Annotated in this window: 52 protein-coding genes and 1 pseudogene (2 of these 53 running past the window's edge); 29 read left to right on the top strand and 24 right to left on the bottom strand. The window is 64.4% G+C overall.

What is annotated here, in order from left to right:
* On the bottom strand, positions 1–756 hold the start of the coding sequence (locus P3T18_RS12450; RefSeq protein WP_429300231.1) for a DUF2126 domain-containing protein. Its footprint begins 2,718 nt before the window's first position; the window shows 756 of its 3,474 coding nt (coding positions 1–756); the start codon lies at positions 754–756; its stop codon lies beyond the left edge, outside the window.
* A 20-nt stretch (positions 757–776) separates the two neighbouring features.
* Between P3T18_RS12450 and P3T18_RS12445 the strand changes: the two genes are divergently transcribed.
* Positions 777–986, top strand: a complete 210-nt coding sequence (locus tag P3T18_RS12445) for a hypothetical protein (RefSeq protein WP_429300230.1) — start codon at positions 777–779, stop codon at positions 984–986.
* A gap of 161 nt (positions 987–1,147) precedes the next feature.
* A pseudogene (locus P3T18_RS12440) lies at positions 1,148–2,212 on the top strand (zinc-binding metallopeptidase family protein); the annotation flags it as partial.
* 352 nt (positions 2,213–2,564) lie between these two features.
* Here P3T18_RS12440 and P3T18_RS12435 read toward each other — a convergent pair.
* From P3T18_RS12435 to P3T18_RS12420, 4 genes are all read right to left on the bottom strand, one after another.
* Positions 2,565–3,818: a DUF3443 domain-containing protein gene (locus P3T18_RS12435; protein WP_429300229.1), complete on the bottom strand. Its 1,254-nt coding sequence runs from the start codon at positions 3,816–3,818 to the stop codon at positions 2,565–2,567.
* A gap of 11 nt (positions 3,819–3,829) precedes the next feature.
* Complete coding sequence (locus P3T18_RS12430; protein WP_429301078.1) at positions 3,830–4,279, bottom strand: DUF2844 domain-containing protein; 450 nt, start codon at positions 4,277–4,279, stop codon at positions 3,830–3,832.
* A gap of 158 nt (positions 4,280–4,437) precedes the next feature.
* On the bottom strand, positions 4,438–4,608 hold the full coding sequence (locus P3T18_RS12425) for a hypothetical protein (RefSeq protein WP_429300228.1): 171 nt from the start codon (positions 4,606–4,608) through the stop codon (positions 4,438–4,440).
* Between the two features lie 220 nt (positions 4,609–4,828).
* Complete coding sequence (locus tag P3T18_RS12420; protein WP_429300227.1) at positions 4,829–5,254, bottom strand: phasin family protein; 426 nt, start codon at positions 5,252–5,254, stop codon at positions 4,829–4,831.
* A 313-nt stretch (positions 5,255–5,567) separates the two neighbouring features.
* On the opposite strand from P3T18_RS12420, the gene P3T18_RS12415 reads away from it, so the two are divergent.
* The gene (locus P3T18_RS12415; RefSeq protein WP_429300226.1) at positions 5,568–6,026 is read left to right on the top strand and encodes a hypothetical protein; all 459 of its coding nucleotides are present in this window, start codon (positions 5,568–5,570) and stop codon (positions 6,024–6,026) included.
* Between the two features lie 296 nt (positions 6,027–6,322).
* On the opposite strand, the gene P3T18_RS12410 is transcribed toward P3T18_RS12415, so the two are convergent.
* Positions 6,323–6,556, bottom strand: a complete 234-nt coding sequence (locus tag P3T18_RS12410; RefSeq protein ID WP_429300225.1) for a hypothetical protein — start codon at positions 6,554–6,556, stop codon at positions 6,323–6,325.
* A gap of 156 nt (positions 6,557–6,712) precedes the next feature.
* On the opposite strand from P3T18_RS12410, the gene P3T18_RS12405 reads away from it, so the two are divergent.
* Positions 6,713–7,501 (top strand): DUF4410 domain-containing protein, encoded by a 789-nt coding sequence (locus P3T18_RS12405; RefSeq protein ID WP_429300224.1) that lies wholly within the window; start codon positions 6,713–6,715, stop codon positions 7,499–7,501.
* Between the two features lie 38 nt (positions 7,502–7,539).
* Here P3T18_RS12405 and P3T18_RS12400 read toward each other — a convergent pair whose 3' ends face one another.
* The 3 genes from P3T18_RS12400 to P3T18_RS12390 all read right to left on the bottom strand — a co-directional run bounded on the left by P3T18_RS12400 (position 7,540) and on the right by P3T18_RS12390 (position 9,925).
* Positions 7,540–8,109, bottom strand: a complete 570-nt coding sequence (locus P3T18_RS12400; protein WP_429300223.1) for a DUF2878 domain-containing protein — start codon at positions 8,107–8,109, stop codon at positions 7,540–7,542.
* A 55-nt stretch (positions 8,110–8,164) separates the two neighbouring features.
* Positions 8,165–8,779, bottom strand: a complete 615-nt coding sequence (locus tag P3T18_RS12395) for an RNA polymerase sigma factor (protein WP_429300222.1) — start codon at positions 8,777–8,779, stop codon at positions 8,165–8,167.
* Between the two features lie 132 nt (positions 8,780–8,911).
* Entirely contained in the window at positions 8,912–9,925 is a 1,014-nt protein-coding gene (locus P3T18_RS12390) for a MerR family transcriptional regulator (RefSeq protein ID WP_429300221.1), read from the bottom strand.
* A 200-nt stretch (positions 9,926–10,125) separates the two neighbouring features.
* On the opposite strand from P3T18_RS12390, the gene P3T18_RS12385 reads away from it, so the two are divergent.
* A complete protein-coding gene (locus tag P3T18_RS12385) occupies positions 10,126–11,136 on the top strand; it encodes an NAD(P)/FAD-dependent oxidoreductase (RefSeq protein ID WP_429300220.1) in 1,011 nt (336 codons plus the stop codon).
* A 95-nt stretch (positions 11,137–11,231) separates the two neighbouring features.
* Here P3T18_RS12385 and P3T18_RS12380 read toward each other — a convergent pair whose 3' ends face one another.
* On the bottom strand, positions 11,232–12,329 hold the full coding sequence (locus P3T18_RS12380) for an NADH:flavin oxidoreductase/NADH oxidase (RefSeq protein WP_429300219.1): 1,098 nt from the start codon (positions 12,327–12,329) through the stop codon (positions 11,232–11,234).
* A gap of 87 nt (positions 12,330–12,416) precedes the next feature.
* On the opposite strand from P3T18_RS12380, the gene P3T18_RS12375 reads away from it, so the two are divergent.
* Positions 12,417–12,746 (top strand): ArsR/SmtB family transcription factor, encoded by a 330-nt coding sequence (locus P3T18_RS12375; RefSeq protein WP_429301077.1) that lies wholly within the window; start codon positions 12,417–12,419, stop codon positions 12,744–12,746.
* 44 nt (positions 12,747–12,790) lie between these two features.
* Here the strand turns inward: P3T18_RS12375 and P3T18_RS12370 are convergent, their stop codons facing one another.
* Positions 12,791–13,222 carry a response regulator gene (locus P3T18_RS12370; RefSeq protein WP_429300218.1) on the bottom strand — a complete coding sequence of 144 codons (432 nt, stop codon included), beginning with the start codon at positions 13,220–13,222 and terminating at the stop codon, positions 12,791–12,793.
* Positions 13,223–13,537: 315 nt separating this feature from the next.
* Between P3T18_RS12370 and P3T18_RS12365 the strand changes: the two genes are divergently transcribed.
* On the top strand, positions 13,538–15,730 hold the full coding sequence (locus P3T18_RS12365; protein WP_429300217.1) for a TonB-dependent receptor: 2,193 nt from the start codon (positions 13,538–13,540) through the stop codon (positions 15,728–15,730).
* A gap of 123 nt (positions 15,731–15,853) precedes the next feature.
* Here the strand turns inward: P3T18_RS12365 and P3T18_RS12360 are convergent, their stop codons facing one another.
* Genes P3T18_RS12360 through P3T18_RS12350 form a run of 3 tightly spaced genes read right to left on the bottom strand, consistent with a single transcriptional unit; the run spans position 15,854 to position 18,273 of the window.
* Positions 15,854–17,566: a PepSY-associated TM helix domain-containing protein gene (locus P3T18_RS12360; RefSeq protein WP_429300216.1), complete on the bottom strand. Its 1,713-nt coding sequence runs from the start codon at positions 17,564–17,566 to the stop codon at positions 15,854–15,856.
* Positions 17,567–17,626: 60 nt separating this feature from the next.
* Positions 17,627–17,941: a hypothetical protein gene (locus P3T18_RS12355; RefSeq protein ID WP_429300215.1), complete on the bottom strand. Its 315-nt coding sequence runs from the start codon at positions 17,939–17,941 to the stop codon at positions 17,627–17,629.
* A complete protein-coding gene (locus P3T18_RS12350) occupies positions 17,938–18,273 on the bottom strand; it encodes a hypothetical protein (protein WP_429300214.1) in 336 nt (111 codons plus the stop codon). The genes P3T18_RS12355 and P3T18_RS12350 overlap by 4 nt, the downstream gene beginning before the upstream one ends.
* A gap of 316 nt (positions 18,274–18,589) precedes the next feature.
* On the opposite strand from P3T18_RS12350, the gene P3T18_RS12345 reads away from it, so the two are divergent.
* The 4 genes from P3T18_RS12345 (at position 18,590) to P3T18_RS12330 (ending at position 23,821) form a co-directional block, all read left to right on the top strand.
* On the top strand, positions 18,590–19,324 hold the full coding sequence (locus P3T18_RS12345; protein WP_429300213.1) for a gluconate 2-dehydrogenase subunit 3 family protein: 735 nt from the start codon (positions 18,590–18,592) through the stop codon (positions 19,322–19,324).
* On the top strand, positions 19,324–21,102 hold the full coding sequence (locus P3T18_RS12340; protein ID WP_429300212.1) for a GMC family oxidoreductase: 1,779 nt from the start codon (positions 19,324–19,326) through the stop codon (positions 21,100–21,102). Before P3T18_RS12345 ends, P3T18_RS12340 begins: the two co-directional genes overlap by 1 nt.
* A complete protein-coding gene (locus P3T18_RS12335; protein WP_429300211.1) occupies positions 21,099–22,463 on the top strand; it encodes a c-type cytochrome in 1,365 nt (454 codons plus the stop codon). Before P3T18_RS12340 ends, P3T18_RS12335 begins: the two co-directional genes overlap by 4 nt.
* 164 nt (positions 22,464–22,627) lie before the next feature.
* Complete coding sequence (locus P3T18_RS12330; protein WP_429300210.1) at positions 22,628–23,821, top strand: porin; 1,194 nt, start codon at positions 22,628–22,630, stop codon at positions 23,819–23,821.
* A gap of 35 nt (positions 23,822–23,856) precedes the next feature.
* Here the strand turns inward: P3T18_RS12330 and P3T18_RS12325 are convergent, their stop codons facing one another.
* Together P3T18_RS12325 and P3T18_RS12320 are read right to left on the bottom strand one after the other, a co-directional pair.
* Positions 23,857–24,081, bottom strand: coding sequence for a hypothetical protein (locus P3T18_RS12325; protein ID WP_429300209.1), 225 nt, complete (start codon positions 24,079–24,081; stop codon positions 23,857–23,859).
* Positions 24,082–24,106: 25 nt separating this feature from the next.
* The gene (locus P3T18_RS12320; protein WP_429300208.1) at positions 24,107–24,454 is read right to left on the bottom strand and encodes a lysozyme inhibitor LprI family protein; all 348 of its coding nucleotides are present in this window, start codon (positions 24,452–24,454) and stop codon (positions 24,107–24,109) included.
* A 252-nt stretch (positions 24,455–24,706) separates the two neighbouring features.
* Here P3T18_RS12320 and P3T18_RS12315 point away from each other — a divergent pair, with 252 nt between their 5' ends.
* Entirely contained in the window at positions 24,707–25,102 is a 396-nt protein-coding gene (locus tag P3T18_RS12315; RefSeq protein ID WP_429300207.1) for a hypothetical protein, read from the top strand.
* Positions 25,103–25,173: 71 nt separating this feature from the next.
* Positions 25,174–25,593 carry a DoxX family protein gene (locus P3T18_RS12310; RefSeq protein WP_429300206.1) on the top strand — a complete coding sequence of 140 codons (420 nt, stop codon included), beginning with the start codon at positions 25,174–25,176 and terminating at the stop codon, positions 25,591–25,593.
* A 36-nt stretch (positions 25,594–25,629) separates the two neighbouring features.
* Here the strand turns inward: P3T18_RS12310 and P3T18_RS12305 are convergent, their stop codons facing one another.
* Positions 25,630–27,237, bottom strand: coding sequence for a Na+/H+ antiporter (locus P3T18_RS12305; RefSeq protein ID WP_429300205.1), 1,608 nt, complete (start codon positions 27,235–27,237; stop codon positions 25,630–25,632).
* Between the two features lie 375 nt (positions 27,238–27,612).
* Between P3T18_RS12305 and P3T18_RS12300 the strand changes: the two genes are divergently transcribed.
* Together P3T18_RS12300 and P3T18_RS12295 are read left to right on the top strand one after the other, a co-directional pair.
* Positions 27,613–29,448, top strand: a complete 1,836-nt coding sequence (locus P3T18_RS12300) for a phospholipase C (protein ID WP_429300204.1) — start codon at positions 27,613–27,615, stop codon at positions 29,446–29,448.
* Between the two features lie 165 nt (positions 29,449–29,613).
* Entirely contained in the window at positions 29,614–31,056 is a 1,443-nt protein-coding gene (locus P3T18_RS12295; protein ID WP_429300203.1) for a cytochrome-c peroxidase, read from the top strand.
* A gap of 6 nt (positions 31,057–31,062) precedes the next feature.
* Here P3T18_RS12295 and P3T18_RS12290 read toward each other — a convergent pair whose 3' ends face one another.
* Positions 31,063–32,016 carry a LysR substrate-binding domain-containing protein gene (locus P3T18_RS12290; protein WP_429300202.1) on the bottom strand — a complete coding sequence of 318 codons (954 nt, stop codon included), beginning with the start codon at positions 32,014–32,016 and terminating at the stop codon, positions 31,063–31,065.
* A gap of 159 nt (positions 32,017–32,175) precedes the next feature.
* Between P3T18_RS12290 and P3T18_RS12285 the strand changes: the two genes are divergently transcribed.
* From P3T18_RS12285 to P3T18_RS12245, 9 genes are all read left to right on the top strand, one after another.
* On the top strand, positions 32,176–33,252 hold the full coding sequence (locus P3T18_RS12285) for an ABC transporter substrate-binding protein (protein ID WP_429300201.1): 1,077 nt from the start codon (positions 32,176–32,178) through the stop codon (positions 33,250–33,252).
* Positions 33,253–33,319: 67 nt separating this feature from the next.
* Positions 33,320–34,399: an ABC transporter ATP-binding protein gene (locus P3T18_RS12280; protein ID WP_429300200.1), complete on the top strand. Its 1,080-nt coding sequence runs from the start codon at positions 33,320–33,322 to the stop codon at positions 34,397–34,399.
* Entirely contained in the window at positions 34,386–35,258 is an 873-nt protein-coding gene (locus P3T18_RS12275; protein ID WP_429300199.1) for an ABC transporter permease, read from the top strand. The genes P3T18_RS12280 and P3T18_RS12275 overlap by 14 nt, the downstream gene beginning before the upstream one ends.
* A 16-nt stretch (positions 35,259–35,274) precedes the next feature.
* Positions 35,275–36,072, top strand: a complete 798-nt coding sequence (locus P3T18_RS12270) for an ABC transporter permease (protein ID WP_429300198.1) — start codon at positions 35,275–35,277, stop codon at positions 36,070–36,072.
* Positions 36,069–37,205, top strand: a complete 1,137-nt coding sequence (locus tag P3T18_RS12265; RefSeq protein ID WP_429300197.1) for an NAD(P)/FAD-dependent oxidoreductase — start codon at positions 36,069–36,071, stop codon at positions 37,203–37,205. Before P3T18_RS12270 ends, P3T18_RS12265 begins: the two co-directional genes overlap by 4 nt.
* A 92-nt stretch (positions 37,206–37,297) precedes the next feature.
* Complete coding sequence (locus tag P3T18_RS12260; RefSeq protein ID WP_429300196.1) at positions 37,298–37,678, top strand: (2Fe-2S)-binding protein; 381 nt, start codon at positions 37,298–37,300, stop codon at positions 37,676–37,678.
* Positions 37,668–39,074, top strand: coding sequence for an FAD-dependent oxidoreductase (locus P3T18_RS12255; RefSeq protein WP_429300195.1), 1,407 nt, complete (start codon positions 37,668–37,670; stop codon positions 39,072–39,074). The genes P3T18_RS12260 and P3T18_RS12255 overlap by 11 nt, the downstream gene beginning before the upstream one ends.
* Positions 39,067–40,236 carry an NAD(P)/FAD-dependent oxidoreductase gene (locus P3T18_RS12250; RefSeq protein ID WP_429300194.1) on the top strand — a complete coding sequence of 390 codons (1,170 nt, stop codon included), beginning with the start codon at positions 39,067–39,069 and terminating at the stop codon, positions 40,234–40,236. The genes P3T18_RS12255 and P3T18_RS12250 overlap by 8 nt, the downstream gene beginning before the upstream one ends.
* Positions 40,237–40,343: 107 nt before the next feature.
* Positions 40,344–40,697, top strand: coding sequence for a RidA family protein (locus P3T18_RS12245; RefSeq protein ID WP_429300193.1), 354 nt, complete (start codon positions 40,344–40,346; stop codon positions 40,695–40,697).
* Positions 40,698–40,714: 17 nt separating this feature from the next.
* Here P3T18_RS12245 and P3T18_RS12240 read toward each other — a convergent pair whose 3' ends face one another.
* Positions 40,715–41,443 (bottom strand): TetR/AcrR family transcriptional regulator, encoded by a 729-nt coding sequence (locus P3T18_RS12240; protein WP_429300192.1) that lies wholly within the window; start codon positions 41,441–41,443, stop codon positions 40,715–40,717.
* Between the two features lie 112 nt (positions 41,444–41,555).
* Between P3T18_RS12240 and P3T18_RS12235 the strand changes: the two genes are divergently transcribed.
* The gene (locus P3T18_RS12235) at positions 41,556–42,689 is read left to right on the top strand and encodes an FAD-dependent oxidoreductase (protein ID WP_429300191.1); all 1,134 of its coding nucleotides are present in this window, start codon (positions 41,556–41,558) and stop codon (positions 42,687–42,689) included.
* Between the two features lie 7 nt (positions 42,690–42,696).
* Here the strand turns inward: P3T18_RS12235 and P3T18_RS12230 are convergent, their stop codons facing one another.
* A complete protein-coding gene (locus tag P3T18_RS12230) occupies positions 42,697–43,791 on the bottom strand; it encodes a branched-chain amino acid ABC transporter substrate-binding protein (protein ID WP_429301076.1) in 1,095 nt (364 codons plus the stop codon).
* Between the two features lie 259 nt (positions 43,792–44,050).
* On the opposite strand from P3T18_RS12230, the gene P3T18_RS12225 reads away from it, so the two are divergent.
* The 3 genes from P3T18_RS12225 (at position 44,051) to P3T18_RS12215 (ending at position 47,623) form a co-directional block, all read left to right on the top strand.
* The gene (locus tag P3T18_RS12225) at positions 44,051–45,145 is read left to right on the top strand and encodes a GlxA family transcriptional regulator (protein ID WP_429300190.1); all 1,095 of its coding nucleotides are present in this window, start codon (positions 44,051–44,053) and stop codon (positions 45,143–45,145) included.
* 145 nt (positions 45,146–45,290) lie between these two features.
* Entirely contained in the window at positions 45,291–46,571 is a 1,281-nt protein-coding gene (locus P3T18_RS12220; RefSeq protein WP_429301075.1) for a D-amino acid dehydrogenase, read from the top strand.
* Positions 46,572–46,630: 59 nt separating this feature from the next.
* A complete protein-coding gene (locus P3T18_RS12215; protein ID WP_429300189.1) occupies positions 46,631–47,623 on the top strand; it encodes an asparaginase in 993 nt (330 codons plus the stop codon).
* A gap of 16 nt (positions 47,624–47,639) precedes the next feature.
* Here P3T18_RS12215 and glcF read toward each other — a convergent pair whose 3' ends face one another.
* The 4 genes from glcF to P3T18_RS12195 form a co-directional block, all read right to left on the bottom strand.
* Entirely contained in the window at positions 47,640–48,968 is a 1,329-nt protein-coding gene (glcF, locus tag P3T18_RS12210) for a glycolate oxidase subunit GlcF (protein ID WP_429300188.1), read from the bottom strand.
* Between the two features lie 2 nt (positions 48,969–48,970).
* Positions 48,971–50,188: a glycolate oxidase subunit GlcE gene (glcE, locus tag P3T18_RS12205; RefSeq protein WP_429300187.1), complete on the bottom strand. Its 1,218-nt coding sequence runs from the start codon at positions 50,186–50,188 to the stop codon at positions 48,971–48,973.
* A gap of 10 nt (positions 50,189–50,198) precedes the next feature.
* A complete protein-coding gene (locus P3T18_RS12200; RefSeq protein ID WP_429300186.1) occupies positions 50,199–51,692 on the bottom strand; it encodes an FAD-linked oxidase C-terminal domain-containing protein in 1,494 nt (497 codons plus the stop codon).
* 116 nt (positions 51,693–51,808) lie between these two features.
* On the bottom strand, positions 51,809–54,958 hold the full coding sequence (locus tag P3T18_RS12195) for an ATP-binding protein (RefSeq protein WP_429300185.1): 3,150 nt from the start codon (positions 54,956–54,958) through the stop codon (positions 51,809–51,811).
* A 454-nt stretch (positions 54,959–55,412) separates the two neighbouring features.
* Here P3T18_RS12195 and P3T18_RS12190 point away from each other — a divergent pair, with 454 nt between their 5' ends.
* On the top strand, positions 55,413–57,671 hold the 5' portion of the coding sequence (locus tag P3T18_RS12190; protein WP_429300184.1) for an ATP-binding protein. It continues 555 nt past the right edge of the window; only the first 2,259 of its 2,814 coding nucleotides appear in the window; the start codon lies at positions 55,413–55,415; the stop codon falls past the right edge of the window.

The raw sequence follows: 57,671 nt of genomic DNA, 5'->3' as shown, positions 1-57,671 counted from the left end.
GGCCAGCAGTCCGGAAGTCGGGTCGAGACCGATCCAGCCCGCGCCCGGCAGATAGACCTCGCACCACGCGTGCAGATCGGTGAAGTCGACTTCGGTGCCGCTCGGGCCGTCGATGGACTTGGTGTCGGGCGCGAGTTGCAGCAGATAACCCGACACGAAGCGGGCCGCGAGCCCGAGTTGCCGGAGCGTTTCGACCAGCAGCCAGCCCGAGTCGCGGCACGAGCCGGACGCGTTCACCAGCGTCTCTTCCGGCGTCTGCACGCCGGGCTCCATCCGGATCAGATAGCGGATCTCGCGTTGCAAACGCTGATTCAGCGCGACGAGAAAGTCGGCGGTGGCGTGCGGCGTGCGATCGATGCTGGCGACGAACTCGGCGAAGCGCGGCGTCATTGGCCGCTTGACGCGGTACGGCGCGAGTTCGAGCGCGAGACCCGGCGCGTAGTCGAAGGGAAACTGCTCGGCGGACGGTTCGAGAAAGAAGTCGAACGGGTTATAGACCGCCATTTCGGCGACCAGATCGACCGTGACCTTGAACTCGCGCGTTTTCTGCGGGAACACGAGGCGCGCCTGGTAGTTGGCGAACGCGTCCTGCTGCCAGTTGATGAAATGCTCGACCGGTTCGACCCGCATCGAATACGACAGAATCGGCGTCCTGCAATGCGGCGCGGGCCTGAGCCGCACGACCTGGGGCGACAGCGAAACCAGCCTGTCGTAGCGGTAATGTGTGACGTGATTCAAGGCGACGCGAATGGACACACCGGACTCCTGGACTAAGGATGGCAGCCCGCCAAAAAGCAAGCTTCATGCCGTTGATTAAAAAACCGCTTGAACCGCCCGTATTCCCCGGATTGCTGTCTGTTGCGAAGTTCCGGCGCCTGGCCGACCGTCCGGTCGATCGAACCACGCGCCTTTCTATCGGCTTTTCCAGCCCCGCGCACCAAAGCAGCGCAGAGCCCATGCACGATCATGCACGTAATGTGCGTTAAACCAGTGACGTCTGGCAAATGCGGCATGAAGCTTGCGGCATCCCGTCGTTCCCGCCAACGCTCAAGCGGCATAAAACGCGAGCCGACGGCGCGCAGACGCCGTCCGCGCTGCAGGTCACGTTTTTGCCGCGCTGCTGAACACCACCATCCGGGCCCGATCGATGAAAACCTTCCATTGCAATAGCTGCTCGCATCTCGTCTTTTACGAAAACGTTCACTGCGAACGCTGCGACTCGCTGCTCGGCTACGTGCCTGAACTGTCCGAAATCAGCGCTTTCGAAGATGCCGGCGACGGTCAATGGCGCAGCCTGCATCCCGATGCCGAAGGCGCCCTGTTCCGCCAGTGTCACAACTATGCCGTGGAGAACGTCTGCAACTGGATGATCCCGGCCGATTCCCCGGATACGCTGTGCCGCGCCTGTCAGCTCACGCGCACCATTCCGAATCTGAGCGCGCCGGACAACCGGCTCTACTGGTACCGGCTGGAAATGGCGAAACGCCGCCTGCTTTACACGCTGGCCGCGCTCGGCCTCGACGTGCCGTCGCGTCAGACCGATCCCGAACACGGTCTGGCCTTCGAATTCCTGGAAGACGGCGGCGACGGCTCGCGTGTCATGACCGGCCACGACAACGGCCTCATCACGCTGAACATCGCCGAGGCCGACGACGCCTATCGCGAGAAGGTCCGCACGGCGATGGGCGAGCCGTACCGCACCTTGCTTGGCCACTTCCGCCACGAGACGGGCCATTACTACTTCAGCCAGCTGATCGAGAACAGCCCGCGCTGGCTCGAACCGTTTCGCGCGCTGTTCGGCGACGAAACCGCCGACTACGGCGAAGCGCTTGCCGCCCACTACGCCAACGGCGCGCCGGCCGACTGGCAGAACTCCTACATCAGCGCATATGCCACGATGCATCCATGGGAAGACTGGGCGGAGACGTGGGCGCATTACATGCTGATCGTCGACGTGCTGGATACGTCGACTTCGTACGGCGTCGCGCTCCTGCCCGACGACCCGAGCGAGCCGACGCTGACCGACCGCACGCCGGTGGAAGACGCGAGTTTCGATAACCTGATGAAGCGCTGGTTTCCGCTCACGTACGCGTTGAACAGTCTGAATCGCAGCCTCGGCATGGCCGACGGCTATCCGTTCACGCTGGCCGCGCCGGTGGTGGACAAACTGCGCTTCGTGCATCGCGTGATCGCGACGGCGGGCGACAAGTCGCAACCGTGTGAGGCGGCGACACCGGCGGTGGCAAGCGAGAGCGCAGCGGGCGCGCCAGCGCCTGGTTCGGTGACGGCTGCGCCCACCGATGCGCCGGTTGCGCCTTCGACTGCCGCGCCGGCCGCCGTGCAGCCCGCCGCGCCGCCCGAGGCTCAAGCTGTTCCCGTGACATCGCCTGAAGCGCCGCCGGCATCGCCAGCGCCGCCGCCCGAACCCGTCGGCATGACGAACATGGCGAGCGCGCCACAACCCGCAGGCCAGGCTTAATCCGCACGGCGGCTTCGGCGATCGGCCACAAAAAAAGCCCGCTGCCGGTTTATCCGGCAGCGGGCTTCTGCGTACAGGCGGAAACTCAATACGCGACGTAAGGTCCAGTGCCGCCCGGCGTCGCCTGCTGTTCGACGGCGGCATACACGCTGCGGCCATAGAAGAACGGCAAGCCCCAATCGAAGATGGACGACGTGACGAAGGCCGGTCCCGCGAGTTGCGGCAATGCCGAACTGCCCCGATAAGTCTGCGCCACCGAGGTTGCATTGGCGACGCTGAAGTTCACCGCGCTCGTCGTGCCATTCGCTCCTTGAATCATGGCGCTGAGCGACTCCGTGGACGCCGGGCAGTAGTACGCGTTGTTCGGACTGGCGCAAACCGGCAAGCTGGTGGTCTGGAAGAACAGCCCCGTCGAGCCGCTGTCCAGGATACTGCGCGAATACGTCACGCCGTTCTGCACCGTGGTGAAGGTGCCGTTCTGCGGACTCACGCCAATCACCTGCGCCGACCCCAGACCGTTGTTGCTCTGCGTGCCGATACCGAAGATCAACTGCCCGGTGACAGATTGTGCGCCGCCCGCGACCGTCGGCAGATTGAGGATCGAGCCGTTGTTGTCGGTGGCGAAATACGGAATCGGATTGGCCACCTGATATTGCTCGGCGAGCGGAATCGACGTGCACGACGAACCCGTGCAGGCGTAGTACGTCGCGGGCACGGCTTTCTGGACGCAGTTCGAGCCGCAATCATGCTTGAACACGCCGATGCCGAGCACGCCGTTCGCCTGCAACGCCGTTGGCGTATTGCGCGACGCGCCCACTGCTGCGCAATCGGTCGGCAGCGATGCGTAGGTCGGGTCGATCACCTGAATCGGCAGCGAAGGCGCTTTCTCGCCGGCAATCTGCAGGTCGGCGAGTTTCACCGCGCCCCACGTATAACCGTCGAAAAACTGCATGCACTCCGCGATCTGATTACCCGAGCCGTCCTTCTGCTGCGGCAGGTTCATCGTCGCGGGCAATTGCGAAGCGAAGACTCGCAGACCCCACGAGCCGGTGTCCACCAGAACGTGATCGATAGTCTGACATTGCGTCGTACCCGGCGCGCACACCGTCACGCTGACGAACGGCATGTTCGGCACGCTGCTCACGCCGGCATCCACGCTGACCTGCACCGCGTTGGCCGCGACGACTTGCGGCGCAGGCGAGGTATTGGTCACCGGCGAGCCGCTCGTCGCAGCGGACGACGAACTCCCGCTACCGCCGCCCCCACCGCCGCACGCGCTCACCAGCAAGGCGAGCAAGGCCGCGCCCAACAGAATCCTGAACGAAGACGTATGACGCATGATGCTCTCCGTTATTGAATGACGCTGACATCGACGCCTGCGGGCACCGCCGGCGGCAAATACGCATGACCCGCGAACGAACGCAGATGGCCACCCGAGTAGATCACCAGGCCGTCGCTGGAAACGGCGAGCGGCGTGCCGCGTCGCGTTTGCGTCGCGCTCACGTACTGGTCGAACGACACGCCGAGCATCGACTTCAGATCGGGCAAGGTCGGACCTTCCCACGCGACGCCGAACACGATTCCATTGGGCGCCACGTATTCGCGCACCAGCGTGCCGGACGGCATCGTCATTTCGTGGACCGAATACGCGCTTTGCGTCATGGCGAAACGCGCGACGGCGCGCATGCGGCTCTGATCGCCGTCGATGGTGCTGACGTTCTGGCCGAGCGTGGCGTGCGCAGCAAACGGCAGCGCGCAAACAGCCACGAGCATTGCGTGAGCAATGCCTGTAGAGAGCATCGGTTTCAAGTGAATTCCTTCGAGGTGAAACGTTCGTGGCACACGCGAGGCATGTCACGGACGCAAAACTAGGGGCGCACTCCTGACCGGTATTGCCGGTGCTGCATCGACGTCAGTTAGGCTGCGTGAATGCGTCTACGGAGTGGCGGAGCGGAACTTTAGGTAGCGCGAGGCGGCGTTGCAATCGTTTGCGTGCCGATTAAAACCCGATCAAACGCGCGGCCTGTTCGAAAGCGTTTGACGCGCGGCAAGAAGAACGCCGACAGGCGGCGCTCTTGCGCCATCGTGCTGAAAATATGACGTTTAAAGCGAACCATCAGATCAAACACCGATGCCGCACAAGAAAAATATCGATGCCCGGCGCATAAGTTGCACAATGTAAGCGCACGCTTAATAAACCGTGCCAAACCGGCGTTTTCATCCGATGATTGCGGCGCCCGTCACGCAATCCCGAACGTAGCGATACGCAAAACGCGCAGCGAAAAAAAGCCGCGAATGACCTTGCGTCATTCGCGGCTCCGATACGGCGATAAGTGATGGCGTAGTGCCTTACTTCTTCTGCTGCTGAAGCAGCGACTTCAGTTCCTGCACGTTTTCCTCGACGCGTTTTGCGATCACTGCATACGACTCGGCCTGCGTCTGATACGCGGCCTGAGCCAGCTGCTGCATGTCGGCAAGCGACTTGTGCAGACTCTGCTGGATCAACTCGGCGCTTTTCGCCGGCGGCGCAGCGCCACCCGCCGACAGTTGCCCGGTCAGCGACTGCAATTCGGCCAGCGTGGTGCGCAACATGTCCGCCTGTTTCTGCGCGAGCGCCTGCATGCCCTGAAAAGCGGTCTGATTGGCCTGGACGAGCGCCTCCATGTCCTTGCGTCGCGCTTCCATGATGGCGGGTACGTCGAAGCCGGGGAGCTTGAACTGCTCGAGCATTTTGGTGAAATCGCCAAACGGATTGGCGGCGTCAGGTCGGTCCATGCGAAATCCTCCATAACGATGTGGACTTGTCCGTCGGGTCTGGCCGCACGCAAGCGGCAAGCGCACCGATGGCGTCGTGTGCGCCGCGCGGCCCACAGTGACGGGCTGGTTCTGGGGTCGGACGGCACATCGTTCAATCATGCGCCATCCGGCAGCGTTGCGCCAGCGGGCGCACCCTGGCCGCGCGCCTCCCGACGCAAGGTTTGGTAAGTTACAGCGCGGCTTCAGTAACCCTACGAATCGCCGTGTCGTCTATCGTTGCTTCTGTGCCGGCGCACCGTCGCGTCGGCGCTGTCTCACAGGGAGCGATATTATGAATAAAGGATTTCTGAATGCGGCACTCGCCGCCGTTCTGAGCGTGGCCGCGATGGCCGCGAGCGCGCAGGAAGCACCGCCGCCACCACCGGCCGGCGCCGCTCACGCGCAGGGCGAGCCGCAACGCGGAGACGGTCCGCCGCATCATGGACCGATGGGTCGGATGGGCCCAATGGGTCCCGGCTTCGCGGTCGTCAACGATCTGGAGCAACTGCGCCGACTGTATGCCATGACGGGTCACGAGAGTGAAATCATCGCGGTCTATCACGACGTGCTGAACAAGACGCAGGACCCGATGTTGCGCCACTTCGTCTACGACGCACTGGCGCGCGAACAGTTGAAGCCCGCCAATCCCGATCAGGCGATCGCCACCTTGCGCACCAGTCTCGCGGAAGACCTGAGCGCGGCAAGCAAGATGCCGCACGGCGGTCCGGCTGGAATCCAGCCGCCGCAATAAGCGCTGGCGGCCGGCTCTGCTTCACAACCGGCCGCCAATCACCACGACACCTCTGCCAGGATGGCGGAGTTTTTTCCGCCGACCGCGAGCCGAGGTTATTCATGCCGACGTGCGCGCAAGTGGAAGCGCTACCTTACGCGTTCCGCGAAACCAGTTCGCGTTCAGCGTTACCTTTCGCACATAGCCGCACCGCTGCCCACTTTTCATCGTCACTCAGACGATTAGGATGAAAGCACTTCAACGAAAGTGTCTGGTGCAGAATGCGTTACCCGCTGAACCTCGTGGTCGCCGCCGTGTTACTCGTTTTCGTCCTGGGATGCATCATCAAGCTTGCGCTGAATTGAGCGGCCGGGGCTGCCCGGCACACGCACACCCGTTCGTTTCTCTGTCCCATTCTTCGCTTCACTCTTCTTCCGGTCATTCAGCCGCACGCGAAAAAACACGCGTAAATCCGCGCGCGCCGCGCCGCCAGGCGTCGTGACATCGCGCGAAATAATTGTTGAATGGCGCTGGCAAAAGCACTCGCCCATACTTCGTCTCGCTGCCGGTGCGTACGAATTTCACGCATGAGATCGAAGGTGTTTCACGAGCGGATTCATCGCCGATGATTGACGATCCACGGTTGCCCAATCATCGGTCGATGCATCCGCGCATGACGGCACCTGTGTGCCGAAGACGAGACGAACATGGCGACAACTCGGAATTTCCTCAAAGCACACGCGAGCCGTATCGCGGCTATCGCACTGGTCTGCTGCGGCGCGCTGCTCAGCGGCTGCGCGGGCAACATCAGCAACGTCAGTGAAACCAGCACACAAGGGCACATGCAGGCACAAGCGCCGGTGCGGCCCGACAATATTTACGTCTACACCTTCGATAGCAACGCGGACAACGTCAAGGTCGACAACGGCGGCGTGATGAAGAAACTGCAATCGCATCTCGGCGGTTCGTCGGTGGACGAGCAGCGCGACGCGGAAGCGAACAAGGTGCGGGACGAAGTCGCCAACGAAATCGTGCATCAGTTGCAGTCGATGAATCTGCGCGCGATCCGCTCGGACGTACCCGCGCCCGCCGATCAGAACGTGTTGATCGTGCAGGGTAATTTCGACACGATCGACGCGGGCAATCGGCGCCGCCGCATGCTGATCGGACTCGGCGCGGGTAAGAGCGAAGTGAGTTCGTCGGTGCAGATTCTGTACAAACCGGCGGGCGGCACACCGCGTCTGCTGCAAAGTTTCGATGCGAACGCGGACAGCGGCAAGGCGCCCGGCATGGTCGAAACCGCGGGCGTCGGCGCGGCGGCGGGCAGCATCGCGACCGCGGCAGTGGCGGGCGCGGGTTTGCACGGCATCAGCGAAACGAAGCGTGCCGGCACGAGCGCCGACGCCAAACGTCTGGGCGACGCCGTTGCGAAACAGATTGCGCAGATCGGCGTGGCGAACGGCTGGCTGTCGACGCAGGTTATCAAGGGTTCCTGATTAATTATCAGCGAGCCGTCTGAATAGGCACGGCGTGATTATCGGGCTTCGCCATGCACGCCGTCCCAGCGTCGTGCAAGCGTCAACAACGCGGGCAATAACACGGCCCAACCGAGCGCCAGCACAAGCCACGCCGCGAGCGGCCGCTCGAAGCGCACGGCGCCGAGTGCGGCGCCAGCGCGAAACGATGCCGGCCCGGCGATCGCACCGAGCAAGGCGGCCAGCCAGCGCTTCTCGCGCAACCACACGTAGACCGTATTGAACTGGATGGCGAACAGCGCCCACAGTGCGCTCAGCCAGTAAGGCGCGAGACCTGCGACGACAATACCGCTCGGATAAGCGAGCAAGCCGGCCAACACCAGCAGACTTTCCCAGACCATGCCGACACACACCACCACGGCGACCAGGCGAGCTTCCCGCCGCGCATCGGCAACGTGGGTCAGATGCCAGACGAACGCAGCGACCGCGAACAGCATGCCGAGCCATCCCACGCCATGCGCCGCGCCCAGAACGCAGACGAACCAGCCGGCCTGGCAGACCACGAAGTAAGCCCACGCAGGCGTTCCGGTGGACGATTGCGCGGCGGCTTGCGCGCGAAGCGGTTTCATCGTCCGCGTCCGGAGATTCTGGCGAGACGGATTAAGGGAAGCGTCGGCGAATGGGTCAACAGGAACCGCCGTGATGCGGCGCGTGCCGTCCGTCCACCATCGCGCGCAGCGACTCCAGTCCACGACCGATCCAGCTTTTGACGGTGCCGATCGGCGCGTCGAGCGTGTGTGCGATCTCCGATTGCGACTGTCCACGGAAATACGCGAGCGCGATGGCCTGCCGCTGGCCCGGCGTCAAACGGCCGAGATACGCGTGCAGACGTTCGACGTCGAGCGCGCTGTGATGAACCACACCGTTTTCACTGTCGGCGCCGACGCTACGCTTGTCGAGTTCCTCGACGTAGACGTTGGTGAGCGGATTGCGCCGCAGATAATCGAGCGCCTGATGCTTGACGATCGACGACATCCACGTGAAGGGTGATGATTTCTGCGCGTCGTAGGAATCCGCGAAACGCCAGATCTTGATGAAGCCTTCCTGCACGACGTCTTCCGCCGATTCGCGGGTGTGGGTCACGCGTATGGCGAGCGCGAACAAGGCGGGCGCCGTACCGCGATACAACACCTCGAAGGCCGCGGCGTCGTGCTTCGACACGCGTTCGATCAGCCCGGCAAGATAGCGGCTTCGTTCGTCCCGCCACACCGCGACGGCGCGATCAGATGAGTCATCCACTGCGAGATCCGCGGCAAGATCGATCCCGCGCGCAGGCAATTCCGCGCGCCGGTTCGCGGCAGCGCGGCGTTTCGTTTCAGTATCAGTCGAGGCATCGTGTTGCATCCAGCACTCTCCGCGACGGTGCGTGCGTCACTCCGCGGCAGCGGGCGGCTCGACTTCGGCGGCGAACCAGCCCTCTTCCCGCGCAACACGTTCGAGTGCCGTCTCGATCATCGCGCAGGCGCGATTACTGACGTCGCCGAGATAGCGATGCAGCGCCGCGTCTTGGGCGGAGCGCGACAGGCACTCGTCGCTGTAGCGTTCGAACGAAGACAGCTTCAAGATGAGTTCGGCGAGGTGCCGCGGACACTCGCATGCGATCGTCGACGAGCGGTTCGCGATCACTTCGAGTTCGCTGTCGTCGTAACGGCGGCGGGCGCGCGACCAGACTGCGTCGTCGCCGGCGTGATCCTGAATGCGCACGCGTTCGCACAAATCGCCCAGCATCTGGCGGATTTCCGTGCGGCTGTCGGGTTCGCGATACAGGCGCACGCCCGCCACGCGCAACATTTCCGCAGCGGGACCGGTGCCGAAGCTGTATACGACGGCAATCGCCTTGGCGCGCACCGCCTCGCCGAACGCGATGACCTCCTCGGCGGCGTCTTCCTGCAATGAATCGATGCTGACCAGCACGGCGTCGAAACGCTCCGTGGCGGCCGCGCGGCGCGCCTCGGCCATGTCGGGAAACCCGACCAGCGCCTTCACGCCGTAGAGCCGCCATTCGACTCCGGACGCCTCCATGCGCTGCGCCAGATGCCCGCCGACCAGCGCCAGCCGGATATCCGCCGACTCGACCACGGCGGGCTCGGGCGGCAAGCTGCTGTCGCGCGCGCTGCGGGCCGCCAGAAACTGCAGTTGCTCTCGATCCAGCCGCGCAATCGCGCCGATCGCATGACCGCGACTGACCAGAATCTTGATCAACGTGAGTCGCCTGACGTCGTCTTCCGAATACAGACGCTGCCCTGACGCGGTTTTCGGCGGCGCCACGACGCCGTACCGCCGTTCCCAGATGCGTAGCGTGGTGACCGGCATCTTGGCCATACGCGCCGCTTCGCCACTGCGATATCCCTGATGCGCGCCCGTGCGCTCGTCTTCCGTAGTCACGATGAAACCCTCAAGTCCACAATCCGACTCAAGAATACCTGATAATCAGCATGCCTTGAAACGTTTTAATGAAGTCACCAAGCAATTTGAAACGCTATTTTTGATGAACTAAGCTCTTTTCGTCACGACGACGCGGCAATGCGAGTCATGCACGGCCGCTCCGTCTCCGAGGCAACACCGCTATTTCGAGGGAAACCGGCATGAACATTTCCGATCTCCGGCCAAGGGTTGCCGTGGTCGGCGCGGGCCTTGCCGGACTGTCCTGCGCCACGATCCTGCAGGAAGCCGGTTGCAGGCTGCGCCTGTTCGACTCCGGCCACGGCCCGGCCGGCCGGATGAGCACATACCGTGGCGACGACTGGCAATGCGACCATGGTGCGCAGTACTTCACCGCCCGCGACCCCGCGTTTCAGGCCGAAGTGACGCGCTGGCAAACGGCCGGCGCCGCGGCGGCATGGAACGCGCGCCTCGCCATCCTCGACGCCGGCAGCCCGCCGGCTTTGCGTGACTCGACTATCGAGCGCTTCGTCGGCACGCCGCGCATGAGCGCACCGGCGCGCCTGCTCGCGCAGTCGCTACCGCTGACGACGGCTTGCACGATCGGCAAAGTGGCTCGCGAGGGACAGCACTGGCGTTTGTGGTCGACGGAGCACGGTGTCATCGACGACCGCTTCGACGCCGTGGTGCTCGCGATGCCGGCGCCGCAGGCCGCGCTGCTGCTCGACGGCGCCGCGGCGGAACTTGCCACGATGGCGCGCGGCGTCGTAATGCGGGCTTGCTGGGCGCTGATGTTGCGCTTCGACGAGCGCGTGCCGCTTGCTTTCGACGCCGCTTTCGTCAACCAGGGACCGGTGCGCTGGATGGCGCGCGACAGCAGCAAGCCGGGCCGAAGCGGACCGGAAACCTGGCTGCTGCACGCGAACGCGCCGTGGAGTGAGGAGAATCTGGACGCGCCGGAAGAACAGGTCGCGTCGGCGTTGCTGTCGGCCTTCGTTCAGCACGGCGGGCCGGAACCGGCCGCGTGGACTGCGCACCGCTGGCGTTACGCGGACGTCGCGCCGGACCACGACCCCGTGCCGGGATACGTCTGGCGCGCTGCCGACGGCCTGGGTTTGTGCGGCGACTGGCTCAACGGCGGCCGCGTGGAAGGCGCGTGGCTAAGCGGCAGAGCGCTTGGCCACGAGATGCTGGCGGCGCTGAAATCGACCTAGCGCCGATCTCGCGCCACCAGGCGACATGCCGGTCGAGTCACGTTGAAACGACGTCATTGAAACGACCGCCTGCCGCCCGATGCACTGCGTACGGCTCAGGCGACCGCGTAGCGCTCCAACCAGTGCGCGTACGGCGCCGGCAAGGTCCACGATGCGCGTTCGACGCCGAGCTTGCGCGCGGCGTGGTACGGCCAGTGCGGGTCGGCCAGATGCGCACGGCCCACCATCACGAGGTCGAGCTGCTCGTCCTTGACCGAGCGTTCCGCCAGTTCCGGCGTGTCGATACCCCACGCCGACGACACCGCGATGCCTGCTTCGCGGCGCACCCGCTCGGCGATCGGCGCGAGAAACGCCGGCGCCCATGGAATACGCGCTTCGGGCGTCGAAAAACCAACGCTCACGCTCAGCATGTCCAGGCCTTCGCGTTTGAAATTCTTCGCCAGTTCGATCGATTCGGCGAGGGTTTCCTCGTCGCGGCCGTCGTATTCGATCACGCCGAAACGCGCTGTCAGCGGCAGATGTTCCGGCCACACTTTGCGGACGGCGGCGAGCGTTTCCAGCAGGAAGCGGCTGCGATTTTCGAGGCTGCCGCCGTAGGCGTCGTCGCGCTGGTTCGAGTGCGTCGAAAAGAAGCTCTGACCGAGATAGCCGTGGGCGAAATGCAGCTCGAGCCATTCGAAACCGGCGTCGCGTGCGCGCTTCGCGGCGGCGACGAAGTCTTCGCGGACGCGCGCGATATCGTCGAGCGTCATGGCTTGCGGGACGTTGGGCAGATGGGCGCCGAACGCGATCGCCGACGGCGCGATGGTTTGCCAGCCGCGGCTGTCGCCGGCGGCAATGTGGTCGTCGCCTTCCCACGGACGGTTGGCGCTCGCCTTGCGGCCGGCGTGACCGATCTGGATACCCGGTACGGCGCCGGCTGCCTTGATCGACGCCACCACGGGCGCGAATGCCTGAGCCTGCTCGTCGTTCCAGATACCGGCGCAGCCCGGCGTGATACGTCCTTCCGGCGACACCGCCGTCGCCTCGACGATCACGAGGCCCGCGCCGCCACGCGCCAGACCGGCAAGGTGCACGCTGTGCCAGTCGTTGATCAGACCGTCTTCGGCCGTGTACTGGCACATGGGCGGAATGGCGATGCGGTTGCGCAAGGATACGTCCTTGAGCTTGTAAGACTGGAAGAGTGCGGACATCAGGCGAGGCTCCGGAAAACGTGGATGTACGATAGTTCGATAAACATCGAAATACGGAGTATCGCAGAAAGCTTTATCATTTGCAGCATGCGCTCCTATTCCCATCCTGCCGCCGAGGACTTCACGCTCGTACGGCTATTTCATGCCCTTAGCGATCCCGTGCGTCTAGAAATCGTCCGCGCCCTGTCTGCCGTGGACGAAGCCACGTGCGGCGAGCTCGACGGCGGACGGCCGAAGTCCAGCGTGTCCCATCATTTCCGGATTCTTCGTGAGGCGGGCCTGGTGCGCACGCGTGTCGCCGGCACGGTGCATCAGAATTCGCTACGCCGCGCCGACCTCGACGCGCGCTTTCCCGGCTTGATGGAAGCGATCCTCAAACAGGTCGCGAGTGAAACGGCGATCGCCGAGCCGGCCTGACAGTCGTAGCGCTGCCACCGGACATTGAGCGAGCCGCGCGGGAATTACCCGCGCCAGAGGTTGCGCATCAGCGCGAGCAGCACGGTCGGCGCCGTGCCTTTCTGACAATAGCCGTCGAAATTGTGACGCGCTTTACCTGTCTCTTTTACGTGGTCTTCGTCCAGCGAAGTGAACGCCACGATGCCCAGACTATGCGTGGGCAGATAGCTGCGTAACGCGCTGGCGGTTTCGTAGCCGTCGCGCTCCGGCATCATGATGTCCAGCACCACCACGTCCGGCACCCAGTCTTTCACGCAGCGCAGCGCTTCCGTGCAGCCCGTGGCGGTGCGCGCCTCCACGCCCTCGTAGGACAGATAGGTGGCGAGGGCTTCGGCCGCGCCGGCGTTGTCGTCGACGACCAGCACGCGGGGCAGTTCGTGCAGGACGCGGACTTCGCGGGCGCTCCATCTTTGGCAGGTCGACGGTGTTCGGGACATGTGGAGCACGTGCAATAAAAACAACGACACGCAGCAAACCGCATACCCGACCGGCGCTCCGTCTTCGCTCCCCTCTTCTCCCGTTCTCTCAACGCCAGCCGCCGCAAGGCGCGCTGTGGTATCCGCGCGTCGTTCGATATTTTTTTAATGATAACGATTCGCATTTACTCTAAACTATTACAAAACTAATACTTCGGAAGCTTTGGCTGGACGAGCACGTTCAGCAGGCTGCGCCCCGGAGAACAAAAGCATGCCGCCCGGATTCCACCACACGCCCCGGGCGGAACATAAACGACCACGCTTTCCACCCATTTCATGTCCGTTTCCAGTTTGCAGTCCCTGCGGGCCCTGCCTGCCAAGCCCTCCACTCATCGCGCAGTCATCCTCACCGCCATCGCCGCAGCGTTCTGTCTTCCGGGACTCGCAGCCGCCCAGGCCGCCGCGACCGTGACCGGCGACAACACCCTGCCCGCGGTGAAAGTTCAGGGCACCAAGGACGCGCTGCCCGGCGACCTCGCGCCGACCTTCGGCGGCGGCCAGGTGGCGCGTGGCGCCGACTTCGGCGTGCTCGGCCAGCAGAAGAACATCGACGTGCCGTTCAGCATGACGACCTACACGTCGAAGCTGATCGAAGACCAGCAGGCCCGCACCCTCGCGGACGTGCTCGCCAACGATCCGGCAGTGCGCATGGCGTACGGCTTCGGCAACTTTTCGCAGACGTTCATCATCCGCGGCTTCCAGCTCGACGGCGACGACATCTCGCTGAACGGCCTGTACGGCATCACGCCGCGCCAACTCGTCGCGACCGACGCGCTCGAACGCGTCGATGTGCTGAAGGGCGCGAATGCGTTCCTGAGCGGCGCGTCGCCGGCCGGTTCGGCGGTGGGCGGCGGCATCAACCTGCAACTGAAGCGCGCCGACGACAAGCCGCTCACGCGCGTCACGCTGGAAGGCACGGGCTCGGGCGGCTTCGGCGAACACATCGACGTCGGCCGCCGTTTCGGCAGCCAGGATCAGTTCGGCATTCGCGTGAATCAGGCGAATTCGGACGGCGAAACCGCCATCGACGGCGAACACCGCCGCGACAACACCACGGCGGTCGCGCTCGACTGGCGCGGCGAAAAACTGCGCCTGTCCGCCGACTTCCTCTATCAGCGTCAGCGCGTCAACGACGGCCGTCCGACCGTGAACGTGAGCGGCAATTTCGTGCCGGAACCGCCGTCGGCCACGTACAACTACGCGCAAACCTGGAGTTCGTCGTCGCTCGAAGACACGGTCGGCATTCTGCGCGCGGAATACGACTTCCTGCCGGGCTGGACGGCCTACGTCGCGGGCGGCGCGCGTCACACGAACGAGCACGGCGAGTACGCCTCGCCGACCGTGTCGAATACCGGCACCACGTCGTTCCGCCTCGGCGTGCCGCATCAGGAAGACGCGACTTCCGCCGAAGCCGGCGTGCGCGGCCACTTCAGCACCGGCCCCGTCACACACTTCGTGACGGCGGGCGCGTCGATCGTGCGAGTGGATTCGCAGTCGGCCTTCACGTTCAGCGGCTCGTTCAACACCGATCTCTACAACACGCCGCAAGTCGGCTTCCCGGTCACCACCGGCTCGGGCGGCAATCTGGCCGATCCGCAAACCGTCGCGCTGTCGTTGATGCGCAGCGTCGCCGTCTCCGATACGTTAGGCTTCCTGAACGATCGCGTGCTGTTCACCATCGGCGCGCGTCACCAGGATATCCACTCGAACGGATTCGGCTATACCGGTCTGCAAACCGAGGCTTATAACGATTCGATCACCACGCCGCTGTTCGGCCTCGTGCTGAAGCTGACGCAGAACGTGTCGTTCTTCGCGAACCGCAGCGAAGCGCTGACGATCGGCTCGCAAGCGCCGTCCACCGCGCTGAACTTCGGCGCGTTGTTGCCGCCCGAGCGTTCCAGGCAATACGAAGTGGGCGTGAAGTACGACAACGGCCAGTACGGCGCGTCGCTCGCGGCCTTCCAGATCGAAAAGCCGTCCACGTTCACCAATAGCGCGGGCTTTTTCGTCGCGGACGGCAACGAACGACATCGCGGCATCGAAGGCTCCGTGACCGGCGAACCGATTCGCGGCGTGCGGCTGATCGCGGGCGCGACCTACATCAACGCGCAGCAACTCGACACGGGCAACGGCGCGACCGACGGCCTGCGTCCGATCGGCGTACCGACCTTCATGCTGAACATCGGCGGCGAATACGACGTGCCGCTGCTCAACGGCCTGACGCTCACCGCACGCTGGACCCACACCGGCCCGCAGTATCTGAACACGGCCAACACACTGTCGATCAAGGCCTGGGACACGGTCGATCTCGGCGCGCGCTACGCCACCGTGCTGTTCGGCAAGCCCACCACGTTCCGCGCCAGCGTGCTCAACGTCGCCAACAAATCGTACTGGGCGTCGACGAGCGGCGGCTACCTGACGCAAGGCGCGCCGCGCACCTTCCTGATGTCGATGACCACCGACTTCTAAACATCGAGGTCGAGTCGTGCGGCGCGCAGTCGAGGCGCCGCGAAGGATGTGAAAGCGCCGCCGGGTGAGTCACCCGGCGGCGTTTTTTATGCGTGCGTTCAGATGATGCGCGGTGCTCGCGCGCTAGCGGTCCTGCTGAGCTTCCGCTTTGGCTTCCGCCGTGGACGCAGCGTCTGCGGCAACGCGAGTCTGCACTTCTTCCGCAGCGCCCGCTGCTGCCGCGTCGCATTCTTCCGGCTCGCGGCGCGCGTGCCGCGACCACACGCTGTCCGTGCGTCCCGACGCGACACGTTCGCGCGTCTTGCGCCACATCCACGCGAAGCACAGCGCACCGAGCGCCGCGCCCATGTCGACGCCGAGCGGACCGGCGTCGGTGGAAAACCATAGACCGCTCGACGGCGCGAGCCAGCCGGTCAGGCTCGCCAGCGGAATCGTGGCGGTCGCCAATGCTGCGAACGCCAGCAATTCGACCGACGCGCGGGCCGCGCCGCGAAGCATCGCCCACGCAATCGACGCGACGAATACGCTGTAGTAGACGCCCACGTGCCAGCTGTGCAGATCGTCCACGCGCCCCGCCAGCAGCTTCGCGGAAGCCAGCGTGAGCGACACGCCGCAGACGCAGCCGAGCGCAACACCGACCGTGAGCGACGCCATCACGAAGGTCGCGCGGCGCTGCGCGGGCGGCACGCCATCGCGCCGCATCGCCTTGCGGCGGCTCTCGATCCACAACAGATTGCCGGAGTAGAACAGGAACGCGCCGGCCAGACCGAGCACGAAATAGCCCCAGCGTACCGGCGCGCCGCCGTAGCTGCCGAAATGCAGCGCGTAGAACGCGCTGGTCGATGCCGACCAGTTCGTGCCACGGCCGCCATCGGGCAAAAACTGCGCGTTGAGAAACTCGCCCGTGACCGGGTTCATCAAGGCGAAACCGCCGTCGCGCGCAAGGTAACGGTCGTCGTCGCCGGCCACGAAAACCGTGGCGCCGGGTTGCCCTGCTCCGCGATAGCGCAACGCGGTCGGCACGAAATGCGGCGCCCGTTCGTGGACTTTCGCGAGCAAGGCAGCAGGCGGCAGCATGACCACCGGGCCGTGATCCAACACCGGCGACCGAGGCGCCTTCGCGAAGTAAGGATTCTGCGCGACCATCATCGGCTTGAGCGTGCCGTTATAAATCAGCTTGTCCTGCACGTCGAAAACGTAATCGCCGAGGCCGAACGCGACCACCGACAGCGCCATCACCAGATGGAACGGCAGACTCAGAATGCCGACGGCGTTATGCGCGTCGAGCCACATGCGCTTCAGGTTCTTGCCGATGCGCAGCGCGAACAGGTCCTTCACCAGCGTCGGCAACAGCACGATCACACCGGACACCAGCGCGAGTCCGTACAGCAGCGACACCACGCCCATCACGCCCACGCCGACGTCGTAGCCGCCCGGCACGCCGCCCGTCATGTGAAACGAGTCGATCAGACTGGCGGCGTCCGACGGCCTGCTTTGCGCCGTTTGCAAGCGGCCCTGGTCGTCGAACCAGGCATGCCGGCGCTGGCCGCGCGCGGCTTGCCACGAGAGCCGCACGCGGTCGCCGTCGACGAGCGCGAGATTGATCAGCTTGCGCGCGGCGGGATAGGTGTCGATCGTGCGTTCGATCAGCCGGTCGGCCTGGTCGATCGGCACGGATGGCATGGCTTCGACTGTCGGCGGCGTGGTCCATTCGGACAGCGAGTCCTTGAACATCGTGACCGCGCCCGCGTAGAAGGCGATGAAAAGCAGCAGACCGGCGACGATGCCGGTCCACGTATGAACGGTTTTATAGACGCGAAGAATATCGCTGCGCATGCTGGACACAGGTGAAACGAGCGGCGCGCCGCTCGCGGAATGAACGATGGACGCGCCCGCTCAAACGGGCAGGCGTTGACACAGCAGAACCAGCGCGAAAGCGGCCACGTTCACCAAGGCGAGCACGGCGAAAGCGCGCGCGCTGCTGCGAAACAGGAATGCCGCCGAGGCCACCGCAATCCAGAGCGGCGGCACGATCCACATGGCCACGTGAAATTTGCTGGCCGCCGTCAGACCGCCCGGCGAAAGACGCACGAACAACGCGCTGCACGCGATGGCCAGACCCAGGCCGCCGATCACCCCCGCGACGAATTTGAGCAGCAGGCCGCGCTCGATCGACGCATCCGCGCGACGGCGCATGGACGCGTCGGTCATGACGCGGCCTGATCGCGGCGCGGCGTTCGCGCGCGCTCGACCATCGCGCCGATGAACGGCAGGACCGTCAGACTCGCCATCAGCGTCGTGACGACGACCGACAGCGACGCCGCCGGATGCAGCGCCCCGAAGGCGGCAATCAGCGAAATCGCGACGCACACGCTCGCCGCGACGCGCGCCGGACGCGCGGGCCACGGCGTGCGCAGCCAACGCTGGCCCGGCGCACCGAGATAGAAAAACAGCGCACCCGCAAACGCCGGCACGACGATAAAAACATTGCCCATGATCTGGCGAAACGGCCCGTCCGGACCTTGCGTTTTAATGAGAATCATTATCATACATGGCCGGATGCGATTTGGCCCGCGCGATTCCCCGCGTCACTCCATCTGCCCGCGCTGCCGGACCGTGGCATTTACGCATCACCTGCGCAAGCGCCGCCAGGAGCCGGTCTCCGCATTTCCGCACCCACCCACTCCATTGATTCGAAAGCCTTTTTTGTAGAAATGGCGGCATTTCGTCAGATCGCGAAACAGCTTATTGTAAAAATCTCGAAAGACTTTGGAACCGGTTCCAAATATCATGGCGCCCTCAGTCCGTGGACTGTCCGAGGCCGCAATTCTTGCGGCCGAATCAGGTGAATAGAACAACATGGCTCAGCTCCCTCTTACCTCTCGCCGCGGCTTCCTGCGCTCGGCCGTCGTGCTGGTTCCGGCCGGCACGCTCGCCGGTTGCGACACGCATTCGTCCGCGCCGTCCGCGAATTCGTCGGCCGCGCCCTCGAATCCGGCCGCCCAATCGTCGCGCGCCGACTACAAACCGCGCTTCTTCGACGCCAAAGAATGGGCGTTCCTGCATGCCGCCGTCGACCGCCTCATCCCGGCCGACAACGAAGGTCCGGGCGCCGTCGAAGCGGGCGTGCCCGAATTCATCGACCGTCAGATGGACACGCCTTACGCGCACGGCGCGCTCTGGTACATGCAGGGCCCGTTCGCGCAAGGCGCGCCTGAACTCGGCTACCAGTTGAAGCTCGTGCCGCGCGACCTGTACCGCCTCGGCATCGCCGCAGTGGACGCGTACTGCACGAAGGCCTACGCGCATCCGTTCAACGAACTCGACGCCACGACGCGCGACACCGTGCTCGGCGCGCTCGAAAAAGGCAAGGTCGAACTCGACGGCGTGCCCGCCTCGGTGTTCTTCGGCCAGTTGCTGCAAAACACCCGCGAAGGCTATTTCTGCGACCCGATTCACGGCGGCAATCGCGACATGGGCGGCTGGAAGATGATCGGCTTCCCCGGCGCGCGCGCGGATTTCATGGACTTCGTGAATCAGAACGGCGCGGCGTATCCGTACGGCCCGGTGTCGATCGAAGGAAAACGAACCTGATGACGACTCAAACCAAACCTCACGTCGACGCAGTGATCGTCGGTTTCGGCTGGACCGGCGCGATTCTCGCGAAGGAACTGACGGAAGCGGGCCTGAACGTGGTGGCGCTCGAACGCGGCGAATATCGCGACACTTATCCGGACGGCGCGTATCCGAACACCATCGACGAACTGACCTACAACGTTCGCAAGAAACTGTTCCTCGATCTTTCGAAGACCACGGTGTCGATCCGTCACAGCGCGGCCGAAACCGCGCTGCCCTATCGCCAGCTTGCCGCTTTTCTGCCCGGCGAAGGCGTGGGCGGCGCCGGCTTGCACTGGTCGGGCGTGCACTTTCGCATCACGCCGGAAGAGTTGCGTCTGAAGAGCCATTACGAAGAACGCTACGGCAAGCGCTTCATTCCCGAAGGCATGACGATTCAGGATTACGGCGTCAGCTACGAAGAACTGGAGCCGCATTTCGACTTTGCCGAGAAAGTGTTCGGCACCTCGGGCCAGGCCTACAAGGTCAACGGCAAGGTGGTGGGCGACGGCAACATCTACGAAGCGCCGCGCAGCGACAATTTCCCGCTGGCCGCGCAGCAGAACACCTATTCGGCCGAACGTTTCGGCAAGGCCGCGCGCGAACTCGGCCTGAATCCGTACCGCCTGCCTTCGGCCAACACGTCGGGTCCGTACACCAACCCGTACGGCGTGCAGATGGGGCCGTGCAATTTCTGCGGCTTCTGCAGCGGCTACGCGTGCTACATGTATTCGAAGGCGTCGCCGAATCTGAACATCCTGCCGGCGCTCAAGCAGTCGCCGCATTTCGAGTTGCGCTCGCGCTGCCACGTGCTGCGCGTCGAACTCGACGACACCAAAAAGCGCGCAAAAGGCGTGACCTACGTCGACCCGGCCGGCAACGAAGTGTTCCAGCCTGCCGATCTCGTGATCGTCGCGGCGTTCCAGTATCACAACGTGCATCTGCTGCTGCTCTCGGGCATCGGCAAGCCCTACGATCCGGTTTCCGGCGAAGGCGTGGTGGGCCGCAATTTCGCGTACCAGAACCTCTCGACGATCACCGCGTTCTTCGACAAGGACACCTTCACGAATCCGTTCATCGGCGCGGGCGGCAACGGCGTCGCGGTGGACGACTTCAACGCGGACAACTTCGATCACGGTCCGCTCGGCTTCGTGGGCGGCTCGCCGCTGTGGGTGAATCAGGCGGGTTCCAAGCCGATCAGCGGCATCGCCACGCCGGCCGGCACGCCGAACTGGGGCACCGACTGGAAAAAGTCCGTGAAGGATCACTACGCGCACACCATTTCGATGGACGCGCACGGCTCCAACATGTCGTATCGCGACGTGTTCCTCGATCTCGATCCGACCTATCGCGACTCGTACGGTCAGCCGCTGCTGCGCATGACCTTCGACTGGAAAGACAACGACATCAAGATGGCGCGCTACGTGACCGGTCAGATGCACAAGATCGCGCAGCAGATGGGACCGAAGTCGATCAACGTCTACACGCGCGAATTCGGCGCTCAATTCGACTCGCGCCGTTATCAGACCACCCACCTCGTGGGCGGCGCCGTAATGGGCACCGATCCGAAGACCAGCGTGCTGAACCGTTACCTGCAAAGCTGGGACGTGCACAACGTCTTCGTGATGGGCGCCTCGGCATTCCCGCAAGGCATCGGCTACAACCCGACCGGCCTCGTCGCCGCGCTCGCCTACTGGTCGGCGCGCGCGATTCGCACGCAGTATCTGAAGAACCCCGGGCCGCTGGTGAGCGTATGACGAAGACGATTCCATTCAAGCGCGCGGCAGCGAATCTGGCCGCGACGTTGTGCACCGTGCTGGGTGTCATGTCGACAGTGCCCGCGGTGGCGCAAACTCAAACGCTGGCTCAACCGCAAAGCGAAGCCGCGCTGATCGCGCACGGCGAATACCTCGCGCGCGCCGGCGACTGCATTGCGTGCCACACGGCGGCGTCGGGCAAGCCCTTCGCGGGCGGCCTGAAATTCGATACGCCGATCGGCGCGATCTATTCGACCAACATCACGCCCGCGCACGACACCGGCATCGGCGCATGGACCTTCGCGCAGTTCGATCGCGCCGTGCGAGCCGGCGTCAAACCGAACGGCGACACGCTGTATCCGGCCATGCCCTACCCGTCGTACGCGCGGCTAAGCGACGACGACATGCACGCGCTCTACGCGTACTTCACCAAAGGCGTGGCGCCGGTCGAGCAGAAGAACCGCGCCGTCGATATCGTCTGGCCGCTGTCGATGCGCTGGCCGCTCGGCGTCTGGCGTCACCTGTTCGCGCCGCAACCCGTCGCGTTCGACGCCAAACATTACGACGATCCGGTACTCGCGCGCGGCGCCTATCTCGTGCAAGGCCTCGGCCACTGCGGCGCGTGTCACACGCCGCGCGCCGCGACCATGCAGGAACGCGCGCTCAGCGACACCGACGGTCCCGCGTTCCTGGCGGGCGGCGCGAGCATCGACGGCTGGGTGCCGTCGAGCCTGCGCGGCAATCCGCGCACCGGCGTAGGCGCATGGAGCGAGGCCGATCTCGTGCAGTTCCTGAAGACCGGCCGCACGCAGCACAGCGCGGCGTTCGGCGGCATGACGGATGTCGTGCAGCACAGCATGCAGCACATGAGCGACGCCGACCTCACCGCCATCGCGCGTTATCTGAAAACCTTGCCGTCGAACGACGCGCAGGAAACCCCGTACGCCTACGACGACACCGCCGCCCGCGCGCTGCGCAGCGGCGATGCCACGGCGCCCGGCGCCGCCGTCTATCGCGACAACTGCACCGCCTGCCATCGCAGCGACGGCCGCGGCTACAACCGCGTATTCCCGGCGCTCGGCGGCAATCCGGTGGTTCAGGGCAAGGACGCTACTTCGCTGATCCACGTGCTGCTCACCGGCAGCACGCTCGCCGGCACGCAAACCGCGCCGTCTTCGTTTACCATGCCGCCCTTCGGCTGGCGCCTGAACGATCAGGAAGTCGCCGACGTCAGCAACTTCGTGCGTCATAGCTGGGGCAACGCCGGATCGACGGTCAGCGCGGACGATGTCGCCCGCGTGCGCAAGACCGTCAAGGTCGAGCCACCGCCCATGCCGCCCGGCGCCTCGCTCGGTCATTGAGCCGGCGCGCGGCCCGGCATGTCCGGGCCGCCGGTCTGCGTTGCCAACCCTCGTTCGCGAGTCACGCCTGGTAGTTTGCCGGGCGTTGTTTCGCGTGCGAGGAACAAAGAAAGATCGCCATCGAGGCGACCTGAAATAAACGTTTTCTCCGACTCTCGACCAAGATGAAAAAGCAACTGATCGCCGCCCCCCTGCTGTTGTCCTTCGCCGGTATTGCAGCCGCGCAAAGCTCCGTCGCGCTGTACGGTATCGTCGACGCCGGCATCACCTATCGCAGCAACGAACGCACCGGTTCGACGGGCGCCTATACGGGCCACTCGAACGTCGGCGTGACGAGCGGCAACCTGTCCGGCAGCCGCTGGGGCCTGCGCGGGCGCGAAGACCTCGGCGCCGGCTGGTTCGCGCTGTTCCAACTCGAAGACGGCTTCGACATCACCAACGGCAAGACCGGCCAGAACGGCGGGCTGTTCGGCCGTCAAGCCTTCGCGGGCATCGGCAGCGCGCAGTACGGCACGCTGACCATGGGCCGTCAGTACACGGCGCTCAACGACTTCGTCGCGCCCGTCTCGCCGGTGGCCTACGTGGGCGGCTTCGGTGCGCATCCGGGCGACATCGACGATCTGGACCAGACCGCGCGCGTCAACAATTCGATCAAGTACACGAGCATCAATTATTCGGGCTTCTCGTTCGGCGCGCTGTACGGTTTCGGCGGACAACCCGGCAGCCTGAAGCAGCAGAACACCTGGAGCCTCGGCGCGGGCTACGGCAATGGTCCGTTGCATGTGGGCGTGGGCTACGAGCGTTCGGACAACAGCAAGAGCGGCGCGCAGGACACCACGCTCGGCAAGTGGAACAGCACCGACGACGGCCTGTTCAACTCGTCCATCAACGAAGGCTACGCCAGCGCGCAATCGCAGCAGATCATCGGCGCGGGCGCGACGTACGACTTCGGCCCGGCGCTGGTCGGCGTGAACTACAGCAACGTGCAGTACCGTTCGGGCGGCGATTCGCTGTTCACCGGTCACGCGACGTTCAACATTGCCGGCGTCTTCGCGCAGTGGACCGTGCGCCCGGCCATGCAACTGTTCGCGGGCTACAGCTACACGCGCGGCGGCGAAGTGGATGGCGTGGACGAGCGCGCGCAGTATCACAACGTGACGCTCGGCGCGCAGTACAACCTGTCCAAACGCTCGTCCGTGTATCTGATGGGCGGCTACCAGCACGCCTCGGGCGGCACGCTCGACGCGCTCGGCAATCCGGTGCCGGCCACCGCCTCGGTCAGCGACAAGGGCAACGGCCATTCGTCGGCGGCTCAGTCGCAGGCGATTGTGAGCCTCGGCTTGCGGCATCGTTTCTGATTGCACGCGGCAGCCGCCGCGTAGCCGGGACGGCCTCAGTGCTGCCCGGCGTTGAGCAGCATCCAGATGCGCCGGGCCGGCGGGCCGGCCTGAATCCGCGCGAACACCGCCCGGCAGCGATTGCAGGTGTAGTGCTGCTCGATGACCTCCTGGTTCATCGAGCCCACGCCGTTCAGCGTGAGGTCGCGATGCGCCGGCGTGGTGGACGGTTGCCCGTACAGGTCGGCGCATGCAGCGCAAGGTTGTATCCAGAGGTCCATACGCGATTTGCCTGGTGTGGCGAGCTTAAAAGGGTCCACGGCTCGCCAGTTGTGCATATTGATCTTTCAGGACCTGAATTCGTTGCCGGTAGGCGGCGATCAGGCAGGACTGGTTGGCGGCGCAACGCTTTCTCGCGGCGAGCCACGATTGCTGCTGCTCGCCCATGTCGCCGCGTGTTCCCATGGCGACGAGACCGGACAAAGTCTGGAAGCGCACGGCCATTTCCACGTCCATTTCGCTGAGCTGCCGCGACGCGCACACCGCTTTTTCGTCCGGCAGACGCGCCCGCGCGCAATCGAAGCTCGCGGCGAAAGATTGCGCCGAGCATGCCACCGAGGCAGCCAGCACGAACAGGCGAAACGAAATTCTCATAAGCAAGGTCTCCTGAAGAGAAGCGTACACGCCACGCCTCTCGGACAATTCGACATTGTGCCGTGGATTCCGTTGCACGCAACGCGTTTGACCGTCATCGCAGCGCGAAGCGCGGGCGCGGCGCCCCGCGATCCTGCCGTTTTCAAGCAGCAGTTCGACATCAAGCCCGCTTTTGCGGGTGCCGTAATCAAGGTATCGGGCTTAACCGGATGCGATCACCGCACCGTCCCGACACGTTTCCGGGAGTCGATCATGCGATATCTGTGCGCCACGGGTCAGGTTTCACGCAAGCTTTGCGCGCTGTTTTTTTCGGTCGCGGTGTTCCTGCTATGGACATCGCTCGCGGCCGGCGCCGGCTTCATTCTGCTTCAGCTTCCCGATGTCTGGGCCATGCATAGCGACGAAGCCAGCTCGCGCTACGCCATCATGTCCGTCACGGCCTATGCGCTGATCGTCGGCGCGCTGTTTCTGGTTTTCGCGGCGGGCGCCATCGAACGCCTGTTCGACGCGATGCGGGCGCTGCGCATCCTCGCCCGGCATCTGCCGCGAGTGCTGGAGCGCCTGTCCGTCGAATCGCGAAGACTGCCGGATTCGCTCAACGTCACGCCCGATTCCTCAACTTTCGACCCTACCCTTAAGAACACTTAAGAACTCTAGAGGGATCTTAAGACCGCGCTTGCCTATGATCGCTCGATCAGGGTTAAAAAGTGAGGCGGCAAGTGGAATCGAGAGCGACGATTGTCGATGTGGGACTGTTGTATTTGCGCGCCAGCGCGAGCTTGCTGGTGCTCGCCGTTCACGGCTTGCCGAAGGTGATGCACTACGCGAGCCAGGCGGCGGAAATCGAAGATCCGTTTCATCTGGGACGCGGCGTGTCGATTGCCTTCGCGATCTTCGCGGAAGTGATCTGTCCGCCGCTGATGATTCTCGGCATCGCGACACGGCTCGCCGCGCTGCCGATCCTGATCGTGACCGCCATCGCGCTCGTCTTCGTGCATCGCGACTGGTCGCTCGCGCAGGGGCAATTCGCGTGGATGCTGCTGATCCTGTTCGGCACGATCGCGATTGCGGGACCGGGCAGCATTCGTCTGGGTCGACGCGCGCGGCAACGCGACGGCGACGGATCGGCGCCGCGCTAGACAGCGCGCCTCACCACCTGCTCTGCGACCGACGCATCAAGGTCCGAGCAGACGTTTCAGGCGTGCCTCTTCGAGATCGAGTTCCGATTCGATCCGGTGCAAGGTCTTGTCCTTGATCCGGTTTTCGTCGTGCAACTGCAGCAGCGCGGCGCGGCCCGCTTGCACCGCGCGCAGCCCGAGGTTCAGACGCGTCAGCCGCAGGTGCAGACTCTCGCCGCCCGAGTGCGCCTGCGCATTGCTGTCGACGCGATAGCTATACTCGTCGATCAATCGCAACACGACGTCTTCGTTGCCTTTGCACTGGTTGAGGTCGATCTGCCGGAGCGCATCGAGCGATGCCTGGAAGGTCAGCGAACGCGCCTGATATTGCGTGAGATATTTCGATTCGCCGGACGCGCGGGCGTCGCGAAAACCCACCAGACGCGCGAGCGGCGCCAGCGTCAAACCCTGCACCACCACCGTCACGAAGATCACCGCGAAGGTCGAGAAGATCAGCAGATCGCGATCGACCAGCGAATCGGGCAGCGCCAGCGCGGCCGCGAGACTCACCACGCCGCGCATGCCGGCCCAACCGAGAATGGTGGCCTGCTTCAGATCCGTGCGGGTTGGCGTGCCGCGCACCCGTGCGAGCAGATAGTCGGGCAAGGCGATGGCCCCGAGCACCCACACGATGCGCGCGAGGATCACCACCGCGACCGTCGCGCCGGCCACCATCCAGACACGCTCCGGCAGCCACCACGCAAACGTGTGTTGTTCCGCGAGCTTGGCGAGCGTGCCAGGCAGCGACACGCCGATCAGAATGAACACGAGCGCTTCCAGCACGAACACCACCACGTCCCAGGTGCCGGTAGTTTTCAGACGCGTGGTGGCGTCGAGTGTCATGTGCTGACACAGACCGACCACCAGTCCGCACACCACCACGGACAGCACGCCCGAGCCATGCAGCCGCTCGCCGAACAGATACGCCGCCCACGCCGCGAGAAACGTCAAGACGACTGCCAGGTGCGTGTCTTCGAGCCAGCCGAGCAGCTTGATGGTGGCCCAGCCGGTCAGCGCGCCGGTCGCCACACCGATCACCGACAACATCGAAAACGTGATGGCCGCGTCGCTCGCGCTGAAGGTGCCTGCCGCCAGCGCCACCACCGCGAAGCGATAGATCACGAGTCCCGACGCGTCGTTCACCAGACTTTCGCCTTCCAGCACGGTGACCAGACGCTCGGGCAACGGCAGCTTGCCGAGCAATGCCTTGGCCGCCACCGCATCGGGCGGCGAGACGATAGCGCCGAGCGCCGCGCATGCCGCCCACGGCAGTTGCGGATCGACCCAATGCACGGCGAACGCGACGCACGCCGTCGTGCAGATCACCGAGCCCAATGCCAGCGACGCAATCGGCGCGGTCTCACGGCGAAATTCCCGCCAGCCGGTATAGAACGCACTCGACATCAGCAGCGGCGGAATCAGCACGACCATGATGACGTCGGGATCGAGCGCGACGACGGGTGAGTCCGTCGCGAAACCGATCGCCGCGCCGCCGACCAGCAGGACCGCCGCCGACGGCAGATTGAATCGGCTGGCAATCAGCGACAGCACACACGCGCCGAGCAGCACGAGCAGCAGGTCCTGGAAAAATACGATGTGGTTCATCGGTAGCGCTCAAAGGTGCAACGGCACGAAGCCGCTGTCATGTCGTCGTCAGATTACGCAACTGTAATGGTCAAACTCCTTACGTGCTGTTTGCGTGCCTTTCCTCGACCCTCTGTCTGCCGCGTTGTTTCGACACGGTTTTTGCCTGTTTGCACGGCATGGCCACGCGAGCCCGCGCGAAAATGAAAGCAACGGTAATCAATATGAAGGTAATAACCACGAAAGGAAACTTACTCCATATCGCAATCTGGCGATGTTCCAATGCCCGTGCTTCAGGCCCCATCTTGAAGTGAGCTTGCAATACCACCTACAAAAACCCAGCAACTCCACGCGTAATGGTCTTGGAGCGCTGAACAGCGAATCTGGAGCCCCAGAATGTTTCACAAAGCGATACTCCCCACCGCGATTGCCGTGGCGTCGCTGCTGACGATCGCCGCATGCGGCAGCAGCCACAACAATTCCCCGTCGGCCACGACCACACCGACGGTGTCCGCTCAGGACTCTTTGGTCACCAGCACGCCGATCAAGCACGTGGTCGTGATCTTCGGTGAGAACGTGTCGTTCGACCACTACTTCGCGACGTACCCGACTGCAGCGAACATGGCTGGCGAACCGAAATTCACGGCCGCCGCCGGTACGCAAACCGACATCCAGACGCTCGCAGCGGCTGGCCTGACGGGCGCAGCCAATCCGAACGCGCAGGCAGGTTCGCCGAATATCGTCGCAGCGACGGTCAACGGTCAGACGACGGCACCGCCGACGCTCGGCGGCGCACTCACGACCACCACCGCGCAACCGTTCCGTCTCGACCGCTCGCAAGCGAACACGAAGAGCCAGAACCACAGCTACGCGCCGGAACAGCTCGCCGACGACAACCTGAAGATGGACGCGTTCCCGCTCTTCACCTCGGCTAGCGGCATCATCTCGGGCAGCACGGGTCAGTTCGGTTCGTCGGCTCAGGTGCTCGGCTACTTCGACGGCAACACGGTCACCGCTTACTGGAACCTCGCGCAGAACTTCGCGATGAACGACAACGCATGGACCGACACGTTCGGCCCGTCGACGCCGGGCGCGATCGAAGTGGTCTCCGGTCAGAACCAGGGCGTGACGGTCACGCCTAACGTCAAGAGCGGCACGGCGACGAGCGGCAACGCGATTCCCGACGGTCAGGGCAGCTTCACCATGATCGGCGACCTCGACCCGACCACGGACGTCTGCTCGATCGCTGCGGAAAACAGCGGCTCGAACACCGGCCCGACCGGCATGATGAACGGCAAGAACATCGGCGATCTGTTGAACAGCGCGAACGTCACGTGGGGCGGCTTCATGGGCGGCTTCAACCTGCAGACCGTCAACGCGAACGGCACGACGGGTTGCTCGCGCTCGACGTGGTCGGACGTGCTGGGTACGGCACCGAGCGACTACATCCAGCACCATGCGTGGTTCCAGTACTACGCATCGACGGCTAACCCGACGCACCAGCGTCCGAGCTCGACCGCGATGATCGGGTTCACCGATCCGACGCTCGACAACACCGCCACGCCGGTTCACCACCAGTACGACACCGACGACTTCTTCGCAGCTGTGCAAGCGGGTAACTACCCGTCGGTCAGCTTCCTGAAGGCACCGGCTATCAGCGACGGCCACCCGGGCAACTCGGACCCGCTCGACGAACAGGCTTTCGTCGTGAAGGTCACGAACTTCCTGCAGCAACAGCCTGACTGGAAGAACACGCTGATCATCGTCGCCTACGACGACTCGGACGGCTGGTACGACCACGTCAAGCCGACCATCAAGAGCTCGTCGTTCGACACGTCGCTGGTTACCAAGGTGGGTACGGCCGTCTTCACGGGCGCCGACCAGCTGACGGCTCAAGGTCAGTGCACGGCCGCGGGCGCGACGCAACCGCTGGGTATCAACGGTGGTGCAGTCAACGGCCGCTGCGGTCCGGGTACGCGTACGCCGTTCCTCGTGATCTCGCCGTGGGCGAAGGTGAACTACGTCGACCACACGCCGATCACGCAAGCCTCGGTCGTCAAGTTCATCGAAGACAACTGGCTCGGCGGCAAGCGCCTCGGTCAGGGTTCCTTCGACGCAACCGCCGGCAACATCATCGGCATGCTGAACCTGGCCGGCGCGGGCAACAACCCGACGGTGTTCCTCGATCCGGTGGTCGGCACGAAGCTCGCCGCCGCACCGGCGACCAACTGACCGGCGGTTCGATAGCTGAGTGCAATACGCGTCCCGTTTCCCGTTTTACGCCGTAGCGGCCAAGGCCGCCGGCAGCGGGACGCAACACAACTCGTAGTGGGTCGAGCCGGCGCGGCAACGCGCTGGCTCGACGTCTTTTCCGGTTCGACCTTTTTCACTATCGCCATGAGCTCTCCGAACTCTGCATTGCCGCCGTCGCTGCCCGCTGGCGACGCTCCGCGCCCCGGCAGCGCCAAACGCCAACTGCGGCGCGTGCTCGGCTGGACTGCCGCCGTGATCGCCGCCGGCTGCGCCGCCTTTGCTGCCTACGCGGCAATCTATCCGGAGAGGATGCCTCTCGCCATCGGCACCGTGGTCGAAGACATCACTGGCGCGAATCCGCAGCCGGTCGCGCTGCACCTGCCGCCCACCCAGCCGCTGAGCGCGATGGCGCTGCTCGGCAAGCAGATTTTCAACGACCCGTCGCTGTCGGCGTCGGGCAAGCAGTCGTGCGCGTCGTGCCATAGTCCCGATCACGCGTTCGGTCCGCCGAACGATCTCTCGGTGCAACTCGGCGGCCCGCATATGACGGACGCCGGTTATCGTCCGCCGCCGTCGCTCGCGTATCTGTATCGCCAGGCGCCGTTCTCGATCGGCCCCGATCAGAACGACATGGACGCCGCACCGGTGACGCTCGATCAACTCGCCACCACCGCGAGCAGCACGCAGCGCGCGGTGAAAACCGCCGGCGTGGCGCCCGCCGCACCCGCGATGGTGCCGCAAGGCGGCCTGTTCTGGGACGGCCGCGCGAGCACGCTGCAGGATCAGGCCATCGGGCCGCTGCTCAATCCGGTCGAAATGGCCAACAAGGATACGGGCGAAGTCGTTCAGAAGTTGATGAAGGCGAAGTACCTCGACCAGTTCAAACAACTGTTCGGCGCGCGCATCGTGAATCAGCCCGACCTGCTGGTGGACGAAGCCATGTTCGCCGTGGGCCGCTTCCAGTTCGAAGACGCGTCGTTCCACCAGTTCACCAGCAAGTACGACTACTGGCTGCAAGGCAAGGCGCGTCTGACGCAAGCCGAATTGCACGGCCTGCGTCTGTTCAACGATCCGGACAAGGCGAACTGCGCCGGCTGTCACCTGAGCAAGCCGACTTCCGATCACCTGCCGCCGCTCTTCACCGACACGCAATACGAAGCGCTCGGCGTGCCGCGCAACCGCGATCTGGCCATCAACAAGGATCCGAAGTTCTACGACATGGGCGTGTGCGGCCCGTTCCGCAGCGACGCGGCGACGCTCACGCAGTACTGCGGCATGTTCCTCACGCCGACCCTGCGTAACGTGGCAACGCGCCATGTGTTCTTCCACAACGGCGTGTATCACGACCTGAAACACGTGATGGACTTCTACAACCTGCGCAATACGAACCCGGACAAGATCTATCCGCGCGACGCATCCGGCAAGCCGGCCAAGTACGACGATCTGCCGCCTCAGTATCACGCCAACGTGGACGTCGCCGACGCGCCGTTCGATCGCAAGCTCGGCGACAAGCCGGCCATGACCGACGACGAGATTCAGGACATCATCGCGTTCATGGGCACCTTGAGCGACGGCTACAAGCCGTAAGCCGCATCACGCCACGGCGCGCGCACGTTTGCGCGCGCCGCCTGCCGCGCGCCGCCCCGGCGCCACGACTTCCGCCAGCAATTCTTCGTGCAGACCCCGCAATACTTCGACGAATGCGGTGGCCAGCCGCTCGCGTGGACGATGCGGCGGAAACAGCAGATAAGTGGGAAACAGCGTGACCGGCTGAAACGGCCGGATCGCGATGTCCGGTCCCGCAAAATCACGCGCGACGATGGGATGCGCGAGCGTCACGCCCATGCCGTGCCGCACCATCTCGCAGCACATGGCCGTGTATTGCGCCTCGATGGCCAGCACGCGTTGCACGCCCGCCCGCTCGAACACCTCGTCCATCAGCGCACGCGTGCCGTCGCCGTGACACAGCGAAATAAATGATTCGCCCTCCAGATCTTCCGGCTTGATACTGCGTTTGGCCGCCAGCCGGTGGCTCGCCGGCATGACGCAAACCGCCGCGACCTTCGACAGTTGCTCGACTTCGCAGTCCGACGCTTCGCTCACGTAGACCGCCACGCCCAGATCGCAAAACTGCGACGCCGTCCAGTGATTGACCGTGCCCGACGTATTCACGTGCAGCGACACCGTCACTTCCGGAAATAGCTCGACGAAACGTTTGATGGCGTGCGGCACCAGCGTCATGCCCGCCGACGGCATGGCCGCGATGCGCAGACGTCCGCTGCCGAGATTGCGGATTTGCGCCGCCGCATTGGCCAGTCCCTGCAGGCCGACAAACGCGCGTTCGACTTCGCGAAAAAAAGCCTCGCCCTCGCTGGTGGGGATCAGCCGCACGCCGCTGCGCTGAAAGAGTTGCAGCCCCGTATCGCGCTCCAGCTGGGCGATCAGGCGGCTCACGTTGGGCTGCGACGTGAACAGCGCCTTGGCCGCGGCGGTCATCGACCCCGACACCATCACCGCGCGAAATGCCTCGATGTGCTTGAGATTCATCCGTGTTCTCCCTTAGACGACGGCGGCCAACCCATATCATCCATGCATAGATAAGTATTTTATTCGTATTGGACGACATGATAGACCGGCGCGACACTGCATTCTATCGACGGGCAGTGAAGCCCGCCTCCCCCTTTACCGGAACTGGAGAACGTCGTCATGAAAAGAGCGTTGCATCGCCGTCTGTCCGCCCCGTCGCGCGCCGCCATCGCGGCCGCTTCCTTCGCGGCTTGTTTCGCCGCCGTCTTCGCGTCGAGCCTGGCGCATGCCGACACCACGCTCTACGTGGCCAATGTCGGCGGCTCGAACGAGCAGCTCTACCGGCAAAAAATCATTCCGCCGTTCGAAAAAGCGCACAACGTGAAGATCGTCTACGTGGCGGGCAATTCGAGCGACACGCTCGCCAAATTGCAGGCGCAGAAAGGCCATCAGCAGATCAACGTGGCGGTGATGGACGACGGCCCGATGTACCAGGCCATGCAACTGAACCTGTGCGCGAAGCTCGACGACGCGCCGGTGATGAAAGACCTGTATCCGCTCGCGAAGCTCGGTCCGACCTCGGTCGGCGTCGGCATGGTGGCGACCGGCATCGGCTACAACGAGGAAGCCTTCAAAAAAGCCGGGCTGCCGCCGCCCGATTCCTGGAAGGCGCTCACCGATAGCCGCATCAAGGGCAAGCTCGGCGTGCCGCCGATCACCAACACCTACGGTCTGCACACGCTCGTGATGCTGGCGCGCCTGTCCGGCGGCGGCGAAAAGAATATCGACCCCGGTTTTGCCGCGATGACGAAAGACGTCGCGCCGAACGTGCTTTCGTGGGCCCCGACGCCCGGCGAAATGGACGGCCAGATGCAGGCCGGCGACGTGATCCTCGCACCGTACGGCAGCGGCCGTGCGGTCGCGCTGCAGAACACCGGCTTTCCGCTGAAGTTCATCTACCCGAAGGAAGGCGCGGTTGCCTTGCAGGTCGCGGCATGCGCCGTCGCGGAGAACGCGCAGCCGCAACTGTCGCAGCAATTCGTGCAGTACCTGCTGAGCCCGGAAGTGCAGGCGTTGCAGGCGCAAGGCATCGGCCTCGGACCGGTCAACCGCACCGTCAAGCTCACGCCCGAGATCGCCGCCCGCGTGCCGTACGGCCCCGACCAGATTTCGAAGCTGACCGCGATGGACTGGGCCACGATCAACCAGCATCGCACCGAATGGACGGAACGCTGGAACCGTTCGGTCGAGCGTTGATAGCGGCCGATAGCGGTCACTGGCAAGTTCTTCGCGCGGCGCGCGATCTGACGAAGGAGCGAGGCGCATGGCCTTTCTGACTCTGCAAGGCATTTCGAAGCGCTACGGCGACTTCACCGCGATCGAGCAACTCGATCTGTCCGTCGAGCGCGGTGAACTACTGTCGCTGCTCGGGCCGTCCGGCTGCGGCAAGACGACCACGCTGCAAATGGTGGCGGGCTTCATTACGCCGAGCACCGGACGCATCCTGCTCGACGGCCGCGACATCACGCAGGAACGCCCGGAGAAACGCGGCATCGGCGTGGTGTTCCAAAGCTATGCGCTGTTTCCGCACATGACGGTGGCGGGCAACGTCGGCTTCGGCCTCGAGATGCGCAAGGTGAAACGCAAGGAGCGCGACGAACGCGTGACCGAAGCGCTTGCGCTGGTGCGCCTTAACGGCCTCGGTCATCGTTATCCGAAAGAGTTGTCGGGCGGTCAGCGGCAGCGTGTGGCAATTGCGCGCGCCATCGCGATGCAGCCCGAACTGCTGCTGCTCGACGAACCGATGTCGAACCTCGACGCGAAGCTGCGCGAGGAAATGCACATCGAACTGCGCGCAATCCAGAAGCGGCTCGGCATCACTACGATTCTGGTCACGCACGATCAGGTCGAAGCGATGACCATGAGCGATCGCATCGCCGTGATGCATCGAGGCGCGATCGCGCAACTCAGCACGCCGTACGACGCGTACGAGCGTCCCACCACGCAGTTCGCCTCGTCGTTCCTCGGCCGCACCAATGCTTTTGCGGGCGAAGTGCTGCGCCACAATCCGCGCTGCGCGGAAGTCGCGGTGGCGGGCACCACGTTGCACGTGCCGCACGAAGGACGTCACGTGAACGGCGCGGTGAACGTGTATATCCGTCCGGAGAAAGTGCATCTGGCCAACGGCAATGCGCGCGTGCGCGGCCGGATCGCCACGCGCGTGTTCGTCGGCAACCAGTGGCTGCTGGAAGTGGAAACCGAACTCGGCAAGCTACGCGTGGCGCAGCCGAACCACGGCGCCCCGCCGCCCGAGGAAGGGCACGAAGTCGGACTCGCCTGGACCGACGACGACCTGCGCGTACTCACACAGGACGACCGGGAGAGCGCTCATGGCCACGCTTGACGACGCCCGTCCCGGCGCCGCGCCCTGGCTGCTGTCGGGGCCCGCGCTGCTGCTGTTCGTCGGTCTGCTGCTGGTGCCGCTGGTGCTCACGCTGATGCTGTCGTTTCGCGTATTCAGCGACGTCGCCGGCGTCACCTCGGCCTACACGCTCAGCAATTACTGGGAAGTGGTGAGCGATCCTTACTACGGCACGATCTTCCTGCGCACCGCGGGTCTCGCGTTCGCCGTCACCTTGCTGTCGATCGTGCTGGGCGTGCCGGAAACCATCGTGCTCGCGCGCATGAAGCGTCCGTGGCAATCCTTGTGTCTGCTGGTGGTGCTGGGTCCGCTGCTGATCTCCGTGGTGGTGCGCACACTCGGCTGGCAGATCCTGCTCGGCAACAACGGCGTGCTGAATACGCTGCTGCAAACGCTGCACATCACCAGCGAACCGATCCGCCTCGTCTTCACCATGACCGGCATGATCATCGCGCTCACACACGTTCTCGTGCCCTTCATGGTGATGTCGGTCTGGGCGACCATGCAGAAGCTCGACCCGCAGGTGGAATGGGCGGGCCGCTCGCTCGGCGGATCGCCGTTCGCGGTGTTTCGCCGCGTGGTGCTGCCGCAGATCATGCCGGGCGTGCTGTCGGGCTCGATCATCGTGTTCGCGCTGTCGGCATCCGCCTTCGCCACACCCGCGCTGATCGGCGGACGGCGTCTGAAAGTGGTGGCCACCGCCGCCTACGACGAATTCCTCGGCACCCTGAACTGGCCGCTCGGCGCGAGCATTGCCGTGCTGCTGCTGATCGCCAACGTGGCGATCGTGATGGGTTGCAGCCGTCTCGCGGAACGCCGCTTCCAGCACATCTTCGACTGAGCGAAGGAGAGCGAACATGAAACAGAACGGCATACTCGGGCTCGTCTACAACGCGTTCTTCCTGACCTTCATCATCGCGCCGCTCGCGGTGGTGATGCTCGTCGCCTTCACCGACAAAGGCTATATCTCGATGCCCTTCGACGGCGCGTCGCTGCGCTGGTTTCGCGCGATTCTCGAGAACGACGACATCGTCGCGGCATTCTGGCTCTCGGTGCGGCTCGCCTTCGCGGCCGCCACCATCGGCGTGATTCTGGCCGTGCCCGCCGCGCTGGCGATTGCGCGCTACCGCTTTCCGGGCCGCGCCGCGCTGACCAGCTTCTTTCTCTCGCCGATGATGATTCCCGCCGTCGTGCTCGGCATCGCGTTCCTGCGCTTTCTGTCGCTGCTGCATCTGTCGGGCTCGTTCTGGTCGCTGGTGTGCGCGCACGTCATCGTGGTGCTGCCGTACGCGTTGCGGCTCGCGCTGTCCTCCGCGGTCGGGCTGGATCGCGACGCCGAACGCGCCGCGCTGTCGTGTGGCGCGAGCCGCTTCACCGCGTTTCGCCGCGTCGTGCTGCCGATGATCCGCACCGGCGTGGCGGGCGGCTGGGTGCTCTCGTTCATCCAGAGCTTCGACGAACTGACCATGACGATTTTCGTCGCGACGCCGGGCACCACCACGCTGCCCGTCGCCATGTACAACCAGATCGCGCAGACGATCGATCCGCTGGTCGCTTCGGTGTCCGCGGTGTTGATCGTCGGCACTGTCCTCCTGATGATCCTGCTCGATCGCATGGTGGGACTCGATCGCATTCTGATCGGAGAAACCCGATGATCTCGATGAACAGCGCCAGTCCCGACGTGCTGGTGCTCGGCGGCGGCCTCGTCGGCTCGGCCGTGGCCTACGGACTGGCCCGCGAAGGCGCGCGCGTGAGCGTGCTCGACGAAGACGACGGCGGTTTTCGTGCCTCGCGCGGCAACTTCGGCCTCGTGTGGATTCAGGGCAAAGGCTACGGTTTGTCGCCGTATGCGAGCTGGTCGCGCAGTTCGGCCACGCGCTGGCCGGCGCTCGCCGAATCGCTGCTCGCGGAAAGCGGCGTGGATGTCGCGCTGCGTCAGCCCGGCGGCTTCCAGTTCTGCTTCAACGAAAACGAGCTCGCCGAACGCCAGAAGCGCCTTGCCACGTTGCAGGCCGAACTCGGCGACTACCCGTTCCAGATGCTCGACGCCGCCGACGTTCGCGCGCGCATTCCGCAGATCGGCCCGGACGTGATCGGCGCGAGCTATACGCCGATGGACGGCCACGTGAATCCGCTCAAGCTGCTGCGCGGCCTGCACACCGCCATGCAGGCGCGCGGCGTGCAACTCGTGTCGGGCGAACGCGCGGAACGCATCGAGCCGCAACGCGACGGTTTCGTCGTGCACGGCAAACGCGGCACGTATCGCGCTGCGCGCGTCGTGCTCGCCGCGGGGCTCGGCAATCGCACGCTGGCGCCGTTCGTCGGACTGAACGCGCCGGTCGCGCCCAATCGCGGACAGGTGCTGGTGAGCGAACGCGTCGCCCCGTTTCTGGACTACCCCACGCTCAACGTGCGGCAGACCGACGAAGGCAGCGTGCAGTTCGGCGATTCGATGGAAGAAGTCGGCTTCAACGACTTTACCACCACGCACGTGCTGTCGGACATCGCCCGGCGCGGCGTGCGCGCGTTTCCGCTGCTGCAGCACGTGCGGCTCGTGCGGATGTGGGCCGCGTTGCGCGTCTACAGTCCCGACGGTTTTCCGATCTACGACCAGTCCGCGGCCCATCCCGGCGCGTTCGTGGTGACGTGTCATAGCGGCGTGACGCTCGCCGCCGCGCACGCCTTGCGCATCGCTCCGTGGATCATGGGCGCGCCGATGCCCGAGGAACTGCCGACGTTCTCCGCGCGCCGCTTCGAACACGCGAAGGAACTGGTCCAGGCACATTGAAGCACTCGCCCCTAATCAGGCCCATCGCATCCCGCTCATTGCGTCCCGCTCGTTGATTCCGGCTCATTGATTCAAGCTCACCGACACTCGACATGACATCCCAACCGATCCATTCCCTGTTCAAGCCGCTGGCGGGCGCGCCAGGCACAGCCGCCGCGAACGTCGACATCTGGTTCAACGATCAGCCGCTCTCCGTGCCCGGCGGCCGCTCCGTGGCGGCCGCGCTGCTCGCCTCCGGCGTGTCGCGTTTTCGCGCGACGCCGGTCTCCGGTGCGCCGCGTGCGCCCTACTGCATGATGGGCGCGTGCTTCGAATGCCTCGTCGAAATAGACGGCGTGCCGAGCCGCCAGAGTTGCATGGTCGAAGTGAAGGCCGGCATGCGCATCCGCTCGCAGGAAGGCGCGCGCGATCTGCCGCCGTTCGACGCGAGCACCACGACCGATTCACCGCTGGAGAACGCACATGGCCGCTGATTTCGTTTCCGAAGCCGTCGACGTGGTGGTGGTGGGCGCCGGCCCCGCCGGCATGAGCGCGGCCACGCGCACCGCGCGCGCAGGCCTGAAAACCGTTCTGATCGACGAACAGGACGCCGTGGGCGGTCAGATCTATCGCGGCATCGGCCGCGCCGACGCACGCCGCAAGGAGATCCTCGGCCCCGACTACGCGGCGGGCGCGGCGATCGCCGAAGCCTTCGCCGCTTCCGGCGCCCGTCACGTGACTCAGGCGAGCGTCTGGCAGGTCACGCGCGAGCGCAGCGTGAACTACCTGAAAGACGGCAAGATCGGCAGCTTCGACGCCCAGCGCGTGATCCTCGCGAGCGGCGCACTGGAGCGGCCGTTTCCGATTCCCGGCTGGACACTGCCCGGCGTGCTGACCGCCGGCGCCGCGCAGATCCTGCTCAAGAGCGCGGGCGAAGTGCCGGCCGCACCGCCGGTGCTGGCAGGCTGCGGTCCGCTGCTGTATCTGCTCGGCTGGCAATACGTGCGAGCCGGCGTACCGATTCGCGCGCTGGTCGACACCACGCGTCACGAGGACCGCTGGCGCGCCAAACGCCACGTGTTGTCGGCGCTGCGTGCCTGGCCGTTCCTGAGCAAGGGCCTGCAACTGATCCGCACCTTGCGCGACGCCGGCGTGCCGATCTTCGAAGCTGCCGACGATCTGCGTGTGGAAGCACGCATCGGCACCGATCACGTGGAACGCGCCGCCGCCCTGCATTTTTCGACGCAAGGCACGGCGCATCGTATCGAAGCCGACGTGATCCTGCTGCATCAAGGCGTCGTGCCGAACACGCAATTCACGCAGGCCTTGCGCGCCACGCATCGCTGGGACAACGGTCAACTCTGCTTCACGCCGCAAGTGGATGCATGGGGCGAACTCGACGTGCCGGGCATCTTCGTCGCCGGTGACGGCGCGGGCATCGGCGGCGCGCAGGCCGCAGCCGTGCAGGGGACGCTCGCCGGTCTCGCGGCCGCCGCGCAACTCGGCGCGATCACCACCGCGCAGCGCGATACGGAAGCGGTGCCGCAGCGCCGCGCGCTCGCCGATGTCATGCGTATCCGGCCGTTTCTGGACAGCCTGTACCGGCCGCGCGACGTCAACCGCATTCCGCGCGACGAGACCATCGTGTGCCGTTGCGAAGAAGTCACCGCGGGCGAGTTGCGCAAGTTCGTCGAACTGGGTTGTGTCGGGCCGAATCAGGCGAAATCGTTCGGACGCTGCGGCATGGGGCCGTGTCAGGGCCGCATGTGCGGTCTGACGGTGACGGAAGTGATCGCCGACGCGCGCCGCGTGTCGCCGGCCGATGTCGGCTACTACCGCATCCGTCCGCCGATCAAGCCGCTCACGCTCGGAGAACTCGCCGGTGAATGACACGACCGTCCTGCAGGAAGCCGACGTCCTGGTGATCGGCGGCGGGCTGCACGGCACGAGCAGCGCGTTCCACATGGCGCGGCGTGGCGCCAGCGTCATCGTGCTCGAAGCAGACTATGTAGCGCGTCATTCGTCCGGCGTGAATGCGGGCGGCGTGCGCACGTTGGGCCGTCCGTTGCCCGAGATTCCGCTGGCGCTGATGTCGCGCGAGATCTGGCATCGCATGAGCGATCTGCTCGGCGAGGACGGCGGCTTCGTGCCGTCCGGCCAGTTGAAAATCGCCGAGACCGATGCGGAACTCGAAGCGTGCCGCGAACGCGTGGCGCTGCTCGAATCGCACGGCTTCACGCACGAGAAAGTGATCGACCGCGAGTCGGTGCTGGAACTCGAACCGGCGCTGGCGCGGCACGTCACGGGTGGCATCTGGGTCGAACGCGACGGCTTCGCACTGCCCTACCGTACGACCACCGCATTCCGTCTCGCCGCGCAAAAACACGGCTGCCGGTTTCTGGAAGGCACGCCGGTGCGCCGCATCGAACAGCGCGGCACGCGATGGTTCGCCATCACGCCGCACGGCACCTTCAGCGCGGAAAAACTGCTGGTCACGGCGGGCGCGTGGTCCGGCGAACTGGCGAAGCAGGTCGGCGAACCCGTGCCCGTGCATCCCGAAGGTTTGATGCTGATGGTCACGCATCGTGTTGCGCCCTTCTGTCGCGCGACGCTCGGCGCAACGGGCCGCCCTTTGTCGTTCAAGCAGTTCGACAACGGCACGGTGGTGATCGGCGGCAAACTGATCGGCATTGCCGATCTCGCCAACCGTCATGGCGAAGTCGATTTCGTGCGACTCGTGCGCAGCGCGCAGACCGTCACCGATCTGTTCCCGCATCTGCGCCATCTCGGCGTGAATCGCGCGTGGGCCGGCGTCGAAGCCTTCACCGAAGACGAACTGCCGGTGATTTCCGCGAGCCGCCAGGCGGCGAACCTGTATTACTCGTTTGGCTATTGCGGCAGTGGTTTCCAGCTCGGGCCGGGCTGCGGCAAGCTGGTATCCGAGTTGATACTCGACGGCACGCCGTCGATTCCGCTCGACGCCTTCGCGATCGATCGCTTCGCGCAGGCCACTTCTTCAGCGTCAGCGGCCTCACGACTCGTCGCACATTGAATGCATCGCGCGCATCGGACACATCCGGCGCGTTTCATTTTCATGCGTCGCGCGCGTCGAATCAGCGCACGCGACGGTTTCGCTCGACCTCAACAGGAGAAATATTCATGACCGATATCGTTCGGATCGACACCAATCAGCGCATGAGCCGCGTCGTCAAGGCGGCCGGGCTCGTGTTCATCGGCGGCCAGACTTCGGCCGATCACACGCCCGACATCAAACTGCAAACGGCGAAAGTGCTCGAAAAAATCGACGGCTTCCTGGAGAAGGCCGGCATCGACCGGACCCGCCTCGTGTCCGCGCAAGTCTGGCTGTCGGATATCGGCCGCGATTTCGCCGGCATGAACGAAGTGTGGGACGCGTGGGTGCCGCAAGGCTGCGCACCGACGCGCGCAACGGTAGAGGCAAAACTGGCCGCGCCCGAGTTGCTGGTGGAAATCGCCGTGGTGGCGCTCGGCTGAACGCCTGTCCCTCTCGTTCAGCGCGCCGCGACGGTTCGCCGCTTCTTCGGCGGACTGATCCGGGCGGGCGCGCGTGGCATGGTTCCGATGCCGCGCAGAATCAGATCGATGCCGGCGAGGAAGTCGGCGCGATCGTCGTGCACGGGCAACTGCGCGGCGACGCTGCGAGTGAAGGGGTACGCGTGCGCATCGAGCGTGGACCACATGGCCGACACGTCGGCCAACAGACTGTCACGCTCTGCACCCATTTCCTGAGCGAGATGCGCGTTCGCCGCGTTCTGCACGCTCACACCGATGATGTAACTCAGCAACGCGGACACCACGGCCCATTGCGCGTTCGGCGCGACGCCGAGCGCGCGAACCGGCTGACCGATGCGCTCGAAAATACGCACCATCGGCAACTGCCCCGGCGCGCGGATGAGCGCCGAACCCAGCCAAGGATGCGCGTCGATCGCGTCGAACATGCCGAGCGCCAGCGCGCGGATCGCTTCGTCCGGCGTTGCGCCGCCTGGCAGCGCGTTCGTGGTGCGCGCAATGATCGCGTCGCAGGCGGCAGTGAGCAGATCGCCTTTGTGCTCGATATGCCCGTATATCGCACCGGGTCCGGTGACCAGCCGCTCGGACAACGCGCGAAACGTCAGACCGCGCTCGCCGCTGCTGTCCAGTATCTCGATCGTCGCCTCGACGATGCTCTCCCGCGAGAGCGACGCTTCACGCCGCTGAATGCTTCGCGCTTTCTTCGCCATGCTTGCTGTTGACACTCGTGGAATGTTGTTCCAAGATTACCATGGAATGACGTTCCAAAGCATTCGCCCCAATTTGACTGGGAGCGAGCTTCAACCATTTGCGGAGAGCAGAATGCCGGTTTCGATTGCCATCATCGGTGCGGGGCTCGGCGGGCTGATGCTGGCGCGCGTGCTGCACGTCCACGGCATCGCCGCCACCATCTACGAAGCGGAAGCCTCGGCCGACGCACGCGCGCAAGGCGGCATGCTCGACATCCACGAAAACAATGGGCAACTCGCGCTCAAGGCGGCGGAACTGTTCGAGCGCTTTCGCGAGATCATTCATCCGGGCGGCCAGGCCTCGCGGGTTCTCGATCGGCACGGCAACCTGCTCTACGAAGATGCGGACGACGGCACGGGCGGGCGCCCCGAAGTCCCGCGCGGCGAGTTGCGTCGAATTCTGCTCGAGTCGCTGCCGGCCGGCACCGTTCGCTGGGGCCACAAACTCACGGCACTGTCCACGCTCGACAACGGCCGGCACGTCCTCACGTTTGCGAATGGCTTCACAGCAAGCACCGGGCTTCTGGTGGGCGCAGACGGCGCGTGGTCCCGAGTGCGTCCGCTGCTTTCTTCGGCGCAGCCCGAGTACGTGGGCACGTCGTTCATCGAAACCTATCTGCTCGATGCCGACACGCGTCACCCGGCCAGCGCCGCGGCGGTGGGTGGCGGCGCGTTGTTCGCGCTTGCGCCGGGCAAGGGCATTCTTGCGCATCGCGAACCCGACGGCGCGCTGCATACGTACGTCGAATTGCACACACCCAAAGACTGGATCGACGGTATCGACTTCGCCGATCCGGCCGCGGCGAAGGCCCGCATCGCCGCCGAGTTCGACGGTTGGGCCACGGCGCTGACGGCGCTCATCACCGATGGCGAAACGGATCCCGTGGCGCGCCCGATTCACGCGCTGCCGGTCGAGCACACGTGGACGCGCGTACCCGGCGTGACCTTGCTCGGCGACGCGGCACACCTGATGATTCCGTCCGGTGAAGGCGCCAATCTCGCGATGTTCGACGGCGCCGAACTCGCGCGCTTCATCGTCGCCTATCCGGACGACGTGGAGCGCGCGCTCGCCGCCTACGAAAACGAACTGTTTCCGCGCAGCGCGGCCGAAGCCGCGCAGGCGGAAGGCATTCTCGCCGTGTGCCTGGGTCCCGACGCGCCGCACAGTCTGGTGGACTTTTTCCAGCAGCACGAGACCCAGAAATAGCCTGCCACTATTTTTCAACCACGCCCAGCAAAGCCTGCTTGCCGCCGACGTACTTGTAGAGCGAAATCACGCCGTGCTGCAAATCGCCCCTCGAATCGAACTGCGTTTCGCCGAGTACGCCGTGATAATCGGTTGCGGGCATCGCAGCGAGAATTTTCGCGGGGTCGGTGGATTGCGCGCGTTTCATCGCGGCCACCACCACGCCCACGGCGTCGTAGGCAAACGGTGAATTCAACACGGGCGCGTAGCCGAAGCGCTTCTTGTAGCGCTCCACGAATGCGGGGCCGTCACTCATCTTCAGCAGCGGCGCACCGGCGATCGAGCAGATGACGTTGTCGGCGGCGTCGCCGGCGAGTTTCGCGAGATCGTCGGCGCACAAGCCGTCGCCAGCCAGTACCTTGACCGCAATGCCGAGCTGCTTCGCCTGCTTCGCAAACGGACCGCCCGTCCCATCGAGTCCGCCATACATGATCGCGTCCGGCTTCTCACCTTTGATCTTGGTGAGAATCGCGCGGAAATCGACGGCTTTATCGGTGCTCGCGTCATGCGAGAGCACCTGGATGCCATTGGCCTTGGCCTGCTTCTCGAACTCGACAGCCAGACCCTGCCCGTACGCGGTCGAGTCGTCGACAATCGCGACGGTCTTCACTTTCAGCGTTTTCGCGGCGTAGTCGGCGAGCGTCGGACCTTGCTGCGCGTCGGTGGCCACGACGCGATACGCGGTCTTGAAGCCCTGCGCCGTATAAGCCGGATTCGTCGCGGACGGCGACACCTGCGTGATGCCGGCGTCGTTATAGATTTTCGAGGCCGGAATGGTCGAGCCGGACTGCATGTGCCCGACCACCGCCACGACCTTGTCGTCCACCAGCTTTTGCGCCACCTGGGTCGCCTGCCGCGGATCGCCCGCGTCGTCCTGCGCGTCGAACACCAGCGTCACCTTCTTGCCGCCGATCACCAGCCCCGTCTGGTTGATTTCCTCGATGGCAAGACGCGCGCCGTTTTCGGTGTCCTTGCCGAGATAGGAGGCCGGACCCGTCACCGGCGCCGCCTCGCCAATCTTCACCATCTCGTCGGCATACGCGCCTCCCGCGCCGAGGACCATACATACTGCCGCCACGGCAACGCTTGCCGTCCTGCGTTTGAAGGCTGTGTTCGTGTTCATGTTTCACCCGAAGAATGGTTATCGATGGTTCTGGCCGGCCGGTATGCCGCGGCTCATCACGGTTTGAATTTAATCAGCCAGAAAGGCCGGGAATTGCACCGATCTGCCCAAAAGTAGAAGAATTGCGGCAGCCCCGAATCACGCGCCGGCCGAATTGCGGCGGCCTATAATCGGAACGACCTGTCCCGCGGATTCCCGTATGCCGACCACCGACTCGACTCGCGTCGAGCTTCAGCCAGCCACCGCCGACGCCGATCACGCGCTGGTCGGGCAACTCGACGCGATGCCGCGCACGCTGCCAACGCGTTCGAGCCGCTCCGGCGCCGAACTCAGCATCGGCATTCTGTTGTGGCCGCGCTTTCCGATGCTCTCGCTGGGCGGACTCTGCGACGCCTTGCGTCACGCGGCGGACCGTGGCGACCAGAGCCGTCAGTTGCGCTGTCTGTGGACGATCGTCGGCGCTCAGGGCGAATCGATCGAAGCGAGTTGCGGCATTCAGGTGCAGGCGCAGTCGGTCTTTCCCGATGCCGCGCAATTCGACTATCTGGTCGTGATCGGCGGCCTGCTGCCGCATCTCGATCTCGTCGATCCGCACTACTGGGACTATCTGAAGCAGGCGGCGCACGCGGGCATTCCACTCATCGGCATGTGCACCGGCAGCTTCGTGCTCGCGCGCGCCGGCCTGATGGACGATCACGTGGCCTGCGTCCACAGCTTCCACGTCGACGACTACCGCCGCATGTTTCCCGAGCTGCGACTGGTGACGCACGCCGACTATCTGATCGACGGCGCGCGCATCACGTGCGCGGGCGGCATTTCAGTGGTGGAAATGGCCGCCCGCCTCATCAGCCTGCATTGCGGCCCGGACCGTGCCTCGAAAGTGATCCATCAGATGACCGTGAGCCGTCAGGGCGGCTCTTCGTTTATCGAGCGGCGTGCCGCGCTGGGTTATCTGTCGGTCGAAGACGCCACCGTGCGGCACGCTGTCTTGCTGATGGAAGAAAACCTCGAAGCACCGCTCAATATTGCCGTGATCTCGAAGATGATCGGCACGAGTGTGCGTAATCTGGAGCGCGCGTTCGCAGCGGAAATGAACACGTCGCCGAACGAGTTCTACCGGCAGATGCGGCTGCGATACGCGCGCTGGATGCTCGTCAACACGAGCCGCAAGATCACCGATATCGCCTACGAATGCGGTTTTGCCGACGCCGCGCACTTCATCCGCGTGTTTCGCGAAGCGTACGGCGTGACGCCGGGCAAGCTGCGCACTTCGCGAAGCGCCGACGGCGGCTGACCCGAACGACGCGTTGCGCCGCGCGCGCTGTCGCGATTCTTCTACTTTCCGGCAGATGAATACAATCCCCGCCGTGCGATGACGCCGTACAGTCCGTCAATGGGCTGCACGGTGGATTAGCCACGCGCCGGCCCATGCCATTACTCTGAAATCGGGCAGGTGCGAGCGTATGCGGATAGTGATCGTCGGGGCTGGTGTGATTGGTTTGACGAGCGCGTATTACCTGAGCCGCGCGGGTCACGACGTGACCGTGGTGGACCGGCAGGCGGCCGTGGCGAGCGAAACCAGTTCGGCCAACGGCGGCCAGCTTTCCTATAGCTACGTCGCGCCGCTCGCCGGTCCCGGTGTCGTCTCGAAGCTGCCGCGCTGGCTGACGCGTGCCGATTCGCCCGTGCGTTTCCGTCCGCGTCTGAACCTCGAACAATGGCGGTGGTGTCTGCAGTTTCTGGCCGCGTGTACGCGTGAACGCAGCGAACTCACGACGCGCGAGTTGCTGTCGCTGTCGTTCCTGAGCCGCACGCTGCTTCACGAAATGATTGCCGGCGAGCCCTCTCTCGACTTCGACTTCGTTCAATCCGGCAAGCTGGTTCTGCATCGCAATGCGAGCGAGATGCGCAGCGCCGTCGCCCTGCTCGAATTCCAGCGTCAACTCGGCTGCGAGCAGCAGGCCCTGAGCGCGGACGCCTGCGTCGAACTCGAACCGACACTCGCCCCGCTGCGCTCGTCGCTCGCAGGCGGCATTTACACGCCGAGCGAAGACACCGCCGATTGCCGCCGCTTCTGCCGCAGTCTGGAAGCGTTGCTGCGCGCTCGCGGTGTGCAGTTTTCAATGAATACCTCCATCGACAGCCTGAAAGCCGGCGCTCGCGGCGACGTGAAAGCCGTGTGCAACGGCGAAGCGCTCGCATCCGACCACGTCGTGGTGGCCTCGGGCACCGCGGCCGCGCGCCTGCTGAACACCGTCGGCGTGAGCGTGCCGGTGTATCCGCTCAAAGGCTATAGCCTGACCTTCGACGTCGCCGCGCACATGGCCGCGCCGAGCGTGAGCATCACCGATTTCAGCCGCAAAGTCGTGTACGCGCGACTCGGCAACCGGCTGCGCGCCGCAGGTATCGCCGATATCGAAGGCTATTCGCTCGAAGCCGATCCGGGCCGCCTCGCAACATTGCGCGCCGAAGTGGCCGCCATGTATCCGGATATCGCGGTAGCGTCCGCCGGCCGGGAATGGGTCGGTCTGCGTCCCGCGACGCCGCGCGGCATGCCGATCATCGGACCCACGCGTTATCGCAATCTGTGGCTCAACGTGGGCCATGGCGCGCTCGGCTTCACGCTCGCCACGGGGTCGGCCGCCACGCTCACGCAATGGCTCGCACAACGCTCGCCGGGCACCACCCGTCGGGAACTGAGCGGCGCCTTCACGCTTTAACGCGCCACCCTCGCCGCGCGCGCCGCGCCCGGTCCACACTTTCCACCGAACGAAACCGCATGACACCACAGGCCAATATCGTCGTAATCGGCACGGGCGGCACCATCGCCGGACAAGGCAACGCCGCCAGCAATACCGCGGCGTACCGATGCTCGGTGCTCGGCATCGACGACGTGCTCGGCGCGATTCCGCAGGTATCCGCACTGGCGAATCTGCGCGCGGAGCAGTTGTTGCAAACCGGCTCGGAGAATTTCGACAACCGCCATCTGCTCGCCATCGGCACACGGGTTGCCGAGTTGCTCGAGCAGCGCGACGTGGACGGCGTGGTGATCGCGCACGGCACCGACACCATCGAGGAAACCGCGTATTTCCTGCACCTCACGCTCAAGAGCATCAAGCCGGTGGTCGTGGTGGGGTCGATGCGCCCGCCTTCGGCCATGAGTTCCGACGCGGCGCTCAACCTGTACGACGCGATTGCCGTGGCGGCGCATCCTTCGTCGCGCGCCATCGGCACGCTCGTCGTCGCGAACGAGGAAATCCATACGGCGCGCGACGTCGTGAAGAACAATAGCTTCAAGATCGAGGCGTTCGGTTCGCCGTACGGTCCGCTGGGTTACGTCATCGAAGGACGGCCACGCTACTACCGTCATCCTTCGCGGACGCATACGGTTGCAACGCCGTGGTCGATCGACGCACTCGACACGCTGCCGCAGGTCGATATCGTCTACGGATACGGCGCGCTCGAAGCGCAGACGGTGCGCGATATCGCCGCGCGAGGCCGCGGAATCATCTACGTGGGAACGGGTAACGGCAACGTCGCGGCGCATCTGATCGAACCGCTGCGAGACGCCGCGCGTCGCGGCGTGGTGGTGGTGCGCGCATCGCGTACCGGTAGCGGCATCGTTCTGCACAACGGCGCGCAACCCGACGACGAATACGGCTGGCTCACCGTCGAAGATCAGATTCCCGCCAAAGCACGCATCCTGCTGAGTCTCGCGCTGACGCGAACCGATGTTGCGCAAGAACTGCAAGCCGCATTCGAACACTATTGAGCGCGCCGCCGCGCGCTCAGGCTTGTTGTGCTTCCACGGCGGCTTCGCGCATGGCAGACGGAATCGGACCACCGGTTGCCCAGTCGAGCAGTTCGACGGTGTGCACGAAGGGCATGCCCGCCTCGTCCGCGAGTTGCGTCATGCAGCCGATATTTCCACTGGCCGCAACGTCCGCGCGGGTGGCGCGAATATTGTGGATTTTCCTCGCCTTCAGTTCACTCGCGAGTTCCGGTTGCAGAATGTTGTACACGCCCGCCGAGCCGCAGCACATGAAACTGTCGGCCGGTTGCACGACTTCGAAGCCGGCGCGTTGCAGCAGTTCGATGGGCTGCTTCACGATGTGCTGTCCGTGCTGCATGGAACAGGCCGCGTGATACGCCACCCGCAAAGGCTGCGATGCCGGCGGCGTCTGAGGCGTTTGCAGGCCGAGCGTCGTCATGAACTCAGTGATGTCTTTGGCGAGCGCGCTGACGCGCGCCGCCTTGTCCTGCCATTCAACGTCGTCGCGCAAGGCATGCGCGTAGGCCTTCACCGACGTGCCGCATCCCGACGCGTTGATGATGATCGCGTCCAGCCCGCCGGGCTGCTCCTGCTCCGCCAGCCACGCCTCGATATTCGCCTTGACGAAAGGCAGCGATTTGTCCGGCAGGCCCATGTGTTCGGCGACCGCACCGCAACATCCCGAGCCCCGCGCGATCACGACCTCGACGCCGTGGCGCTGCAACAGTCGAATGGTCGCCTCGTTGATGGACGGTTCGAGTACTTTCTGCACGCAACCACTCAGCAGACACACGCGCGCACGGCGTTTGCCCTGCGCGGGAAAAACCTGCCGTCCGCTCGTGTCGCCGGAAGAAAGACGGAAACGTGTGGGCGTGACCTGCAACATCGCGCCGAGCGGCCCTTTCAGAAAGGCACGCAGCGGACGCGCCAGCATGCCGAACAGCAGGCCGATTCTGAACAGGCGCGGGTTCGGCAGCAGGACCGTCAGCATCGCGCGCATCACGCGCTGAATGAGCGGCCGCCGGTAAGTCTGCTCGATGTGCTCCCGGCCATGCGCGATCAATTTCGAATACTGCACGCCCGACGGGCAGATGGCTTCGCAGGCGAGACAGGTGAGGCAACGGTCGAGATGCTTGACCGTTTTCTCGTCCGGCGCGCGGTTTTCTTCGAGCATATTGCGGATCAGGATGATCCGTCCGCGCGGACTATCGTTTTCGTCGTGCCGGACCTGATACGTCGGGCAATGCGAAAGACAGATACCGCAATGCACGCAGGTTCGGATGATGTCGTTGGATAGCGCGACAGCGGGATCGGCTAACGCCTCAGCAGAGAGATTGGTTCGCATAGTCAGTGGCCCGCATCGAGCGAGGCGAGCTTTCCGGGATTGAGCACGGCGTTGGGATCGAATGCTGCGCGAACGTTGCCGTTGAGTCGGTTGAGCGTCGCCGACCGCGGCTGGAACGTACCGAGCGTCTGGCGTACTTCCAGTGGTGCGCGCAGGAGACTCGCCGTGCCGCCGCTCGCGGCAATCCGGCTGCGCAACGTTTGTCCGTGAGCCAGCGCTTCATCTGCCGATGTCCGCACGAACACGCGGCTACCGCCCCAATCGTAGAGTGCGGGACTTTCCAGCATGTCGACGATGGCCGCCGCCTTGTCGCACGGCAACGCCAGACGCCAGATACAGGTCTGTGTGTCGGCGGAAAAATCGGTCAGGTCTCTGACCGAACGCCAGAACTTCCGGCTCTCTTCGCCTTCGAGTTTTTCGACCGCGCCATAGGTTTGCAGGCGCTTTCCGATCGCTTCGGCTCGTCCCGCCACCGAACCGGTGAATCCGTCGATACGTACGGCGGTCGTTCTCGCACCGGCATGCGCGCCGCCCAGATGCGCCGCCGCGCTGATTTCGAACGGCAAACCCAGCAGCGCCGACAGACAGACAATCGCGTCGTGGTCCGGCAGATTCGCGACTCGCAAAGTCAGTTCGCTTTGCGGCACCGGCAAAACCTTTAAAGTGACCGACGTCAGGATCGCGAGCGTGCCGAACGAGCCGGCCATCAAACGCGATATGTCGAAGCCGGTCACGTTCTTGATGGTGCGGCCACCGGCCTTGAATCGCTCTCCGCGTCCGTTGATGGCCTCGATGCCGAGCACGGCGTCGCGCGCCGATCCGCTCAGAATCCGGCGCGGCCCCGACAGATTGCTGCCTATCACGCCACCCAGCGTGCTCGCGCCATCCGGTGCACCGTACAGCGCGGCATAGTCGGGCGGATCGAAGGGAAGAAACTGACCGTGTTCCGCCAGCGCGGCGTCGATCGTCGCGAGCGCGGTTCCGGCTGCGGCCTTGATAACGAGTTCGTCCGGCTCGTACAGTTCGATGCCGGACAGCGCGGACATCTCGATCCGCCGTTCGCTGCGCACGGCGTCGCCGAACGATCGCTTCGTTGCGCCGCCGACAATTTCGAACGACTCGCCCGCTTCGTTAGCTTCGCTAACTATTTGCGCAAGCTCGTCGGCCGAATCGGGACGTACGGTCCGTTGCGGCGACACTTCGCGATAAGACTCGATCATGGTCGTTGCCTTAGAACCGGGTAATGCCGGAATGCTCCGACTCGTAATACGCGGACGGCAAAGGACCGCTTCGGAAGCAGCCGCACGAAGCCGGCAGCATCTTGCCCGGATTGAGTTGCTCCTGGGCGTCGAATGCGAGTTTCAGCCGGTATTGCTGGGCCAGATCGACGTCGGAGAACTGATAGCTCATGAGATCGCGCTTCTCGACTCCCACGCCGTGCTCGCCCGTCAGCACGCCGCCGAAATCCACGCAGGCCTTGAGAATGTCGGCACCGAACTGTTCGACCTTTTCCAGATCGCCTGGTTTGGCCGAATCGAATAGCACCATGGGATGCAGATTGCCGTCGCCGGCGTGAAAGCAGTTCGCGTACGCCAGGCCGTATTGTTTCGACAGCGTGTCGATCCGCTGAAGCACGTCGGGAAGCTTCGAGCGCGGGATCGTGCCGTCGGTGACGTACACGTCGCGGGCAATCTTGCCCATCGCACCGAAGGCGACCTTGCGGCCTTTCCATAAACGCTCGCGCTCCGCGTCGCTGCTGCTCACGCGTATGTCGACCGGCGAGAAAGTTTGTGCGATCGACTGCACGTGTTCGATGAGCGCATCCACTTCCGTCGAGATGCCATCGAGTTCGCACAGCAGAATGGCTTCGACCGAGGGCGGATGCTGTTCGCCGAGCATCGACGAAACCGCGTCGATCACCCTGCGGTCCATGAATTCGAGGCCGGCCGGAATGACGCCGCTCGCGATGATCGCGCCCACGCAACGGCTCGCCTCTTCGACGCTGCGAAAGCCGAGCGACACCACTCTTGCGGCGGGCGGTGCAGGTGTGAGACGCACCGTGATCTCGGTCATCACGGCGAGCAGGCCTTCCGAGCCGATCAGCGCCGCGCACAGATCCAGTTCACCGTCGACAGCACCCGCGTAAGCGCCGCCCATTCGGACGATCTCGCCGTCCGGCAAAACCGCTTCGACACCTACGATATGGCTCGACGTCACGCCGTATTTGAGGCAATGCACGCCGCCCGAATTCTCGGCCACGTTGCCGCCAATCGACGAAATGGCCTGACTCGACGGATCGGGCATGAAGCAGAGACCGTGCTCTTTCACGGCCTCCGTGATCCGGACGTTGGCAACGCCCGGCTGCACGCGTGCGGTGCGATTTTCGAGGTCGATTTCGACGATCCGGCTCATTCGCGCGACGCTCATGAGCACGGCGTCTTCTACCGGCAGTGCGCCACCCGACAACGACGTTCCCGACCCGCGCGGCACCAGTTTCACGTGCTGGGCCGAGCAGTATTTCAGTATCTGCTGGACCTGCGCGGTGCTGTCGGGCAATACGACGACGAGCGGCAACGCGCGATACGCCGCGAGTCCGTCGGATTCGTAGGGACGCCGTTCGCTTTCATCATCGAGCACCGCATCGTCGCCGATCAGTTCGCGCAGATCCTGCGCGATTTTCGATCGACGTGCGATCAGGCCGCTGTCGGGCTGAGGCATTTTCATGGAGTGGCGAGATCTCGGAGCTTCGCGCCACAGCGGATAACGTGGCGCATGCAGGATAGTTTTCCTGAACGAACCCATGATAGGTGCGTGCCTCGCGCACCACTACTTTAGTCTCCTTAAACGTTGTGAACTGCGCGCGGCGCGACCTTCTCCAACAGCCTCTCCGCTTCGGCAAGATCGCGGCATTCCGCGTGGCGTGGAAAGCGTGCGTGCGCGGCTTCGAGCACGCGCGCCGCCTTCGCATCGTTGCGCTGCCGCTGGGCGAGCCGCGCAAGACTGATCGCCGCCTTCAACTCCAGCGATCTCGCGCCCTGGCGAATCGCCGTTTCGAGCGCGGCACTGAAACAGGTTTCGGCTTCGAGTTCGGCGTGGTTTGCGCAGGCCATCGCATCCGCACTTGCGAGCAGCAGTTCGCCGTGTATCCGCGAAAGCTCGCTGACGTACCACAGGTCGCCGGTTTGCTCGCATCGACGGATTGCGCGGCTCGAAGCCGCCACGGCTTCTTCCAGACAGCCAGCCTGGCCGAGCGCCTGCGCATATTGCCCTGCCAGCATCGCATAAGGCGCGCAGAAATCGAGTTCTTCCAGTTCGGCCAGCGCCGCTTGAAACTGCTGAAGACGTGCCGGTGTCTGCTCGTCGAGCGAGTAAAGGTATTGCTCGAACGCGCGGCTGGATGCGAGCGCAACGCCGAGTCCCATACGCGTGGCGATGTCACGCAGCATCGCGATGGCTTCGTAGGCCTGCTCGTGACGCAGCGACAACAGTTCGAGCGGAATTGCCGCCTCGATCAGCACGTAGCAGACCACGATGGCCTGCTCTTCCTCGCAGGCGCGACGCCAGCAATCGGTGGCGAGTTGCAGTGCCGCGGACTGCTCGCCTTTCATCCACAGCACGCGCGCGAGTGTCGCATTGCCCACCACCAGCTGATTGATGGAGCGGCCCAGCGGCAACCGCTGACGGAGTCCGTCGGCGTGTGGAAGAAAGCGATCCAGCGCGGCGTGCGCCTTGTTCTGCTCGCCCGCGTAGTGCGACGCAATGCCGATGATGCGATCGCCCATGATGACGTCGGTCGGCAATCCGCCTTCAGCCGGCGCGGACTCGGTGGCGAGCGCCGCATAGCGCTTGGCGAACGAGAGCGCGCTGCTCACGTGGGCCGCGCTCTGGTTCGCGTTCCACAGCCCCCACAACGCGCGCGCCTCCAGATTGTGGTCGCCCAGCGCCATGGCCGAAGACAGCACCTCGGCCCATAACGCGCGCGTCTCGCCATTCGGTCCCTGCACGTAGACCAGCGCGGCGGCGAGCGCCGCTCGCACCTGCATCTGCACGCGTCTGAAGCGCGGATTGTCCTTTTCGACTTCGTCGCGGCTCTGCAATGCTTCGAGCGCACGACGCGCCCACAGACAGCATTCGTCGACCAGCGACAGTTCGAACAGCAGCCAGAGAATGCGCGCCGCCAGCGTTTCGCCGACAATCAACGCATCGCTCTTTGGCGACAGCGCCCAGGCAAGTGCGGCGCGCAGATCGTCCAGCAATTCGCGCATTTCGCGTTGCCAGTTATCGGCTTGAGATGAGCCGTCCTGCCGCGTCGCGTCGTCGAGCAGGCTGGCGAGAAAACGCGCGTGACTCAATGTCGTGCGCCGCCGCTCGCCGTTTTCGTCGAGCCTTTGCAGCGCGTAGGCGCGGGTGGTTTCGAGAAAGCGGAACCGCGACACGCCACTGCCGGGCTGACGCACCAGCAGCGATTTTTCAGCGAGGCCGGTCACGGCGGCAATCACGTCCTGCTCGGTCAACACACCGTCCTTGACGATCTCGATGGCGGCCTTCATCGAAAAGCTGCCGTTGAAGATGCCGAGCCGGCGCAGTGTCGTCTTCTCGTTGTCGGTCAGCAGCGCGTGACTCCAGTCGAGCGTCGCGCGCAGCGTTTGATGGCGCGGCAGCGACATGCGATTGCCGCCCGTCAGCAGTCTGATGCGATCGTCGAGACGCGTGGCGAGCGTTTCGATGCCGAGAATGGTCGCGCGCGCCGCGGCGAGTTCGATGGCGAGCGGAATGCCGTCGAGCCGCCGGCACACCGAGCCGATCAATTCCACGCTTTTCTCGTCGCTCGAAAAGTCGGATTCGATCGAGCGCGCGCGCAGCAGAAACAGTTGAACCGCGCTGCACTGAACGATGTGTTCGCTCGAATCGCTCTGGCCCGGCACGTTCAGCGTTTCGACCCACACCACCTGCTCGTTGGCAACGCGCAGTGCTTCGCGGCTGGTCGCCAGCAAGCGGATGTCGGGATTGAATCCCGCCAGCGCCTCGACCAGTTCGGCGGCGGCTTCGAGCACCTGCTCGCAGTTATCGACGACGAAAAGCAACGGCCCCTTGCGCATTTCCTTGCCGATGCGGGCCAGCGACAACGGTCCCGCCGCCGGATTCACGCCGAGTGCGGTGGAAACGGAATCCAGCACCGCGCTGCGTTCGAGCGCACTGGCGAGCGAGACGAAATAGACGCCGCCCGAGAAGCGCCCGAGCATGCGCCGCGCCACTTCGACGGCGAGACGCGTCTTGCCGATGCCGCCCGCGCCGATCAGCGTCACGATCTGCCGCGATTCGATGGCGCGCGAAATACTGGCGATCTCCGCTTCACGGCCGATCATCTGCGACCCGTAAATGGGCAGATTGTTTTCCGTGACGAGCGCGTTGCCGGCAGGCTTCCTGGCGAGCGAGGCCGGCGTGGCGGGTGCATTGGATGCGACAGGTGCAGCAGGTGCGAGCGGAACCGCGGATTCCTTGCGCGCGGCCGCCTGGCGAAGCTTGGCCTCCACGAGCCGATAGCCGCGCCCCGGCACCGTCTGGATCATCACATCGCTGCCGCCGAGTACGCGGCGCAGCGTCGACATGTGAACCTGCAGATTATTTTCTTCGACTACGGTATTCGGCCACACCCGCCGCAACAGATCCGACTTCGAAACCAGCGAGCCTTTTTCTTCGACCAGAACGGCAAGCACGTCGAACGCGCGTCCACCGATGCGCGGTTGCGCGCCTTCGCGCAAAAGTTGTCTGCGCTCCAGATCGATCGTCAGTGACCCAATCCTAATCATGCGAGAAATATGTTGTGTTGATGAACATCCCGCCGTCGAATGCTTGCACGGTTGCCGTTTTTTCAGGTCCGTGGACCGCTGCAGGCGCAAGGCCCTTGCGCCGGAATGAACAGATTGGAAGAGAGCAACGCGTGAAATGCTTTGAATCCGGAAAACAAACGGATCGGTTATTTCCGCCAATACGTGGCATGGGTGGCATTCGTCGGAACTATGCCTGTCGCCACTCGGATTTCGCGATATGCAATAAGCGCCGAGCCTGGCGGAGAAACCCCTGACCCAGCCTACCGGGCCAGGCTGTAAGCTTCTTTGGAAATTTATTAATTCGACTTAAATTTACGGTCGAAACTATTATCTGGGAAATTGACTGCAATTCCGCATGGAACGCGGCAGACCGGTCGCGTCGATAAACGCCAAACGATTACACAATGGATTGGCGCGTCACGCGACATTAAATTTAGTTAATGTACTAATGATCGATGGTGAGTGTCGCATTTTTTTGGAACAATCTGATCGCCACTACGCCACACCATGCTATTGGCATTAACAAAGGTTAATCATCCAATCACCTTGGGAAAATCCCGTGCAGCATACGATCTGCGACATCGGCTAGCCGACAATCTCCGGTGATCGACACATGAACGCATTGGCTTCCTCGTCTACTCCAATACCAGACCGCGGCGTGGTCGAGTTAGGCGATCTCACGGTCGACCTGGAAATGCGCACCTTGCATCGCGCCGGCGAAACCATTGCGGTCGGCTCACGCGCGTTCGATATTCTCGCGGTCCTGGTACTCGCCGAAGGCCGGCTCGTCACCAAAGACGAATTGATGAGCGCGGTCTGGCCGAACACGATCGTCGAAGAAAACAACATACAGGTTCATCTATCCAGCCTGCGCAAGGTGCTCGGCGCGGGCAGAAACCTGATCGTCACCGTGCCAGGCCGCGGCTACCGACTCGTCAGGCCCGAAGTCAAACTCGTGCCGGCGCGCTGCGTCGATCATCTTGCAGCCGCCCCCGTTCTGAACACGCGAGTCTTTGCCGCGAGCGTCGTGGGCCGGGAAGGCGATCTCGAACGCCTGCTCGATCTGTTGCACGACACGCGTCTGCTCACCGTAACGGGCCCTGGCGGTGTGGGGAAATCTTCGCTCGCGCACGAGGTGTTGCGCCGTGTCGCCGCGCAGGAACGGCAGACGTGGCAAGTGGATCTGGCCTCGGCCACCTCGGGCGAGGCCGTACTCGATGCCTGCCTCGACGCTTTGGGTGCGCAGTCCGGGTCGCACGAAGCTCCGTCGCAAGGCCCCGCGACGATCGAGCAACTCGAACACGTTTTCCAGCAGGCTGCCGGCTTATTGCTGATCGACAACGCCGAGCATTTCATCGCCGACGTGGCGGAAATCGCGCATCGGGTGATCGTCGCGAATCGGCAATTGCAGGTTCTCGTGACCAGCCGCGAGCCTTTGCATATCACGTCCGAAACGATCTTCCGGCTCGCGCCGCTCGAATGCCCCGCCGCGGATGCCACGGCGGCCGGCATTGCCGCGGCGCCGGCCGCCCGGCTGTTTCGCGAACGCGCCAATGCGCTTTGTCCTGGTCTCGCCAACGATCCCGAACAGTTCGCCACGATCGGCGATATCTGCCGACGCCTCGACGGCAATCCGCTCGCCATCGAACTCGCGGCGGCACGTCTGCCCTCGCTCGGTCTTCAGGATCTGCGTCAACGTCTTGCCGATCCGCTGACGATACTCGTCGGCGGTTATCGTACGGCGCCGGCGCGGCATCGCTCGTTCCGGGCCACTTTCGACTGGAGCTATTCGCTGCTCGACGCGGACCAGGCAGCGGTCTTCAGACGCATCTCCGTGTTCTCCACGCCGTTCAGTTTCGAGGCGCTGTGCTCGGTGACGTGCGACCGACATCTCTCGGTCGACAACGTGATCAACTGCGCAAGCGACCTGGTGGCCAAATCGCTGCTGAGCGTGCAGTTCACCGGGCCGGTTGCGCGCTATCGCATGACCGAGGCCGCGCGGCACTATGGCCTGGAACAACTCGCGGCCAGCGGCGAATTCCATAACACCCGCGCGCACCACGCGCACTTCGTCGCCGACCAGTTGTCGTATCTGAGCACGAGCCACGATCCGGCCGTCGCACTGCCCGACGATCTGTGTGAAGAGACCCGGCGCGCGCTCGACTGGGCGTTCTCGGCACAAGGCGATATCCGCACCGGCATCGATCTCTCGGCGGTTCTGGTCGACGTATGCCTGAAGTACGGCAAGATCGACGAGTGTTGCCGTTACGCGTCGCGGGCCATCGACGTCATGACGATGTACCCGGACGACGTGGCCGACGACATCAGCCGCATGCGCGTGATGGCGGCGTTCGCCGCCGTGCTGCCGCACTCCGGCGGCAACATGGACAAGGTCGACGACATCTGGCGCGATGTGCTCGAACGGGCCATCGAAGCGGAACATCACGATCTGCATCTCCGCGCGCTCTATGGACTCTGGGACACCCGCATTTCGCAGGGCCGCATCGTCGAATCCGAGAGCATCGCGTTGCGGTTCCGCCTGCGCGTGCGCGCCAAGGGAAGCGAATGGCAGATCATTCTCGGCGACCTGCTGTTTGCCATTTCCCTGCATTGCCTCGCGCGCCACGAAGAAGCCAAAGCCGGGCTGACCGACGCCACCGAACGCCTGACGCGGCTCAAGCAGGAGATTTTTCCATCGCGACGCATTCCCGTCGATCCACTCGTGTTCTGCAGCGGCACGCTGGCACGAATCGCGTGGTTGCAGGGCAACGCGAACGAAGCAATGGGCTCGATCGAAACCCTCGTGGATCAGGTCTTGCCGGAGACGCTCGAACCGACGCTGTCGCACGTACTGGGAACGGTTGCGGCTCCG

The organism is Paraburkholderia sp. GAS199 (assembly GCF_050436585.1).
In the GTDB taxonomy this organism is placed as follows: Bacteria; Pseudomonadota; Gammaproteobacteria; order Burkholderiales; family Burkholderiaceae; genus Paraburkholderia.
Note: the sequence above shows the minus strand (reverse complement) of the source record. Positions and strands in the feature narration are given on the sequence as shown.

Coding starts and splice junctions, on each gene's coding strand:
- P3T18_RS12375 (WP_429301077.1), top strand. CDS start 12,417: ATGCGCTCCTATTCCCATCCTGCCGCCGAGGACTTCACGCTCGTACGG.
- P3T18_RS12245 (WP_429300193.1), top strand. CDS start 40,344: ATGACCGATATCGTTCGGATCGACACCAATCAGCGCATGAGCCGCGTC.
- P3T18_RS12225 (WP_429300190.1), top strand. CDS start 44,051: ATGCCGACCACCGACTCGACTCGCGTCGAGCTTCAGCCAGCCACCGCC.
- P3T18_RS12275 (WP_429300199.1), top strand. CDS start 34,386: ATGGCCACGCTTGACGACGCCCGTCCCGGCGCCGCGCCCTGGCTGCTG.
- P3T18_RS12260 (WP_429300196.1), top strand. CDS start 37,298: ATGACATCCCAACCGATCCATTCCCTGTTCAAGCCGCTGGCGGGCGCG.
- P3T18_RS12255 (WP_429300195.1), top strand. CDS start 37,668: ATGGCCGCTGATTTCGTTTCCGAAGCCGTCGACGTGGTGGTGGTGGGC.
- P3T18_RS12265 (WP_429300197.1), top strand. CDS start 36,069: ATGATCTCGATGAACAGCGCCAGTCCCGACGTGCTGGTGCTCGGCGGC.
- P3T18_RS12325 (WP_429300209.1), bottom strand. CDS start 24,081: ATGGACCTCTGGATACAACCTTGCGCTGCATGCGCCGACCTGTACGGG.
- P3T18_RS12335 (WP_429300211.1), top strand. CDS start 21,099: ATGACGAAGACGATTCCATTCAAGCGCGCGGCAGCGAATCTGGCCGCG.
- P3T18_RS12345 (WP_429300213.1), top strand. CDS start 18,590: ATGGCTCAGCTCCCTCTTACCTCTCGCCGCGGCTTCCTGCGCTCGGCC.
- P3T18_RS12270 (WP_429300198.1), top strand. CDS start 35,275: ATGAAACAGAACGGCATACTCGGGCTCGTCTACAACGCGTTCTTCCTG.
- P3T18_RS12240 (WP_429300192.1), bottom strand. CDS start 41,443: ATGGCGAAGAAAGCGCGAAGCATTCAGCGGCGTGAAGCGTCGCTCTCG.
- glcF (WP_429300188.1), bottom strand. CDS start 48,968: ATGCGAACCAATCTCTCTGCTGAGGCGTTAGCCGATCCCGCTGTCGCG.
- P3T18_RS12305 (WP_429300205.1), bottom strand. CDS start 27,237: ATGAACCACATCGTATTTTTCCAGGACCTGCTGCTCGTGCTGCTCGGC.
- P3T18_RS12235 (WP_429300191.1), top strand. CDS start 41,556: ATGCCGGTTTCGATTGCCATCATCGGTGCGGGGCTCGGCGGGCTGATG.
- P3T18_RS12230 (WP_429301076.1), bottom strand. CDS start 43,791: ATGGTCCTCGGCGCGGGAGGCGCGTATGCCGACGAGATGGTGAAGATT.
- P3T18_RS12350 (WP_429300214.1), bottom strand. CDS start 18,273: ATGATTCTCATTAAAACGCAAGGTCCGGACGGGCCGTTTCGCCAGATC.
- P3T18_RS12405 (WP_429300224.1), top strand. CDS start 6,713: ATGGCGACAACTCGGAATTTCCTCAAAGCACACGCGAGCCGTATCGCG.
- P3T18_RS12410 (WP_429300225.1), bottom strand. CDS start 6,556: ATGGGCGAGTGCTTTTGCCAGCGCCATTCAACAATTATTTCGCGCGAT.
- P3T18_RS12380 (WP_429300219.1), bottom strand. CDS start 12,329: ATGTCCGCACTCTTCCAGTCTTACAAGCTCAAGGACGTATCCTTGCGC.
- P3T18_RS12400 (WP_429300223.1), bottom strand. CDS start 8,109: ATGAAACCGCTTCGCGCGCAAGCCGCCGCGCAATCGTCCACCGGAACG.
- P3T18_RS12315 (WP_429300207.1), top strand. CDS start 24,707: ATGCGATATCTGTGCGCCACGGGTCAGGTTTCACGCAAGCTTTGCGCG.
- P3T18_RS12300 (WP_429300204.1), top strand. CDS start 27,613: ATGTTTCACAAAGCGATACTCCCCACCGCGATTGCCGTGGCGTCGCTG.
- P3T18_RS12280 (WP_429300200.1), top strand. CDS start 33,320: ATGGCCTTTCTGACTCTGCAAGGCATTTCGAAGCGCTACGGCGACTTC.
- P3T18_RS12320 (WP_429300208.1), bottom strand. CDS start 24,454: ATGAGAATTTCGTTTCGCCTGTTCGTGCTGGCTGCCTCGGTGGCATGC.
- P3T18_RS12215 (WP_429300189.1), top strand. CDS start 46,631: ATGACACCACAGGCCAATATCGTCGTAATCGGCACGGGCGGCACCATC.
- P3T18_RS12415 (WP_429300226.1), top strand. CDS start 5,568: ATGAATAAAGGATTTCTGAATGCGGCACTCGCCGCCGTTCTGAGCGTG.
- P3T18_RS12365 (WP_429300217.1), top strand. CDS start 13,538: ATGTCCGTTTCCAGTTTGCAGTCCCTGCGGGCCCTGCCTGCCAAGCCC.
- P3T18_RS12285 (WP_429300201.1), top strand. CDS start 32,176: ATGAAAAGAGCGTTGCATCGCCGTCTGTCCGCCCCGTCGCGCGCCGCC.
- P3T18_RS12340 (WP_429300212.1), top strand. CDS start 19,324: ATGACGACTCAAACCAAACCTCACGTCGACGCAGTGATCGTCGGTTTC.
- P3T18_RS12290 (WP_429300202.1), bottom strand. CDS start 32,016: ATGAATCTCAAGCACATCGAGGCATTTCGCGCGGTGATGGTGTCGGGG.
- P3T18_RS12370 (WP_429300218.1), bottom strand. CDS start 13,222: ATGTCCCGAACACCGTCGACCTGCCAAAGATGGAGCGCCCGCGAAGTC.
- P3T18_RS12360 (WP_429300216.1), bottom strand. CDS start 17,566: ATGCGCAGCGATATTCTTCGCGTCTATAAAACCGTTCATACGTGGACC.
- P3T18_RS12435 (WP_429300229.1), bottom strand. CDS start 3,818: ATGCGTCATACGTCTTCGTTCAGGATTCTGTTGGGCGCGGCCTTGCTC.
- P3T18_RS12385 (WP_429300220.1), top strand. CDS start 10,126: ATGAACATTTCCGATCTCCGGCCAAGGGTTGCCGTGGTCGGCGCGGGC.
- P3T18_RS12330 (WP_429300210.1), top strand. CDS start 22,628: ATGAAAAAGCAACTGATCGCCGCCCCCCTGCTGTTGTCCTTCGCCGGT.
- P3T18_RS12295 (WP_429300203.1), top strand. CDS start 29,614: ATGAGCTCTCCGAACTCTGCATTGCCGCCGTCGCTGCCCGCTGGCGAC.
- P3T18_RS12430 (WP_429301078.1), bottom strand. CDS start 4,279: ATGCTCTCTACAGGCATTGCTCACGCAATGCTCGTGGCTGTTTGCGCG.
- P3T18_RS12200 (WP_429300186.1), bottom strand. CDS start 51,692: ATGAAAATGCCTCAGCCCGACAGCGGCCTGATCGCACGTCGATCGAAA.
- P3T18_RS12355 (WP_429300215.1), bottom strand. CDS start 17,941: ATGACCGACGCGTCCATGCGCCGTCGCGCGGATGCGTCGATCGAGCGC.
- P3T18_RS12420 (WP_429300227.1), bottom strand. CDS start 5,254: ATGGACCGACCTGACGCCGCCAATCCGTTTGGCGATTTCACCAAAATG.
- P3T18_RS12445 (WP_429300230.1), top strand. CDS start 777: ATGGCAGCCCGCCAAAAAGCAAGCTTCATGCCGTTGATTAAAAAACCG.
- glcE (WP_429300187.1), bottom strand. CDS start 50,188: ATGATCGAGTCTTATCGCGAAGTGTCGCCGCAACGGACCGTACGTCCC.